Source organism: Aquitalea sp. FG25 (assembly GCF_057809375.1).
This window is the reverse complement of sequence record NZ_JBMDJV010000008.1, coordinates 114,111-170,454: the sequence shown is the minus strand read 5'-3', so window position 1 is coordinate 170,454 and position 56,344 is coordinate 114,111. Positions and strand designations below refer to the sequence as shown.

At 54.1% G+C, this 56,344-nt stretch carries 61 protein-coding genes (2 of these 61 only partly in view); 38 read left to right on the top strand and 23 right to left on the bottom strand.

Annotation, left to right across the window (positions count from 1 at the left end; translation table 11 throughout):
• The 5 genes in view from ACODR9_RS09580 to ACODR9_RS09560 are tightly spaced (at most 32 nt apart) and all read left to right on the top strand, a layout consistent with a single transcriptional unit that may run on beyond the window.
• On the top strand, positions 1–76 hold the 3' end of the coding sequence (locus tag ACODR9_RS09580; RefSeq protein WP_488809035.1) for a chemotaxis protein CheA. 1,802 nt of this gene lie to the left of the window's left edge; 76 of the gene's 1,878 nt are visible here — the last part of the coding sequence; its start codon lies beyond the left edge, outside the window; it ends in the stop codon at positions 74–76.
• Between the two features lie 24 nt (positions 77–100).
• Positions 101–1,324 (top strand): EAL and HDOD domain-containing protein, encoded by a 1,224-nt coding sequence (locus ACODR9_RS09575; RefSeq protein WP_488809034.1) that lies wholly within the window; start codon positions 101–103, stop codon positions 1,322–1,324.
• Positions 1,325–1,356: 32 nt separating this feature from the next.
• Positions 1,357–2,025: a tRNA (adenosine(37)-N6)-threonylcarbamoyltransferase complex dimerization subunit type 1 TsaB gene (tsaB, locus tag ACODR9_RS09570; protein WP_488809033.1), complete on the top strand. Its 669-nt coding sequence runs from the start codon at positions 1,357–1,359 to the stop codon at positions 2,023–2,025.
• Entirely contained in the window at positions 2,022–2,459 is a 438-nt protein-coding gene (gene rimI / locus ACODR9_RS09565) for a ribosomal protein S18-alanine N-acetyltransferase (RefSeq protein WP_488809032.1), read from the top strand. The genes tsaB and rimI overlap by 4 nt, the downstream gene beginning before the upstream one ends.
• Positions 2,456–3,337, top strand: coding sequence for a uracil-DNA glycosylase (locus ACODR9_RS09560; protein WP_488809031.1), 882 nt, complete (start codon positions 2,456–2,458; stop codon positions 3,335–3,337). Before rimI ends, ACODR9_RS09560 begins: the two co-directional genes overlap by 4 nt.
• Before the next feature lie 16 nt (positions 3,338–3,353).
• Here ACODR9_RS09560 and ACODR9_RS09555 read toward each other — a convergent pair whose 3' ends face one another.
• The 3 genes from ACODR9_RS09555 to rpmB form a co-directional block, all read right to left on the bottom strand.
• Positions 3,354–4,067 carry a type 1 glutamine amidotransferase gene (locus ACODR9_RS09555; RefSeq protein WP_488809030.1) on the bottom strand — a complete coding sequence of 238 codons (714 nt, stop codon included), beginning with the start codon at positions 4,065–4,067 and terminating at the stop codon, positions 3,354–3,356.
• Positions 4,068–4,285: 218 nt separating this feature from the next.
• Positions 4,286–4,441 (bottom strand): 50S ribosomal protein L33, encoded by a 156-nt coding sequence (gene rpmG, locus ACODR9_RS09550; protein ID WP_028453358.1) that lies wholly within the window; start codon positions 4,439–4,441, stop codon positions 4,286–4,288.
• Between the two features lie 34 nt (positions 4,442–4,475).
• Positions 4,476–4,709 (bottom strand): 50S ribosomal protein L28, encoded by a 234-nt coding sequence (gene rpmB, locus ACODR9_RS09545; protein ID WP_011137003.1) that lies wholly within the window; start codon positions 4,707–4,709, stop codon positions 4,476–4,478.
• Between the two features lie 268 nt (positions 4,710–4,977).
• Between rpmB and pyrG the strand changes: the two genes are divergently transcribed.
• From pyrG to ACODR9_RS09520, 5 genes are all read left to right on the top strand, one after another.
• Positions 4,978–6,618 carry a CTP synthase gene (gene pyrG / locus ACODR9_RS09540; RefSeq protein WP_488809029.1) on the top strand — a complete coding sequence of 547 codons (1,641 nt, stop codon included), beginning with the start codon at positions 4,978–4,980 and terminating at the stop codon, positions 6,616–6,618.
• A gap of 2 nt (positions 6,619–6,620) precedes the next feature.
• A complete protein-coding gene (gene kdsA, locus ACODR9_RS09535) occupies positions 6,621–7,472 on the top strand; it encodes a 3-deoxy-8-phosphooctulonate synthase (RefSeq protein WP_488809028.1) in 852 nt (283 codons plus the stop codon).
• A gap of 107 nt (positions 7,473–7,579) precedes the next feature.
• On the top strand, positions 7,580–8,863 hold the full coding sequence (eno, locus tag ACODR9_RS09530; RefSeq protein ID WP_488809027.1) for a phosphopyruvate hydratase: 1,284 nt from the start codon (positions 7,580–7,582) through the stop codon (positions 8,861–8,863).
• Positions 8,864–8,871: 8 nt separating this feature from the next.
• Entirely contained in the window at positions 8,872–9,162 is a 291-nt protein-coding gene (gene ftsB / locus ACODR9_RS09525) for a cell division protein FtsB (protein ID WP_045847413.1), read from the top strand.
• A 76-nt stretch (positions 9,163–9,238) separates the two neighbouring features.
• Positions 9,239–11,026, top strand: coding sequence for a diguanylate cyclase (locus ACODR9_RS09520; protein ID WP_488809026.1), 1,788 nt, complete (start codon positions 9,239–9,241; stop codon positions 11,024–11,026).
• 45 nt (positions 11,027–11,071) lie between these two features.
• On the opposite strand, the gene ACODR9_RS09515 is transcribed toward ACODR9_RS09520, so the two are convergent.
• The gene (locus ACODR9_RS09515) at positions 11,072–11,380 is read right to left on the bottom strand and encodes an RnfH family protein (protein ID WP_488809025.1); all 309 of its coding nucleotides are present in this window, start codon (positions 11,378–11,380) and stop codon (positions 11,072–11,074) included.
• On the bottom strand, positions 11,373–11,810 hold the full coding sequence (locus ACODR9_RS09510) for a type II toxin-antitoxin system RatA family toxin (RefSeq protein WP_488809024.1): 438 nt from the start codon (positions 11,808–11,810) through the stop codon (positions 11,373–11,375). Before ACODR9_RS09510 ends, ACODR9_RS09515 begins: the two co-directional genes overlap by 8 nt.
• 179 nt (positions 11,811–11,989) lie before the next feature.
• On the opposite strand from ACODR9_RS09510, the gene smpB reads away from it, so the two are divergent.
• The 5 genes from smpB (at position 11,990) to ACODR9_RS09485 (ending at position 16,850) form a co-directional block, all read left to right on the top strand.
• A complete protein-coding gene (smpB, locus tag ACODR9_RS09505) occupies positions 11,990–12,445 on the top strand; it encodes an SsrA-binding protein SmpB (RefSeq protein WP_103525334.1) in 456 nt (151 codons plus the stop codon).
• Entirely contained in the window at positions 12,442–12,798 is a 357-nt protein-coding gene (locus ACODR9_RS09500; protein ID WP_488809023.1) for a hypothetical protein, read from the top strand. Before smpB ends, ACODR9_RS09500 begins: the two co-directional genes overlap by 4 nt.
• A gap of 65 nt (positions 12,799–12,863) precedes the next feature.
• The gene (gene guaA, locus ACODR9_RS09495) at positions 12,864–14,441 is read left to right on the top strand and encodes a glutamine-hydrolyzing GMP synthase (protein ID WP_488809022.1); all 1,578 of its coding nucleotides are present in this window, start codon (positions 12,864–12,866) and stop codon (positions 14,439–14,441) included.
• Between the two features lie 306 nt (positions 14,442–14,747).
• Positions 14,748–15,944, top strand: a complete 1,197-nt coding sequence (locus ACODR9_RS09490) for a tyrosine-type recombinase/integrase (RefSeq protein ID WP_488809021.1) — start codon at positions 14,748–14,750, stop codon at positions 15,942–15,944.
• A gap of 135 nt (positions 15,945–16,079) precedes the next feature.
• Complete coding sequence (locus tag ACODR9_RS09485; protein WP_488809020.1) at positions 16,080–16,850, top strand: toll/interleukin-1 receptor domain-containing protein; 771 nt, start codon at positions 16,080–16,082, stop codon at positions 16,848–16,850.
• Positions 16,851–16,877: 27 nt separating this feature from the next.
• Here ACODR9_RS09485 and ACODR9_RS09480 read toward each other — a convergent pair whose 3' ends face one another.
• Together ACODR9_RS09480 and ACODR9_RS09475 are read right to left on the bottom strand one after the other, a co-directional pair.
• On the bottom strand, positions 16,878–17,108 hold the full coding sequence (locus ACODR9_RS09480) for a helix-turn-helix transcriptional regulator (RefSeq protein ID WP_488809019.1): 231 nt from the start codon (positions 17,106–17,108) through the stop codon (positions 16,878–16,880).
• Positions 17,109–17,285: 177 nt separating this feature from the next.
• On the bottom strand, positions 17,286–18,122 hold the full coding sequence (locus ACODR9_RS09475) for a hypothetical protein (RefSeq protein ID WP_488809018.1): 837 nt from the start codon (positions 18,120–18,122) through the stop codon (positions 17,286–17,288).
• Between the two features lie 94 nt (positions 18,123–18,216).
• On the opposite strand from ACODR9_RS09475, the gene ACODR9_RS09470 reads away from it, so the two are divergent.
• From ACODR9_RS09470 to ACODR9_RS09455, 4 genes are all read left to right on the top strand, one after another.
• Entirely contained in the window at positions 18,217–18,429 is a 213-nt protein-coding gene (locus ACODR9_RS09470; protein ID WP_488809017.1) for a hypothetical protein, read from the top strand.
• A 10-nt stretch (positions 18,430–18,439) separates the two neighbouring features.
• Positions 18,440–19,312 carry a hypothetical protein gene (locus ACODR9_RS09465; RefSeq protein WP_488809016.1) on the top strand — a complete coding sequence of 291 codons (873 nt, stop codon included), beginning with the start codon at positions 18,440–18,442 and terminating at the stop codon, positions 19,310–19,312.
• Positions 19,313–20,088: 776 nt separating this feature from the next.
• Complete coding sequence (locus tag ACODR9_RS09460) at positions 20,089–20,556, top strand: ribbon-helix-helix domain-containing protein (RefSeq protein WP_488809015.1); 468 nt, start codon at positions 20,089–20,091, stop codon at positions 20,554–20,556.
• Positions 20,557–20,886 carry a hypothetical protein gene (locus tag ACODR9_RS09455; protein WP_488809014.1) on the top strand — a complete coding sequence of 110 codons (330 nt, stop codon included), beginning with the start codon at positions 20,557–20,559 and terminating at the stop codon, positions 20,884–20,886.
• Between the two features lie 44 nt (positions 20,887–20,930).
• Here the strand turns inward: ACODR9_RS09455 and trbL are convergent, their stop codons facing one another.
• The 3 genes from trbL to trbJ are packed head-to-tail and all read right to left on the bottom strand — an operon-like array spanning position 20,931 to position 23,528.
• Entirely contained in the window at positions 20,931–22,526 is a 1,596-nt protein-coding gene (trbL, locus tag ACODR9_RS09450) for a P-type conjugative transfer protein TrbL (RefSeq protein ID WP_488809013.1), read from the bottom strand.
• 13 nt (positions 22,527–22,539) lie between these two features.
• On the bottom strand, positions 22,540–22,710 hold the full coding sequence (locus ACODR9_RS09445) for a hypothetical protein (RefSeq protein ID WP_488809012.1): 171 nt from the start codon (positions 22,708–22,710) through the stop codon (positions 22,540–22,542).
• Between the two features lie 11 nt (positions 22,711–22,721).
• Positions 22,722–23,528, bottom strand: coding sequence for a P-type conjugative transfer protein TrbJ (gene trbJ, locus ACODR9_RS09440; protein ID WP_488809011.1), 807 nt, complete (start codon positions 23,526–23,528; stop codon positions 22,722–22,724).
• 322 nt (positions 23,529–23,850) lie between these two features.
• Between trbJ and ACODR9_RS09435 the strand changes: the two genes are divergently transcribed.
• From ACODR9_RS09435 to ACODR9_RS09405, 7 genes are all read left to right on the top strand, one after another.
• The gene (locus ACODR9_RS09435) at positions 23,851–24,255 is read left to right on the top strand and encodes a hypothetical protein (protein WP_488809010.1); all 405 of its coding nucleotides are present in this window, start codon (positions 23,851–23,853) and stop codon (positions 24,253–24,255) included.
• A 3-nt stretch (positions 24,256–24,258) separates the two neighbouring features.
• Positions 24,259–24,639, top strand: a complete 381-nt coding sequence (locus tag ACODR9_RS09430; protein WP_488809009.1) for a hypothetical protein — start codon at positions 24,259–24,261, stop codon at positions 24,637–24,639.
• Positions 24,640–25,004: 365 nt separating this feature from the next.
• Entirely contained in the window at positions 25,005–26,096 is a 1,092-nt protein-coding gene (locus tag ACODR9_RS09425) for a DNA cytosine methyltransferase (protein WP_488809008.1), read from the top strand.
• A 36-nt stretch (positions 26,097–26,132) separates the two neighbouring features.
• On the top strand, positions 26,133–29,102 hold the full coding sequence (locus ACODR9_RS09420) for an ATP-binding protein (RefSeq protein WP_488809007.1): 2,970 nt from the start codon (positions 26,133–26,135) through the stop codon (positions 29,100–29,102).
• A complete protein-coding gene (locus tag ACODR9_RS09415) occupies positions 29,095–30,999 on the top strand; it encodes a response regulator receiver domain (RefSeq protein ID WP_488809006.1) in 1,905 nt (634 codons plus the stop codon). The genes ACODR9_RS09420 and ACODR9_RS09415 overlap by 8 nt, the downstream gene beginning before the upstream one ends.
• Positions 31,000–31,168: 169 nt before the next feature.
• Positions 31,169–32,167, top strand: a complete 999-nt coding sequence (locus tag ACODR9_RS09410; protein WP_488809005.1) for a hypothetical protein — start codon at positions 31,169–31,171, stop codon at positions 32,165–32,167.
• Positions 32,168–32,553: 386 nt separating this feature from the next.
• Positions 32,554–32,922: a 50S ribosome-binding protein YggL gene (locus tag ACODR9_RS09405; RefSeq protein ID WP_488809004.1), complete on the top strand. Its 369-nt coding sequence runs from the start codon at positions 32,554–32,556 to the stop codon at positions 32,920–32,922.
• A gap of 89 nt (positions 32,923–33,011) precedes the next feature.
• Here ACODR9_RS09405 and ACODR9_RS09400 read toward each other — a convergent pair whose 3' ends face one another.
• Positions 33,012–33,779 (bottom strand): glycosyltransferase family 2 protein, encoded by a 768-nt coding sequence (locus tag ACODR9_RS09400; protein ID WP_488809003.1) that lies wholly within the window; start codon positions 33,777–33,779, stop codon positions 33,012–33,014.
• 366 nt (positions 33,780–34,145) lie between these two features.
• On the opposite strand from ACODR9_RS09400, the gene ACODR9_RS09395 reads away from it, so the two are divergent.
• Genes ACODR9_RS09395 through ACODR9_RS09385 form a run of 3 tightly spaced genes read left to right on the top strand, consistent with a single transcriptional unit; the run spans position 34,146 to position 35,142 of the window.
• Positions 34,146–34,460: an ElaB/YgaM/YqjD family protein gene (locus ACODR9_RS09395; RefSeq protein WP_488809002.1), complete on the top strand. Its 315-nt coding sequence runs from the start codon at positions 34,146–34,148 to the stop codon at positions 34,458–34,460.
• A gap of 15 nt (positions 34,461–34,475) precedes the next feature.
• Positions 34,476–34,862: a phage holin family protein gene (locus ACODR9_RS09390; protein WP_488809001.1), complete on the top strand. Its 387-nt coding sequence runs from the start codon at positions 34,476–34,478 to the stop codon at positions 34,860–34,862.
• A gap of 1 nt (position 34,863) precedes the next feature.
• Entirely contained in the window at positions 34,864–35,142 is a 279-nt protein-coding gene (locus ACODR9_RS09385) for a hypothetical protein (RefSeq protein ID WP_488809000.1), read from the top strand.
• 28 nt (positions 35,143–35,170) lie between these two features.
• Here the strand turns inward: ACODR9_RS09385 and ACODR9_RS09380 are convergent, their stop codons facing one another.
• Positions 35,171–35,971 carry a hypothetical protein gene (locus ACODR9_RS09380; RefSeq protein WP_488808999.1) on the bottom strand — a complete coding sequence of 267 codons (801 nt, stop codon included), beginning with the start codon at positions 35,969–35,971 and terminating at the stop codon, positions 35,171–35,173.
• Between the two features lie 284 nt (positions 35,972–36,255).
• On the opposite strand from ACODR9_RS09380, the gene tadA reads away from it, so the two are divergent.
• From tadA to ACODR9_RS09365, 3 genes are read left to right on the top strand one after another with little or no spacing between them, the layout of a single operon-like run.
• Entirely contained in the window at positions 36,256–36,981 is a 726-nt protein-coding gene (tadA, locus tag ACODR9_RS09375; protein WP_488809038.1) for a tRNA adenosine(34) deaminase TadA, read from the top strand.
• Position 36,982: 1 nt separating this feature from the next.
• The gene (locus ACODR9_RS09370; protein WP_488808998.1) at positions 36,983–37,639 is read left to right on the top strand and encodes a L,D-transpeptidase family protein; all 657 of its coding nucleotides are present in this window, start codon (positions 36,983–36,985) and stop codon (positions 37,637–37,639) included.
• A 5-nt stretch (positions 37,640–37,644) separates the two neighbouring features.
• Complete coding sequence (locus ACODR9_RS09365; RefSeq protein ID WP_488808997.1) at positions 37,645–38,061, top strand: DUF2721 domain-containing protein; 417 nt, start codon at positions 37,645–37,647, stop codon at positions 38,059–38,061.
• A 50-nt stretch (positions 38,062–38,111) separates the two neighbouring features.
• Here ACODR9_RS09365 and ACODR9_RS09360 read toward each other — a convergent pair whose 3' ends face one another.
• Positions 38,112–38,864: a class I SAM-dependent methyltransferase gene (locus ACODR9_RS09360; RefSeq protein WP_488808996.1), complete on the bottom strand. Its 753-nt coding sequence runs from the start codon at positions 38,862–38,864 to the stop codon at positions 38,112–38,114.
• Positions 38,865–39,180: 316 nt separating this feature from the next.
• Positions 39,181–39,642, bottom strand: a complete 462-nt coding sequence (locus ACODR9_RS09355) for a YaiI/YqxD family protein (protein WP_488808995.1) — start codon at positions 39,640–39,642, stop codon at positions 39,181–39,183.
• Between the two features lie 201 nt (positions 39,643–39,843).
• Between ACODR9_RS09355 and ACODR9_RS09350 the strand changes: the two genes are divergently transcribed.
• Positions 39,844–40,992, top strand: coding sequence for a PP2C family protein-serine/threonine phosphatase (locus tag ACODR9_RS09350; RefSeq protein WP_488808994.1), 1,149 nt, complete (start codon positions 39,844–39,846; stop codon positions 40,990–40,992).
• A gap of 29 nt (positions 40,993–41,021) precedes the next feature.
• Here the strand turns inward: ACODR9_RS09350 and ACODR9_RS09345 are convergent, their stop codons facing one another.
• From ACODR9_RS09345 to ACODR9_RS09335, 3 genes are all read right to left on the bottom strand, one after another.
• Positions 41,022–41,717 (bottom strand): DsbA family protein, encoded by a 696-nt coding sequence (locus ACODR9_RS09345; RefSeq protein ID WP_488808993.1) that lies wholly within the window; start codon positions 41,715–41,717, stop codon positions 41,022–41,024.
• Positions 41,711–42,589 (bottom strand): MBL fold metallo-hydrolase, encoded by an 879-nt coding sequence (locus ACODR9_RS09340; RefSeq protein WP_488808991.1) that lies wholly within the window; start codon positions 42,587–42,589, stop codon positions 41,711–41,713. The genes ACODR9_RS09345 and ACODR9_RS09340 overlap by 7 nt, the downstream gene beginning before the upstream one ends.
• Positions 42,590–42,753: 164 nt before the next feature.
• Positions 42,754–43,134, bottom strand: coding sequence for a diguanylate cyclase domain-containing protein (locus ACODR9_RS09335; protein ID WP_488808990.1), 381 nt, complete (start codon positions 43,132–43,134; stop codon positions 42,754–42,756).
• A gap of 33 nt (positions 43,135–43,167) precedes the next feature.
• Here ACODR9_RS09335 and ACODR9_RS09330 point away from each other — a divergent pair, with 33 nt between their 5' ends.
• Positions 43,168–44,091 carry a LysR family transcriptional regulator gene (locus ACODR9_RS09330; RefSeq protein WP_488808989.1) on the top strand — a complete coding sequence of 308 codons (924 nt, stop codon included), beginning with the start codon at positions 43,168–43,170 and terminating at the stop codon, positions 44,089–44,091.
• Here ACODR9_RS09330 and ACODR9_RS09325 read toward each other — a convergent pair.
• Positions 44,061–45,026, bottom strand: a complete 966-nt coding sequence (locus ACODR9_RS09325; protein WP_488808988.1) for a helix-turn-helix domain-containing protein — start codon at positions 45,024–45,026, stop codon at positions 44,061–44,063. The two genes, ACODR9_RS09330 and ACODR9_RS09325, sit on opposite strands and share 31 nt — an antisense overlap.
• Positions 45,027–45,150: 124 nt before the next feature.
• Between ACODR9_RS09325 and ACODR9_RS09320 the strand changes: the two genes are divergently transcribed.
• On the top strand, positions 45,151–45,678 hold the full coding sequence (locus tag ACODR9_RS09320) for a cysteine hydrolase family protein (RefSeq protein ID WP_488808986.1): 528 nt from the start codon (positions 45,151–45,153) through the stop codon (positions 45,676–45,678).
• Between the two features lie 77 nt (positions 45,679–45,755).
• On the opposite strand, the gene ACODR9_RS09315 is transcribed toward ACODR9_RS09320, so the two are convergent.
• From ACODR9_RS09315 to gcvA, 5 genes are all read right to left on the bottom strand, one after another.
• Entirely contained in the window at positions 45,756–47,282 is a 1,527-nt protein-coding gene (locus ACODR9_RS09315) for a fumarate hydratase (protein WP_488808984.1), read from the bottom strand.
• Between the two features lie 86 nt (positions 47,283–47,368).
• A complete protein-coding gene (locus ACODR9_RS09310; protein WP_488808983.1) occupies positions 47,369–48,634 on the bottom strand; it encodes an Hpt domain-containing protein in 1,266 nt (421 codons plus the stop codon).
• Positions 48,635–48,685: 51 nt separating this feature from the next.
• The gene (locus tag ACODR9_RS09305; RefSeq protein ID WP_488808981.1) at positions 48,686–50,410 is read right to left on the bottom strand and encodes a diguanylate cyclase domain-containing protein; all 1,725 of its coding nucleotides are present in this window, start codon (positions 50,408–50,410) and stop codon (positions 48,686–48,688) included.
• Positions 50,411–50,413: 3 nt separating this feature from the next.
• Positions 50,414–51,451, bottom strand: a complete 1,038-nt coding sequence (locus tag ACODR9_RS09300) for an extracellular solute-binding protein (RefSeq protein WP_488808980.1) — start codon at positions 51,449–51,451, stop codon at positions 50,414–50,416.
• An 87-nt stretch (positions 51,452–51,538) separates the two neighbouring features.
• Positions 51,539–52,444 (bottom strand): transcriptional regulator GcvA, encoded by a 906-nt coding sequence (gcvA, locus tag ACODR9_RS09295; RefSeq protein ID WP_488808979.1) that lies wholly within the window; start codon positions 52,442–52,444, stop codon positions 51,539–51,541.
• A gap of 140 nt (positions 52,445–52,584) precedes the next feature.
• Here gcvA and ACODR9_RS09290 point away from each other — a divergent pair, with 140 nt between their 5' ends.
• From ACODR9_RS09290 to ACODR9_RS09280, 3 genes are all read left to right on the top strand, one after another.
• A complete protein-coding gene (locus ACODR9_RS09290) occupies positions 52,585–53,937 on the top strand; it encodes an NAD(P)/FAD-dependent oxidoreductase (protein ID WP_488808978.1) in 1,353 nt (450 codons plus the stop codon).
• A 233-nt stretch (positions 53,938–54,170) separates the two neighbouring features.
• Positions 54,171–55,373: an ammonium transporter gene (locus tag ACODR9_RS09285; RefSeq protein WP_488808977.1), complete on the top strand. Its 1,203-nt coding sequence runs from the start codon at positions 54,171–54,173 to the stop codon at positions 55,371–55,373.
• A 162-nt stretch (positions 55,374–55,535) separates the two neighbouring features.
• A protein-coding gene (locus ACODR9_RS09280; RefSeq protein ID WP_488808976.1) for a bifunctional diguanylate cyclase/phosphodiesterase crosses the window boundary here: on the top strand, positions 55,536–56,344 show its beginning. Its footprint extends 2,398 nt past the window's final position; 809 of the gene's 3,207 nt are visible here — the first part of the coding sequence; the start codon lies at positions 55,536–55,538; the stop codon falls past the right edge of the window.

The following is a 56,344-nucleotide window of genomic DNA, read 5'->3' as shown; positions in this document are numbered from 1 at the left end:
GGATATGGAAGATCTGCTCAGTTCCAGCGATGGCACCAATGGCCAGGTAAGGACCTCGGAGCTGATTTCCGTATAAAAATACCCAAACTGGCAAGCTTTAATGACCACACAAAGCGCCTTCATTGGCCGACAAACGGTTTTGAACCGCAATCAGCAGCTCATCGGGTATGAGCTGCTTTTTCGTGCAAGCAAGGAAGCAAGCTCCGTTGGTCCACACAGCGAGCTACAGGCTGATACCGATGTATTGGTCAACACCTTGAATAATATGGGAACCAGCTGGCTGATCGGCAACAAGCTGGCTTTCATCAATGTCGGCGAGGCCATGCTAACCAGTGATTTCCTGGAGCTGCTGCCGCCGCGCCGGGTCATCCTGGACATCGCACCAGACATTAGCCCGTCCAGCGAACTGCTGTCACGGGCACGCCATCTGCGCTCGCTAGGCTTTGGCATTGCACTGGATGATTTCTCCTTCGAGGCACAGTCGGCTGCGTTTCTGGAATTCGCCAACTACGTCAAGCTGGATATCCAGAACCGCGACGCCAACCACTTCCAGGTGCTGGCAGCTCGACTGCGCAGTTACCCGGTCATCCGCATTGCCGAGCGGGTGGAAACGCACGAGCAATATCATCTGTGCAAGGAACTGGGCATGGATGGCTTTCAGGGCTATTACTTTGCCAAGCCTGAAACCTTATCCGCCAAGGTGATTCACCCCACCTTCAGCAATGCACTGGAATTGCTCAATCTGCTACGAATGGACGCGGATCTGCGCCAGATAGAGCAGATTCTGAAGCGTGATGTTGCTCTGTCCTACAAGCTGCTGCGCTATGTCAACTCAGCCGCTGCAGGCCTTAACACCACCATCAGCTCTTTCTCCCATGCCGTCACCGTACTGGGCTACAAAAAGCTCTACCGCTGGCTGACCCTGCTACTGGTAACCGCATCTGACGATGGCCGTGCCCCACCTGCCCTGCAGAAAACCGCCGTGACACGGGGCCGCCTCATGGAGCTGCTGGGCGAACAACTGGGACTCAATCACGATGACTGCGACAATCTGTTCATCGTGGGCATGTTCAGCCTGCTGGATGTCTTATTCGACATGCCGATGGACAACATTCTTGAGCACCTGCAATTGCCAGGCTGCATCATCGAAGCCCTAGCCGAACACAAAGGCCGGATGGGCATGCTGCTGCAGTTGGCCACAGCCTGTGAGGATGGCCAATTGAACGGCGTGGCCGAACTATGCAAGCAACTGCAGCTGAACGCACAGCAGCTTAATCAAGCACATGTATCCGCGCTCGCCTGGGTGGAGGATCTGGGCTTATAATTGCCAGCCCTCCAGCCGGTCACCATGTCTCGATGAAACTGTTAGCCATAGACACCTCCAGCAGTTACCTGTCCCTCGCCCTCAGCCTGGATGGCAAACTGTATTCCTTTCACGAGGAAATGGGTCAAAAGCATGCGGAGCGCACGCTACCAGAAATCGAGCGTTTGCTGCAGCAGGCGGATATTGCCCTGAGCGGACTGGACGCTATCGTCTTCGGGCAGGGACCTGGCTCCTTTACCGGCCTGCGTATTGCCTGCGGCCTGGCACAAGGCTTGGCTTTCTCAGCCAAGCTACCCGTTATTGGCATTCCCACCCTGGATGCCGTAGCCCATCAAAGCAGGGCCGAAAAGGTTCTGGTCTGCCTGGACGCACGTATGCAGCAGGTTTATTGCGCAGCCTATCAAACCGGCCCCCAATGGCAGCGGCTGAGCCCAATTACCTTGCAGGACCCGCAAGACGTCATCCTGCCAGAGGGTATCACGATGCTGGCCGGTGATGGCTTCACCAATTACCCGGCCCTGCTGATGCAGCAACGCGACAGCACCACGCACACCGGCGTACTGCGGGCCGATGCACGAGCCCATGCGGAGCTGGCACAAAGTGGCCGCTACCCGCTGCAGCATCCACGCGAAGCTGAGCTGCTCTATGTCCGCAACAAGGTTGCACTGACTTCGCTCGAACAGCAGGCACTGAAGAAATGAGCAGGGTCAGCCGCTATCAGCCAGAAAACGCCCAGGCCCTGGCCGAGCGCGAATCTGCGGCCACCCCGCATGGCTGGAGTGTGCGTAATTACCAGGACTCCATCGCATCCGCCCATGTCTTTTATCGACTGGAACAGGAAAGCAGCGGTGCCGCTGTTGTCATGCCTCTGCTGGATGAAGCCGAACTGCTCAATATTTTTATTGCCGCCGAACAGCAAGGCCAGGGGCTGGGCAAGGCTTTGCTATCCGGCATCATGGCAGACCTAAAACAGCACGGTTGTCACCGGCTGTTTCTTGAGGTGCGCGCCAGCAATCAACCAGCTATCAGGCTTTACCAGCACTGCGGCTTTCAACAAAGCGGCTTGCGCAAAAATTATTACCCATCGGCCAACGGCACACGCGAGCATGCCATTCTGATGGAGGCCCTCCTGTGAGCCGGAGCCATTTTGTCCAGCAAGCCATGGGACTGGGACCACAGTGGCAAGCTCGCGACGGCTGGTTTGACCAGCACCCGGCAGAATTGGAAAAACAGGCCATACTGCTGGCCCTGCACAATCAGGCAGCCACCCCAAACCAGACCGACATGGAAGTCCTGGCCGCTGCTGAATCTGCCGTGCAAACACCGGCTGCAGACCTGCCGCGCGCCATCAGTCAGCACCTCACCATCACAACACAGGCGGAGCCCTCTCCTCCCCCGGCAGCACCGCAGCATGTAGCGCCTCCCGCCACCATTGCAGAAGCCGCATTGCCAAATTGGGAGCAGCTGGAGCAAACCGTGGCCAGCTGCCAGCGCTGCCCGTTGTGCAATACACGCAGCCAGACAGTATTTGGTCGGGGCAATCCACAGGCGCGCTGGATGCTGATCGGCGAAGCACCAGGCGAGCAGGAGGACAAGCAAGGCCTGCCTTTCGTGGGCAAGGCCGGCCAGTTGCTGGACAATATGTTGGCCGCTGCTGGACTGGATCGCGACCGAGATGTCTACATTGCCAATGTGCTCAAATGTCGCCCGCCGGGCAATCGCAACCCCGCTCCTGAAGAAATCCTTGCTTGTCAGGATTACCTGCAGCAGCAAATCCGCCACGTACAGCCAACCCTGATCCTGGCGCTGGGCCGCTTTGCCGTGCAGACCCTGCTGCAAACCGAGCAAAGCATAGGCCGTTTACGCGGCCAGCTGCATCAATATCAGGGCATACCGTTGATTGCCACCTATCACCCGGCCTATCTGCTACGTAATCTGCCGGATAAAGCCAAGGCCTGGCAGGACATGGTACTGGCCAAACAACAATTTTCCCGTCTTAACCAAACGGCCTGAGCCAGCCGGAAGCCACTCAACCATATACACCGCGCAGCCAGCGCCGGTAAATGGCATCGGCCTGGGCATGGCTTTGCACCATGCCCGCTTCTAATGAGGCCGCGATATCCTCAACCGACATCACACTAGGCAAATCGTGGGTATCAATCTCCTGATAACCCACCTGCAACCACTGGCGAATCATCTTGACCTTTGCCTCGCAATGAAACTGCATGCCCAGATGTTTGCCGCCATAGATAAAGGCCTGATTGCTACAGTAGGCACTACTGGCTAGCAAGCTAGCCCCCTCAGGCAGGGCAAAAGTATCGCTGTGCCACTGAAACACCCGCAGGGCCTGCCTATCGCCAAACCACTCCCCTGCCACTCCGGCGGTACTGGCCTGCAGCTCAACCCAGCCTATCTCCGGAATATCAGCCTTATACACACATGCCCCCAATGCCAGCGCCAGTAGCTGGGCACCAAGGCAGTGGCCGATAACCGGTACATCCGCCGCTATTGCCGTACGCAGAAAATCGACTTCAGACAGAATCCAGTCATGATCAGCCACATCATGCACACTCATCGGTCCACCAAAACTGGCGACACCGGCATAGGCGCTGACGTCATCTGGTAGTACATCACCGTCATAGACCTTGAAAGTGCGCGAGGGGATGGCGTGGCGATTCAGATAATCAAGGAAATATTCAGGACCATCCAGCGCAAGGTGCTGAATGATGGCAATCGGCTTCATGTGGCTTCCTCTGCATTGCTCCGGCGATCATCGACAAGAAATGATCACAAAAATAATGAATAGGAAAATATAGAGGATAATCCGCCAGTAGCGGAATATATTTGATCAAAATAGCAATAAGTATAAAGACAGCACACATAACTACGTAAACGACAGGCAATAAAAAACCCTTCTCCGTGCACCAGAGAAGGGCTCTTCGACGTTACCGAAAAACAAGCTTACTTCAGCTTGGTTTCCTTATAGATAACGTGTTTACGGGCAACGGGATCAAATTTTTTGATCTCCATTTTTTCCGGCATCGTGCGCTTGTTCTTCGTCGTAGTGTAGAAGTGGCCAGTGCCGGCGGTGGATTCAAGCTTGATTTTATCGCGCATTGTATTACCTATCTGTCGCTATCTAGAGGACCGCTTAGATCTCGCCGCGAGCGCGCAGATCAGCCAGCACTACATCGATACCAACTTTATCGATAGTACGCAGTGCAGCGTTGGATACGCGCAGGCGCACCCAGCGGTTTTCGCTTTCTACCCAGAACTTGCGGTACTGCAAGTTCGGCAGGAAACGACGTTTCGTCTTGTTGTTGGCGTGGGAAACATTGTTCCCGGTCATCGGACGTTTGCCGGTGACTTTGCAAACACGCGCCATGTTAACACTCCCAAAACCGGTAAAAGCTGGCTTTATACCATGAAAAAAGCCAGCGATTCAAGCATGATGCGCACTTTCCGTAGAAAGCACGATCTCGTATATGAAACAGTCGGGGCGGATTGTAACGGAATTACCACAAACACGCGAGTGCAACATGCAATTGTTCGTAGCAAGTGTTGCATTCATTGTTGCAACAAGCAGTGCCATAGCGGTTCAAATCCAAGCGATTTCAGGTTAAAATCCCGGATTCCCATAGAGCCGTAATTCCATGACCAAGTATATCTTCGTAACCGGCGGTGTGGTGTCTTCCCTGGGGAAGGGCATTGCCGCTGCGTCCATTGCTGCCATTCTTGAGTCGCGCGGGCTGAAAGTCACCATGCTGAAGCTCGACCCGTACATCAACGTTGATCCGGGTACCATGAGCCCCTTCCAGCACGGTGAAGTATTCGTGACGGAAGACGGCGCCGAAACCGACCTCGACCTTGGCCACTATGAGCGCTTCATCAAATCCAAGATGAAGAAGAGCAACAACTTCACCACTGGTCAGGTTTACGAATCCGTCATCACCAAGGAGCGCCGTGGCGACTACCTGGGTGGCACCGTGCAGGTGATTCCGCACATCACCGACGAAATCAAGCACAAGGTGCATGAAGGCGCGGGCGATGCTGACGTGGCCATCGTCGAAATCGGCGGCACCGTGGGTGATATCGAGTCCCTGCCCTTCCTGGAAGCCATCCGCCAGATGCGCTCCAACCTGGGCCGCAAGAACACCATGTACGTGCACCTGTCCTACGTGCCGTTCATTGCCACCGCAGGCGAAATCAAGACCAAGCCGACCCAGCACTCGGTAAAAGAACTGCGCGAAATCGGCATTCAGCCGGACATCCTGCTGTGCCGCATGGACCGCGAGCTGCCTGCTGACGAAAAGCGCAAGATCGCGCTGTTCTGCAATGTTGAAGAAAACGCTGTCATCGGCTGTTACGACTCGGACTCCATCTACAAAGTCCCGGCCATGCTGCACGAACAAGGCATTGACGACATCATCACCGAACACATGCAGCTGGACATCCCGCCGGCTGACCTGTCGGTATGGGCTGGCATCATCGACGCCATCGAGCATCCGGAGAAAACCGTCAATATCGCCATGGTCGGCAAGTATGTTGATCTGACCGAATCCTACAAGTCGCTGTCTGAAGCGCTGAAGCACGCCGGCATTCATACCCGCTCCGACGTCAACATCATTTATGTCGACTCCGAAGATATCGAGCGTGACGGTGCCGAATCGCTGAAGGACATGGATGCCATCCTGGTACCGGGCGGCTTCGGCAAGCGCGGCGTGGAAGGCAAGATCAAAGCCGTCAAGTTTGCCCGCGAGAACAACATCCCTTACATGGGTATCTGTCTGGGCATGCAGATTGCGCTGATCGAATACGCACGTGATGTGGCTGGCCTGGCTGGTGCCAACTCCACCGAGTTCGACCTGGATACCGACTACCCGGTAGTGGCCCTGATCGACGAATGGGTCAATCACGACGGCAAGATCGAAAAGCGTGACGAAAACTCCAATATGGGCGGCACCATGCGCCTGGGCGGTCAGCACTGTGATCTGGTTGATGGTTCGCTGGCAGCACGCGTTTACGGCGCTACCGACATCGTTGAACGTCACCGTCACCGCTACGAAGTCAACAACTACTACGTACAGCGTCTGGAAGCTGCCGGCCTGACCATTTCCGGCCGCTCTGCCGGTCATGAAAAGCTGGTGGAAACCATTGAGCTGAAAGACCACCGCTGGTTCTTCGCTTGTCAGTTCCACCCGGAATTCACCTCTACCCCGCGCGATGGCCACCCGCTGTTCAAGGCCTATGTGCAAGCCGCCATCGACTACAAGGCTGAAAAGCAAGGGAAATAAGCATGAAACTGTGCGGATTCGAAGTCGGCCTGAACCAGCCCCTGTTCCTGATCGCTGGCCCCTGCGTCATCGAAAGTGAGCAGATGGCACTGGATACTGCCGGTCAGTTGAAGGAAATCACCAGTGAACTGGGCATCAATTTCATCTACAAATCCAGCTACGACAAGGCCAACCGCTCCTCCGGCACCTCGTTCCGTGGCTTTGGCATTGATGAAGGCCTGCGCATTCTGGACGAAGTAAAACGCCAGATCGGCGTTCCCGTCTTGACCGATGTGCACGCCGAGAGTGAAATCGCCCAGGTTGCCAGCGTGGTGGATGTGCTGCAAACCCCGGCTTTCCTGTGTCGCCAGACCGACTTCATCCGCGCAGTAGCGCAATGCGGCAAACCGGTAAACATCAAGAAGGGCCAGTTTCTGGCACCGGGCGACATGAAAAATGTCATCGACAAGGCACGCGCGGCAGCTCTGGAGGTCGGTCTGCCGGAAGACAGCTTCATGAGCTGCGAACGTGGTGTGTCTTTTGGTTATAACAATCTGGTATCCGACATGCGCTCGCTGATGATCATGCGCGAAACCGGTTGCCCGGTCGTTTACGATGCCACCCACTCGGTACAACTGCCAGGTGGACAAGGCAGCTCTTCCGGTGGACAGCGTGAATTTGTGCCGGTACTGGCGCGCGCAGCTGTCGCTGCGGGCATTGCCGGCATCTTCATGGAAACCCACCCCAACCCGGCATGCGCCATGTCGGACGGCCCCAATGCCTGGCCGCTGGGCCGCATGAAAGAGCTGCTGGCCACGCTGCAACAACTGGATAGCCTAGTCAAGCAAAGTGCCTGGCCAGAACACTCGCTGTAATACGTTTTCGCTCCATCTGTGGTAACAAGTTTTCTGCAGCCAGCCTGCTGAGAAGGCTGGCCCGCAATGATACGGTTAACCAAGCAAAGCAATTGAAGGGGACAAGTATGAGTTCGATCATTGACGTAGTAGCCCGCGAGATTCTCGATTCCCGTGGCAATCCGACCGTTGAAGCCGATGTCCTGCTGGAATCCGGCGTGATGGGCCGTGCCGCTGTGCCGAGTGGTGCCTCTACTGGTGAGAAGGAAGCACTGGAACTGCGTGACGGCGATAAGAGCCGCTACCTGGGCAAGGGCGTACTGAAAGCAGTTGAAAACATCAATACCGAAATCTGCGAAGCCATCATCGGTCTGGATGCCGCCGATCAGGCCTTTATCGACAAGACCCTGATCGAACTGGACGGCACTGAAACCAAGTCCCGCCTGGGTGCCAACGCCATGCTGGCCGTTTCCATGGCAGTGGCCCGCGCTGCCGCTGAAGATGCCGGCCTGCCGCTGTACCGCTACCTGGGTGGTGCCGGCCCGATGGCCCTGCCGCTGCCGATGATGAACGTAATCAACGGTGGAGCCCACGCCAACAACACCCTGGACATCCAGGAATTCATGATCATGCCGGTTGGCGCACAAACCTTCCGCGAAGCGCTGCGCTGTGGTGCTGAAGTATTCCACACCCTGAAAAAACTGTGCGACAGCAAGGGTTACGCCACCACCGTGGGTGATGAAGGCGGTTTCGCGCCCAACCTGGCCAGCCATGAAGACGCCATCAAGCTGATTCTGGAAGCCATTGATGCAGCCGGTTATGTACCGGGCCAGGACGTAATGCTGGCACTGGACTGCGCCTCCTCCGAGTTCTACAAGGATGGCAAGTACCACCTGACCGCCGAAGGCCTGCAGCTGACTTCCGAGCAGTTTGCCGACTACCTGGAAACCCTGGTCAACAACTACCCGATCATCTCCATCGAAGATGGCATGAGCGAACACGACTGGGATGGCTGGAAGATTCTGACCGACCGTCTGGGCAAGCGCATCCAGCTGGTGGGCGACGACGTATTCGTCACCAACCCGAAAATCCTGGCCAAGGGCATCGAATCCGGCATCTGTAACTCGCTGCTGGTAAAGGTGAATCAGATCGGCACCCTGTCTGAAACCCTGAAAGCAGTTGATTTGGCCAAGCGCTCCGGCTATACCAGCGTGATGAGCCATCGCTCCGGCGAAACCGAAGACAGCACCATTGCCGATCTGGCCGTTGCCACCAACTGCATGCAGATCAAGACTGGCTCGCTGTCCCGCTCCGACCGCATGGCCAAATACAACCAGCTGCTGCGTATCGAAGAAGAACTGGGTGATGCTGCCTGGTTCCCGGGCCGTGCTGCTTTCTACCACCTGAAGTAAGCCGAACCATGCGCTGGCTGACCCTGACACTGGTAACCCTGCTGATCGCCTTGCAATGGCCCTTGTGGTTTGGCAAGGGGAGCTGGCTCAGGGTCTGGCAGCTGGACAAGCAACTGCAGGAACAGCGGGCCGTCACGCAAAAGCTGATAGCCCGCAATGCAGCCCTGGATGCAGAAGTACGTGATCTGAAACAAGGAACCGACGCAATTGAAGAGAGAGCGCGTAACGAACTTGGTATGATCCGCAATGGTGAGGTATTTTTTCAATTACTGGATCCGGCGACTGCGACAAAACATTGACTAAGCCAGTCCACAATTTCGCCCTCCTGAACTAAAAATAACTATGGCTGGCTATAAAACTTCCAGGGTTTGGTCAATGACAACACAGAATCCGATTGAGGTTGCACGCGAGACACTGAAACAGCTGAGTCTGCGCAAGCTGCTGCCAACACCGGAAAATTTCGAGCGCGTCTACCACGAGCTTACACAGACACCGATTGAGCGTGATAACAAGCTGGGAACCCAGCTGTTGCGGGCGCTGGAAACCATTCCGGCAGAATCCCCGCAAAGCAAGTCCCTGTTGCTACGCATCAAACAGGCCACGGAAGAATCCCGCTGGGAACAACTTCCCCAGCTGGCTATCGATTTTCTTCGCCTCGCCCTCACAGAAACCAATCTGGCCCAGACCTGGGGCAGCCTGATCCAGAATCTGATTCGTAGCTGGGATTTGCGCCTTCCAGACCTGCCGCAGCATCACAAGCAGGCCGCACTGGAGCGGGTCCTGATCAACTACGGCAATCAGCCGGAAGAACTTAATCTCAAGCTCTCTGCCCTGGTGCGTAACTGGAGCGGCCCCGCCAGCCAGCGGGAAGCCATCGACATGGCAGACGATGCCGAATTGGCGGGTACCAACACGGCAACGCCAGTTCTCTCCAGCCAGGACAATAGCTGGCCGCTGTGGCAGCGCACCCTGGCTTTTGCCCTCAAGCATGGCCTGGAGCCGCGCCTGATCAGCATGCCGGACATGGTCGAGTCACTGGAAGCCTTGATCCGCGAACTGGAACAGGTCAGTGATGACGCCAGCCTGAATGTCTACATGCCCAAGCTGCGTGGCTTCATGATCAAGCTGGAGCTGCAAACCCAGCAGGAGGGCCGCCTGGTATCCGGCCTGACCAATCTGCTGCGCCTGCTGCTGGACAATGTGGCCGAGATCAACCGCTCGGATGATTATCTGGTTGGACAAGTTCATTCGCTGCAGGAAGTCCTGTCGCATCAGCCGCTTTCCATGCAGCAGGTTTATCAGCTGGAAACCAGCCTCAAGGAAGTGATCCGCAAGCAAGGCATGCTCAAGAGCACACTGGACGAAGCCACCAGCTCTCTGCGCACCCTGCTTGACCGTTTCATCTCGCGCTTGGCGCAGATGACCGACACGACGGACGATTTTCACAGCAAGATCAGCAAACACAGCGAAAAGCTGAAGAACACCAGCAATGTAGAAGAACTCGGCGGCATTATCGGTGCCCTGATGGAAGATACCTCGCTGATGCAACTGGACCTGACGCGCTCGCGCGACGAACTGCTGTCAGCCCGCGAACAGGTTGAGGCCGCCGAGCAGCGCATCTCGGAACTGGAAAATGCCTTGGAAGCTGCCAGCGCCAAGGTCAAAGAAGACCAGCTTACCGGCGCGTACAACCGCCGTGGTCTGGCCGAACACTTCCAGCGCGAAATCAGCCGTGCCGAACGCACCAACAGCGACCTGAGCATAGCCCTGATCGACGTCGACAATTTCAAGCAGCTTAATGACCGTTACGGCCATTTGACCGGCGACGATGCACTGAAATATCTGGTGGATGTCATCAAGCACAATCTGCGACCGGCCGACATCGTGGCACGCTTTGGCGGTGAGGAGTTTGTGCTACTGATGCCCGATACACCGGTTGATGAGGCCATCGACACCGTGCAACGCCTGCAACGCGAGCTGACACGCACCTTCTTCCTGGCCAATAACGACAGGCTGGTGATCACCTTCAGTGCTGGCATTGCCAAATGGCATCTGGGCGAACAGGATATCGAAGTCATCGAACGTGCCGATCAGGCAATGTATCAGGCCAAAATCAGCGGCAAGAACCGCGTGGTTTCCGCCGAAGCCGAACGAATGATCTGAGCACAATGACCAGACAACAAAAAACCGGGGCTATCCCCGGTTTTTTTATGCCTCACCACCCTTGCTCATGCCCTTGCCCGCCTCCGCCCGCTGGCGGCGCACGGCCTTCGGGTCCGCCTGCAAGGGACGGTAAATCTCTACCCTATCCCCCTCGCGCAACACGGTATCTGGCTTCACCGCCTTGCTGAAAATACCCAGCTTGAGCGCGGTAGCATCAATGATGGGAAATTGCTCCAGAATGCCGGACTCCCGCACCGCCTGCTCTGCCGTCGTCCCTGGCAGCACCTGCATGCTGATAATGCGTTGCCGTTGCGGCAACGCACAGGCAACCTCGACGCGTATCGGCTCAGTCATCGCCATACACCTTGTCGGCATACTTGATGAAGGCATCAACCAGCGTACCCGAAATATGACCGAAAACCGGCCCGATCACCTTTTCCAGAATTTTGCTGGAGAACTCGTAACGCAGGCTGAACTCCACCTTGCAGCCAACATCACCCAGCGGCGTAAACTGCCACAAGCCCTGCAAATGCTGGAAGGGCCCCTCCACCAGCTCCATCAGGATGCTCTCGCCGTCACGCAAGGTATTACGCGTAGTGAAATGCTGGCGGATCTTCAGATAATCGATATGCAGGCTGGCCACCTGCTGATCGCCCTCGCGTGAATGCTCTTCCGCCTTGGCACACCAGGGGAGAAAACGCGGGTAATGTTCCACCCTCTCCACCAAGGCAAACATCTGTGCCGGGGTATGGGCAACCAGGACTTTCTTTTCGACAAGCTGCATGGGAAAACCGCACACTGTGCAAAATGGTTCAAGCCCGGCAGTTTACCAAAAGCCATCCGGCCTGTCCGGCTTCTACCCGCATGCCGTTTACAAGCCGCTGATTTTCAGGAATTTTGGCCTGGGCGCAGCTTCTGGTAGAATAGTCGATTCCCATTCAAAGCCACGGAAACCTCAGGCGCATGAGCATCATCCAGAACCGCAAAGCCTTCCATGACTATTTCATCGAGGAAGAACTCGAGGCCGGGCTTGTGCTGGAAGGGTGGGAGGTCAAAGCCATCCGGGCCGGGCGCGTCCAGCTGAAAGAAAGTTATATCGACTGGAAAAACGGTGCTTTCTGGCTGATCGGTTGCCATATCACCGCCCTGCAGTCGGCTTCTACCCACGTCAAGCCAGACCCGGTCCGCCCGCGCAAGCTGTTGATGTCCCAGTCCGAAATGAACCGGTTCATCGGCAAGGTGGAACGTGCCGGCTACACCATGATGGCGCTGGACCTGCACTACAGCAAAGGCAATATCAAGGCCCAGGTTGGCCTGGCCAAGGGCAAAAAGCTGCACGACAAGCGCGACACGGAAAAAGACCGTGAATGGCAGCGTGAAAAACAGCGCTTCATGAAAAACCAGCGAGGTGGCGAATGAAGAAAAGTGCCGCGCTGCCCATCGCACTGATTTGCCTGGGCGCGGTATGGTTTCTCAAAAGCACCGCCTTGCTGCCCAACACCAGCACCCTGCTGGCCATGCTGCTGATTGCCGCAGGCATCCTGCTGGGACTGCTGGATGGTCTTAACAAATCAACCCTGGTCAGCAGCCCCCTGCTGGTATACGCCGGTGCAGCCATCTATTTGCGTGACAATATGGGACTACACTTCAGTCACCTGCTGTCGATAGGCATGGTGCTGGCTGGCATCTTGATGTTGCTGTCGCGCAGCGACCGCATTCCGGAGCGCAGCACACGCTGGCGCTCCCTGCCGGATAAGCAGGATCATCCCTGAACCGGCAAACCATTTACTCATTGAACGACAGGCCCATGGGCCAACGGAACCTTTCAAGGACAGGCATGGACAAGATCCTCATTCTCGACTTCGGCTCTCAAGTTACCCAGTTGATTGCCCGCCGCGTACGCGAAGCTCACGTCTACTGTGAGCTTCATTCGTTTGACATGCCGATTGAAGAAATCCGTGCATTCGGCCCCAAGGCCATCATCCTCTCCGGCGGTCCCAACTCGGTATACGAATCCGACTACCAGGCTGACCCGGCACTGTTCGAACTGGGTGTCCCGGTACTGGGCATCTGCTACGGCATGCAGTTCATGGCACAAAGCCTGGGTGGCAAGGTGGAAGCGGGCGACAAGCGCGAATTCGGCTACGCCCAGATCCAGGCCCGCCACCACTCCAAGCTGCTGGAAGGCCTGCAGGACCACGTTGACGACGCTGGCAACGGCTTCCTGGACGTGTGGATGAGCCACGGCGACAAGGTAACCGCCCTGCCAGCCGGCTTCCATGTCATCGCCGAAACCCCGTCCTGCCCCATCGCCGCCATGGCCGATGAAGACCGTGGCTACTACGGCGTGCAGTTCCACCCGGAAGTCACCCACACCAAGCGCGGTACCGAAATGATCCATCGTTTCGTGCTGCACGTTGCGGGCTGCAAACCCAGCTGGACCATGCCCAACTACATCGACGAAGCGGTGAAGAAAATCCGCGATCAGGTTGGTGACGAAGAAGTCATCCTTGGCCTGTCCGGCGGTGTGGACAGCTCGGTTGCCGCTGCGCTGATTCACCGCGCCATCGGTCCGCAACTGACCTGCGTGTTTGTTGATCACGGCTTGCTGCGCCTGAACGAAGGCAAGATGGTGATGGAAATGTTTGCGCAGAACCTGGGGGTGAAAGTCATCCACGTGGATGCCACCGAACAGTTCATGGGCAAGCTGGCTGGCGAAACCGATCCGGAAAAGAAACGCAAGATCATCGGCGGTGAATTCGTCGAAGTATTCCAGGCTGAATCCAACAAGCTGACCAATGCCAAGTGGCTGGCCCAGGGCACCATCTACCCGGATGTGATCGAGTCCGCCGGTGCCAAAACCAAAAAAGCCCACACCATCAAGAGTCACCACAATGTGGGTGGCCTGCCGGAAGACATGAACCTCAAGCTGCTGGAACCGCTGCGTGAGCTGTTCAAGGACGAAGTCCGCCAGCTGGGCGTGGCGCTGGGCCTGCCGCATGACATGGTGTACCGCCACCCCTTTCCGGGCCCCGGCCTGGGCGTGCGCATCCTGGGTAAAGTGAAAATGGAATACGCCGACCTGCTGCGCCAGGCCGACGCCATCTTCATCGAAGAGCTGCGCAATACCGTGGACGAAAAAACCGGTAAAAACTGGTACGACCTCACCAGCCAGGCTTTTGCCGTATTCCTACCGGTAAAATCGGTTGGCGTGATGGGCGATGGCCGCACCTACGACTACGTGGTTGCCCTGCGTGCCGTGGTGACCAGCGACTTCATGACCGCCCACTGGGCCGAACTGCCCTACGCACTGCTGGGCCGCGCCTCCAACCGCATCATCAACGAAGTGCGCGGTATCAACCGCGTGGTTTACGATGTGTCGGGCAAACCGCCGGCAACGATTGAGTGGGAATGATTCCACGTTAAGCAATAACTGGCAGTTGCTAGCATGCAACACCCCCGAAGCCCGCGTCACAGCGGGCTTTTTGCATTTTCTGTCTGGCAACATCTGGCACGATTTGGCACCAGCAAGCAGCTATTTTTCATGGCATGAATCATGGCACGGCAGCTCGACGTACTTCTTTTTTCCTCTCATACCATGCCATGAAATTACGTGCGATCATGGTATCAATATCGCTGAAATCCTTTATCCACGGGCTTTTAGCGGAAATTCATCGGTAATTTTTCTCATGGTATTTTTTGGAATTACAGAACGACAATCATGCTCACCGATACCAAGCTGCGCAACCTCAAGCCCCAGGACAAGCTCTACAAAGTGAATGATCGGGACGGGCTGTACGTGGCCGTGACTCCCGCCGGCTCAATCTCGTTTCGCTACAACTACTCGATCAACGGCCGCCAAGAAACCGTCACCTTCGGCCGCTATGGCGCTAGTGGCGTCACCCTTGCTGAAGCACGCGAACGGCTGATCGAAGCCAAGAAGCTCATTGCTACTGGAAAATCGCCAGCCAAGGAAAAGGCACGGAACAAAGCGCGCGTGAAGGATGCTGAAACGTTCGGGGCCTGGGCGGATAAATGGCTGCGCGGCTATCAGATGGCAGACTCAACTCGTGACATGCGCAGGTCGATCTACGAACGCGAGTTAAAGCCGAAATTCGGTAACCGGAAGCTGGTGGAAATCACGCACGAGGACTTACGAGCACTGACTGATGCGATCGTCGAACGCGGCGCGCCGGCGACTGCCGTGCACGCCCGAGAAGTGGTCATGCAGGTCTACCGCTGGGCGATTGAGCGTGGCCAGAAAGTAGAGAACCCGGCAGAAATGGTGCGTCCGGCTTCCATTGCCAAATTCGAGCCACGTGATCGGGCTCTGGCACCGGAAGAGATCGCACTGATGTACCAGTACCTTGAACGTATCGGGACAACACCATCTATCAGAGCGGCCGCCAAGCTACTGTTGCTGACAATGGTACGTAAAAGCGAGCTGACCGAGGCAACCTGGAGTGAGATCAATTTCAGCGAAGCGCTATGGACGATCCCGAAGGAGCGGATGAAGCGGCGTAACCCGCACCTGGTGTTCCTATCCCGTCAGGCGCTCGACATCTTCATTGCCCTGAAGACCTTTGCTGGCGGATCGGACTATGTCCTGCCCTCTCGCTACGATAGTGAAAAGCCGATGAGCAGCGCAACACTCAACCAGGTGCTGACGCTTACCTACAGGCTGGCACAAAAGGAAGGGCAACAGTTGGCCAAGTTTGGCCCACATGACTTGCGGCGGACGGCCAGCACACTACTTCACGAGGCTGGATACAACACCGATTGGATCGAAAAATGCCTTGCACACGAGCAACGCGGCGTGCGTGCGGTATACAACAAGGCTGAATACCGCGAGCAGCGCACCTCCATGCTGCAAGATTGGGCAAACATGATTGATGAATGGGCTGGATTAAAATTATAAGTACATATTTTATGAGCAGGGAATTGCCTGCTTAGGTAAAATTATTATGACAAGCATTGCAGAGTCGTGATTAATAATCATAACCATAAAAAATCCCGCGACAGGCTTAATTAATTTAACAATGGGGTAACATACATGAAAGTATTTCTCAGTTGGTCAGGTTTACGGAGTAAAGAAGTAGCTAACTTACTGAGCGATTGGCTGTGCTGCGTAATTCAGGCCTCTCGCCCTTGGATCTCAACACGAGACCTAGACCGCGGCTCACTTTGGTTTGGTGAAATCAATGACCAATTGAAAGACACAACTGTCGGAATCATATGCCTAACTCAAGAAAACAAGATTCGGCCTTGGATTCTTTTTGAAGCAGGGGCCCTTGCTAAAGGACTGTCGACTTCACGCGTATGCACGCTGCTCGTTGACCTAGAACCGAAGGATATCGAGGACCCTCTTGCGCAGTTTAATCACACATTTCCAACTCGAGAAAGTGTGCTTGGTCTGGTGAAAACGCTGAATAGTACATTAGCGAGCAGTGCACTCGATAACAGAATCCTTGAGCAGGTTTTCAATACGTACTGGCCACAATTCGAAGAGCGCTTCGCACACATTCTAGCAACAACTGAAGCTCAACCACCATCCAAGCCTCGCCCGAAAGAAGATGTTCTCAGTGAGATTCTGGAAAACACCAGAATGCTGAACTCTCGAATTCGTCGACTTGAACGGGAAACAGAACACTATCGTATGCGAGAGCTTGACATGCCGCTGAACATGCTTCACGAGCAAGCAATAGAAATGGCAAAGGCTGGCATTCCCTTAGAGATACTTATAGATAGGTTTGCGGGTCGGCTCCCGAAATCCCTTTTAAAAGAGATTTCGGTCTCGTATGAACGCAGCAAACCCAGCGACTGAAAAGCATCAATCGACTTACGGATCAGTTCATATCGGAGTGACCCCAGGGCGGATTGGCTGAGCGTCTGAAGATTTCCGCAGATCTATCCAGCTCTCAACCTCAGCCAAATCCCAAGCCACGTTTCGACTGGTAAGCACGATACGGCGTGGAAACTCACCCCGTTGCTCCATGTTGAAAATCGTGCGCTCTGAGAGCGGAATCATTGCCAGAAGCTTTTTCCGGTTTATGAGGGTTTTATTCTTCGCCTCGTTCTGCATACGGTACCTTTCATTCGATTACGTATTAGCTGTTCGAAGAATGCACGCAAGCTCTACTGGGGTGATCACAAATAGTTAGAAAAATGTTGTCACTGAAAATCAATGTGCAAAATAGATCTTCTCAACCGCTACGTGTACACGCCTTGGCCTGGCCAAAGATTGGCCCACCATACCGGTCTAGCTTGAACGCAAGGCGTGGCGCTTGATTGCTAAAGAAACCGTCTGACGGGAAACGCCTAGCTTGCGTGCTATTTCTGATTGATTGGTGACTCCATTACGCAGTTCGGCAGCGATAAGGTCTTTCTTGGACTTCATGGCATGAAGCAAGCGGTACGCTTCTTTCCTTACATATGCGTGTGCCTCGATGTCCCAAGCAGGTAACCTGCCGGCTTCCTGACTCCAGATCATTGAAATTAGGTCTTCATATTCAGCAAGAAATCTGCGGTCGCGCTGATAGGCCCTGCGTGCATCGTCGCTACGCCTGGGATTGTGCCCCTCACAGTACAGCTTACTTGGCTTTGGCGCCCTCTCTGGCTGGTTAGGTACTCTCGTTGCGCTTAAAAGATCACCACGCCTCGCCCAAGCGACAATAAGCGCTCGACGTTCCACTTGGTCGCGAAAAGCGTCCACGGACAAATCACCACGCATGTCACGTGTATCACAGTAGGCAATAACCATTCGACCCGGCTCATGGACACCAAACCGCCCCGCCAGAGCATCAATATACCGATCTACCAACGCATCCGCTTCCGATTGAGCATCCTTGCGGATGGCATCTGTCAGAGGCACGGCCTTTGCATTTCCTCTCCATAGCCGCTTAAAGACGACCCGAGCCTCGATGGCCAAGGCGTATTCGGTAGTGCGACCACATAGCTCGCAGAAGCACCAGCGATAAGCATCTTGCAGCTTAGATCGCAATCTGTCAGATGATGTTTCGGATTCCGCCACTAACGTCGCCAGTAGCGGGTACTTTGGATCGAGTAGTGCTCTTTGGTTACGGTTTTTGGCTTTCATATCGTCAACAATTTTCTAACTATTTTTCGTCATCTTACAACCGTTAAACGGCATCCTCCAACTATCTGATACGTAATTGAAGGAAGGCCACCGTATGCAAATAGAAGAGGCGCTAACAAAGCAGTTCGGTCCACTCTTGAGCATCGCCCAACTAGCAAAGGTGCTGGACCGCTCGGCCGAAGGGCTCCGCATCAGCCTTCGCTCTGACTCCGACTGGTCCAGACCAATCAATGCAGCCAAGTTTAAACTCGGCCGCCGGGTGTACTTCCGCACTGCAGAAATAGCCAAAGTTCTCAGCGGCGAATGAGGAGGCGTTCATGTATTCGCCACTGCTATCTGAATTTCCAGCCTTAGCCGCACGAGCTGCCGAGGCGCAGTCCCGGATCAAATCACAACACGAGGCCATCGCACCACAACAGCTATTTCTTCCTGGCCTAGAAGAATTCATGCGGGCCATGCCAAATCACATTGCCCGCTCCAGCCTATTCGCCCCAGTTGCGCGTGGCCGCAAACGCATCCTCAAGGACACCGTTCTCGTTAGCCGTGCCGATGCCGTCATCAAGTTCTGGGGAGAGCAACTGGATGAAAGCCAAGCGGACGTTTGGATGCAGGCCATACATGAGGCAAGCCGTAAGCCACTAGGTGAACCCGTTGTGATCAGGCGGGCAGCGTTTCTGCGCAACATAGGTCGGCAGACTGGTAACTACGAGTACAAGTGGCTGAACCGAACGATGCAAGCGCTAACATTTGCGATGCTAGTGATCGAAGTCCGCACCAAAGAGGGTAAATCAAAGCTATCGGTGGGTAACAGCCGCGCGCTGCACATGATCGAGGGTTTCGACTACGACAACGAAGCTGAAGCGTACACATTACGCGTCGATCCGCGCTGGCGGTTTATGTTCGGCAATCGAGAGTTCGCGCTGATTGATTGGGATAAACGTAAGCGCTTCGGTGCACGCCAAGACATGGCGAAGGCTCTGCAGCGCTTGGTCGCCACCTCCGACGAATGCATCCAGCGGTACGCCATAGACTGGCTCAAAGACAAGCTGGGATATACGGGTCGAATACGTGACTTCGTGGATGCCCTGGGGCGCGCGATGCGCGAGCTTGAACGGCTTGAAATCATTGCAGGCGGCCGTATTGAGACAAGTACCAAGGGACGCCCCCAAGCCGTATGGGCAAAACTATGAGTACATCGGGGTTACGTCGCACCAATGTCGGGGTTACGTCGCGCCATATCGGGGTTACATCGCGGCTTATCGGGGTTATATCGCACACCTCTCACGTAAGCCATTGACGACATTTAGCTTTTCATAGATTTTCCGCCCTCTACCTTATTTCTACCTTCTTTCTACCAAGAGAAGGCTGTGAATAGAATGCAGATAACCATACCCCCCGAAATAACTGCCAACAAAATCATTAATTTTACAATCCAAGAAACAGAGACAATTATGCTTACCGAGTCATCCCATTTGGAGTAAATAGTGATGACTTACTATCAAAATACTCATGGAAAATATCACCACCGTTAGAAATGGCACAACAAAGCTAACAACCCAGCACCAAAGCACACCAAAAATCCCTACAATTTTAAAAAAGCACAAACACACTATTAGATGTCAACCATTTGTCAAAAATATGTACCCGTTTAGTAAACCAAACATCAACGTTTAGTCAACTTTATGTAAACCCAAGTCAACAATCAGTCAACTTAATGTAAACCTAAGCCATACCCTGCCAAGCAAATACGGAAAAATTTCAGAAAAATGTTTATTTTTTCTAAAAATAACTACGAAACCAAACCACAACCACAAAATATTTTTCTTAGTGGAACATAAAGGACCGCATACGCTGGTTATTATTTTCATGATTAATTCATTGTTTTTACAATGGAAAACACGTATTACAGTAACGTTTGAAAATGCTGTTTTGTCATACATATGTATGACGCTCAATCGGAGGAAAAATGGCGAGGAAGATAGAGAAGGAAGCCCCAACAAGGGTGTGGAAGCCGGCGCGGCCAAAGTCGATCCGATTAGGTAACGAGCTTGACGAAAAGCTGACCAAAATTGCGGCTGATCGTGAAATGACCTATTCGGCTTTAGTGCGTGTGGCTGTTGAGTCTTACTTGGCAGGCGATGACTTGAGAGTAGCGATTGCAAACGTCGAGGAAAGATTAGCCGTCACTTTGATTAAGGCAATTAAAGAAGTAATAAGAGTGGATGATGATATACAACTGGTAATTGCATTCCTCGACCAGTTTGTAAAATTCCAAATGTTTGTCGAACCAGAAGTAATTGACAAGGAAGGTTCTGTAGCCTTGGGAAATCGCAGATATAATGCATTTATTGATGAATTCAAGAATGCATTTCACGTAAGAAAAAAACGTTCCACCCTCTATGATCGTCTTGAGCCTGTGCAGGAGGAAAATTGAATGAAAAACTCTACACTACCGAGTCAACTACCCGATGAAAACCTGTTAACTTCGAACTATTCCCACGAGCAGAGCATAGCCTACGAAGTAGCATGCGAATGCATCAATCAAGCCATTGCCATTTTAATGAACCACATATACCAAGAAGAAAGTGCTGACAAGCCAAACGTTTCTTGGCTGCTATCATTAAATAATGAAGTAGATACTTTATGGAAACAACGCAGCGAGTTGAAGGTAAACGACACAACTGAAATTCAAACAATTAGAAACATCTTTGGGGAACGAATAAGGGCCTATCGACAAAGCAATGGTAAAAAAATGTGGTTTTGATATAAAAAAGGCCGGAACATTTTCCGGCCTTCCCTTTTGAGTAGTCACTCTTCCCCGTGACTTATCTGAATTGTCCCTCCACCCGTTTCACTGGTTTCCTTAATCGTATTGAGCGTTGCCTTCGTAGCATCTATCGCTTTTGCTCCAGCAGAAATGGTAGTGCTTGGCTGATTGCCATTTCCATCATGCGTAGACATGCTACTGATCGCCTGAGTAGGTGGTGTCCCTACAGGTGCTCCGACATGGACGGATTGTGCCGCCGCCCCAGAAACAGCTGACTCAGCAGCTAAGGACTGGCTGTCAACCTGTGGAGCAGGAGGAGTACCACGGGAAGGTTCCGATAATCCTGTCGTACCGGCCACAGGTTCTGTTGGATTTGCAGATGCCCCAGTTGCAACAACCTGACCTGGAACCGATGGTGCAGGCATTCCAGCCGCACGGTTCTCCCGTACAGCTGCTGCACGATTATTGATTCGATGCGCCAATTCTCCACCGATAGATCTACTACCCAAGCCCTTGATTGAGTCCATAGCCATTACACCCGCAGCACTACCTGCCTCTTGAATGGCCCCAGCGGCCATCCCGATACCACTTTTTCCGCTGACTGCACTGGCTTGAATGGCTGCAGAGCCGGCTTTAGTTGCCCCTGCCACGCTATTAGCTGCACCGCCAGCCAGTGCAGCAGTGCCGCTGGCTACGGCCGCCACACCTGCCGCCCCGGCCGCCAGACCGGCAACCCCATCGCCAGCAGACATGGAACCTGTCCCACCCAGCAAGTCGGATGCCATCGTTGGCAGTTTCAGGGACAGCATCAGCATCAGGATGGAGCCGCCCAGGATTGCCCATATCGGAGCAAGATTACTCAAGGACAGGGAAGCAATCTGCTGGCCAAAGTCCTGCGTTATCGACGTACCTACTGCGATGATGAAATAAATAGTCATGAACCGAACGCCATAAACAAGAGGCGTCGTCATGATCTTCATTGCAATATCCTTGGTCCACTTGGTGACGCCGAAAGCAAGAACCAAGGGATACACAGCCAGGTAGAACCAAAGCTGAATCCAGGCCACGGCAAATTGTGCTGTCAGAATGCCAAAGCACAACACAATTGCGATAAGCGCCAAAGCAATCAGCATTGCTGCAAACGGGTTTGTCATTGCAGCCACGCCGGCCGGCACTGGTACGCCTCCTACGTTGGCGTTATCAGAAAATGAATTCATCATCATGTTTACCAGGTCGATGCCTTGCCAAAAAACATCGCTTGGGCTGATGGCGGAAGTTGCCGCCCCTTGCTGCCCGATCTGGATAAAGCTGTTGACGAATGCCAGCGGAATGCTTGGATTGGAAATCACCCAGGCAACCAAGCCGACCCATACGATACGTGGGAGAAGCAGGGCCAGCATGTCCGGGATGTCGGCCCCCTTGAGAATCTTATTGCTCAAGATGGCCCATGCCAGATCAATCGTAAAAAGCGTGTACGACAGATGCAGCGCGGTTTGCGTGATGTTTTGCCCGTAGTTGCTTGCTGCCGTCTGATACTTAACCATGATGTCACCAAAATCATAGTTTCCCGTATCGGCAAAGGCTGGACTGGCCAGTAGCAGCAGCGACGCCACAAGCCATAGATTTGCGCGTTTCATGTCTATTGCCCCTTTAGAAAGTACGGAAGCCGCTTTCGCCAGGTTTCCGCACATGATCGGTCTTTTGCGGAGCCGGCTTCTGTTCCTCACTATTGCTGCAGCCAGTTAGCATCGAGCCGAGAGCAACAATCAGAACTGCAGCGATGAAGGAACCCCACTTTTTTTGCTGGAAAGATTTTTGCATTTTGATCCCCCTCAGAAAGTGCGGAAACCGCTTTGGCCAGCTTGGCGAACATTGCCATTGCCTTGCTTCATGAGTGTTTGCGTGGCGTCCATCTGGTTGGCCTGAATCTGGCCCTGTGCGGCCAGGAAGTTGCTTTGGGCTTGAGTCTGCAGAGCCAGCATCTGTCGCAGCTTCTGCAACTGATCAATCGTCTGGCTGGCAATCATGTTGCCGGCCTGAATGGCCTGCAGACTGCCTTGAGAGCCTGCGGAAATGCCTTGAATCTGCTGGATGGCCGACCGTTCGCTATCGAACTGACTGACGTTCAGGCCCGCCGAAGCAAGGGCGGATTGCAGTCCGTCCAAGCCCTTGCCGATTAATGCCTTGTATTGGCTACCGAAGTTGGTAGCGCCAGCGGACGTAGCAAACCCGGGGAAAGCCGCCTTGAATTTTTGATCTATCGTGCCGGCCGCATACGTGATTGCTGTCGTGTTTTGCACGGCGTTGGCCAGCAGGACGAGATCCTGTTGCGCCTGCCCCCACAGTTGAGCCGGCGCATTAATCAGGTTTTTCAGCTGGGCTTGTTCCATTTGCACCATCTGCAGGGTGTTGTTCACTTCCTGCAGCATGGTTGCGCCCTGCTGTACTAACTGCACGTTGTTCAAAATCTGAGTGACTTCTGTTGCGCCACCGTTGCCGGCTACGCTACCGGCCTGCACCGGACTAACAGATACGGAAATAAACATTGCCGTGATGACAGTTCTTCGCATCGCCGACTTGATAGGCTTGCTTGTAAGCAGGCTGTTTTTGCCGTTGACGTTCTCGCTGGTCGCGTTCATTCTGACACCTCAAAAGTAGTTGTTTTGACTAGTCGAAACCGCAAGTCTTGACTAGTACCCATAAGGGCCAGATTGCCGTCTGGCCCTTATTTCATGCGGCTTTCACAATTTTCAAAGTGCTATACTTCGATGATTAATTTAGACACATCTGCTTTGTATGTGACTATTGATTGCCGCACCGCAAGCAATAATCATCCTATGCGAATGGTTTCGTGCAGTCAACGATTAGACACACACAAATAATGTGTGTCGTCATGCTTGTTTTTATTGTGCCAATAGACATACAATATTTTTGTCTGTCGGCCATGTGGAGAAAAGAAAAATGCAGATCAGGCACACGCGGGGCCGCACTCAGTTTTTAAGAACGTATTACGACAACGTGGCCAAGCGATCACGCCAAAAGCTGATTGGTTCGATGGAGCGCGGCGCGAAGGAGCTACCGCCGGAGCTGGCCAGCCTGATGACAGAGGCAGAAATAGAGGAATTTGCCGTTTGGCTGGAAAGGGAGGAGGTTGCCGAACGTGCCGCCCAGGCACGGCAGGAAATCGAAACCTTGCCGCAGACAATGAAGAATGTTGCTGGCCACATATTGCGTGGCGCAAAGCTGACCAACGAGCAGGCAAAAGGAATGTGGGACGGCATGGCGCTACTGCGCCGGCATCTCACAAAAGCGGGCTACACCAAGCCCAATTTGAACGACTCCCAGGAGTCAAGCCAGGAAGATTGAACCATGCCCCATTCGGCGGAAATGTCCCAGCTAACCAGCACCCTTTCGCGTGCAACGTCTATTCCCCATGTGTACGACGAAACCTTGGAGACTCGCGGTGGCGGGGCAGTCCACTACATGGTTGAGTGCAGCGACATGCTGTTCTTGGCATGGTTTGATGAGGATACGCAGGAGATGATACTTTCACCGCTGGGACTGTGGGATATAGACAACCTCAAAGAGTCAATAGAAGACCCTATGCCACTGTTACGCTATCAGGGATTCGACTGTGAGGAGCTTGAGAAAGACTATTTCACGTGTAATCGCTTAGGTAAGCATCCAACAACCAGGCTGACAAGCACCAGCATTAGCAACAATGCTAAAACACATTTGCTGAATTCCTGATGGAATTTAGTAGATTTTTCATTTAAAATCATATACTTAACTGCAAAAAATAGCAATCATTAAACAAGTACAACATTGTATTAAAATGCCATTAAATTAGCATTTAAGAATGTACGCATATTTTATTTACATAAATGATGCTATGAATTGTCTCTAAGACTAAAAACTTGCCTGCTAGGCTTTATATAGAATGATCCACAAGCTAAACTTGACGACTAAAGATAATCCTGTCTCTGAGGTATCGAGAAAGTGCAACTCATAAGTCCAGAACAGACTCAGATACTGACACACACGTCGACTTTTATTTTATATTTCGCCGTATTTAAAAATTTAGAAGCATTATTTAATAGCATATAGAAATACGAATGGACAATAACAATTGTAAATTTAAAGCCGTTGCTGTCGATTTGTTTTCTGGCGCAGGTGGTTTCTCTTTAGCAGCGATCGAGGCGGGGTTCTCAATTGCTATTGCAATTGAGAATGATCGATACGCAGTACAGACATATAAAGATAACATACTGAAATATGAAGCAGCGAAATCAGCGCAAGTACTAGAAAATAGTATACTAGAATACTCTCCTGATTTAATAAAAGAAAAATATCTTGCAAACAATGAATGCGATTTACTTCTTGGAGGGCCACCCTGTCAGGGGTTTTCTGCACATAGAATACTTGATGCAGGTGTCAACGATCCTCGAAATAAACTTGTTCATGCATATTTTCGTTTCGTCAAAGCGATTAGGCCCCGCGTATTTTTAATGGAAAATGTCCCAGGAATTTTGTGGGAGAGGCATAAAGACTACCTAGACGAATTCTATAAAGAAGGAGAAAATGCCGGATATAAACTATTCAAGCCAGCAATAGTTGATGCTAGAGATTTTGGCGTACCACAAAGAAGAAAACGTGTCTTCATATTAGGCATAAGGGACAATAAGTATCCAGAAAATTTTGTATGGCCACCAGAACCAACTCATGCTGAAGAAGGTAAAACTTTACCCCATCAGAAAGCATGGATTTCATGCAAAGACGTATTTGCACCATCTGTTGAAGACGATATTAATGATGTCCATATGAATCATGGACCTGAGCTTGTAGAAGTTTTTCGCAATACTCCTATCAATGGTGGAAGTAGAGCTGACTCAGGTAGACTTCTTCCATGCCATGAAAATCATGATGGTCATAAGGATGTCTATGGACGAATAGACCCAGCTATACCGGCTCCGACCATGACGACAGCTTGTACAAATCCATCGAAAGGCAGATTTGTACATCCCACAGAACATCATGGCATCACTATTCGTCAAGCCGCACGAATTCAAACCTTTCCTGATAGCTTCAAGTTTGCAGGAGGCATCACTGCAGCAAGCCGTCAAATAGGAAATGCAGTGCCTATTGATTTAGGAAAATATCTAATAAAATACATAAAAGATAATTTACTGAAAAGTAATTGCGAATGAAATCCCCTCTCGCTGCTACAAGGGAAGCTACACTATATGATTGAGACTCTTGCTTTCAGGACTCACGCTCGAACAGTCGATCACCTAGGACGTGAGCAAATTGCAGACTGTCCTACTGCCATATCTGAACTATGGAAAAATGCATATGATGCTTATGCAAAAAATGTAAGTTTACATATTTTCGATACAGCAGAGCCTGTAGCTGCTGTATTTGATGATGGCCATGGAATGAGTTATGAGGACTTTACAAATAAGTGGCTCGTAGTTGGAACCAACTCCAAATTCAATGCTGCAGCCGAGAATGAAAATGATCGCAATGGCTTGCCTAAGAGAACAAAACAAGGCCAAAAAGGAATTGGTCGATTATCTTCCGCCAACTTAGGTCCGCTTCTATTAATTATTAGCAAGAAAAAAGGTAAAGATTTTGTTGCAGCACTAATTGATTGGCGGATTTTTGAAAACCCTTACCTCATATTATCTGACATAGAAATACCCGTTACGCAATTCACAGACAAAAGTCAACTATTCGAAAGACTACCAGAATTATTTGACCGTTTAACCGATAATATATGGGGAACCATTAAAGATGAAAATCGTACAAATCGATTGAAACTAGCCTGGGAAATGTTCGACAGTGCCACATTAGAGTTAGATTCAAATACTAATAAACCATCAGAACTTATTGCAAATACGATCATTAATGCATGCTTTGAAGAAGAGCAACTTTCATCATGGCAAGTCTGGAATGGTGAAAAAGAGCATGGCACGGCTCTTCTTGTATCAGATATAAACTACGATCTTAAAGCTCAATTACCATCAGCAGCACAAGACTCTAATATATTAAGTGTTCGTGAATCTTTCCTTTCAACCCTATCTGCCTTTACTGATCCATATATTGAAAGTGATTCAGCAGAGTACAATCTATACGACCCCAACTTCTCCTATGAAGTAGTAACATGGAGTAATGGAATACCAAATCCAATAATTGAAGATGAACGAATCTCGATAAATTACAAAATCGCGGAAGGCATGGAGCATGTTCTTTCAGGGGAAATTGATGAACATGGCGTTTTTAGAGGAAAAGTGAAGGCTTTTGGTGAGTGGAGAAAACTGGAATCAGGATATGAAATATATCCACCTAAAGATCTACGAATTCCACATGGCCCTTCCACATTCATCGGTCCATTTAGTTTGTTCATCGCAACATATGAACAAAAAAGAAACAACTCTACTCTATCGGATGCTGACTTTGCCTTCTTTAATAAATTATCAAAAAGACACAGCGGATTTTTAATTTTCAGAAATGGTTTGCGTGTCTTACCTTACGGCCGTGAAACTAATGATTTCTTTGAAATTGAAAAACAACGCAGTATAAATGCCGGTCGTGAATATTGGAATGCACGCCGAATGTTTGGTCGTATTGCCATATCAAGAGAATTAAATCCTAACCTACGCGACAAAGCCGGGCGGGAAGGTTTTATCGACAATCGGGCAACTAAAATCCTACGCGAAATAGTCAAAAACATTTTAAAACGTGCTGCGTATGAATACTTCGGAAGTAGCTCACACTTAAGAAATACTCTACTTCCTGACATTCAAGCTCAAAATGAAAAAGAGAAAGCAGAGCTACAACGTAAAGCACTTGCAAAAATCAATGCGGCAAAATTTCGTACTCGATTAAAGAAAAACCTTCCACTACTGGATGAACTAGAAGAATTAACAAAAAATACAATAACTGGCATTGAAATTAATAACGAATACGATATTGATAATATTCAGGCCATGATAAGTAATTTTCACAACTCACTAGCAGATTTAAAGATTATTGGCGCGCCTTCTAAATTAGGATCTTCAGAAGATGAGTACAGAGAGTTTAGATCTAAATACTCTATCATTCAGGATAGAATTCGTTCTTTGGAAGAAATTCGTGCAATTGCAATTCAGCGCATTCATCCATCCAAGCCCGAAGAAATTGCTCAACGGCAGTTAAATAGCCATGCAAGTAGAATACAATCACGATTAAGATTATGGCGTAAATCTATTGAAGCTATGCAAGATGCTGAAAAAGAGCGCGTAGCAGCTTTATTTGATGACCGAAATAAAGCTTTTCACCGTGAGGTTATGCCATTAATTGAGCAAGTACGGCTTGGTCAGCTAAATCTTGATGATGCTCTTGAGCATATGCAAGTACAATATAGTAGAATTGATACCGAGAATGAGGATACATTTCAATCTTACTTAGATGCTCTTCATATTATGAGTGAGAATATAAATATTGAGCTAATTGCCCGGCAAGGAACTACAGACAACATTACTTTGCGTGAAGATTTAAATAGACTTAACCAAGTTGCTCAACTGGGTATTACTGTAGAAATCTTGGGACACGAATTGCATACAAGTGCACGAATGATTCGCGAAGGTATTAAACAAATCCAACAAGTCGAAGACATACCAGGTACCAACTTGGTTGCAGAAGGCTTTGAAGCGCTGAGCCAGCAACTTGAATTTCTATCGCCTTTGAAAATTTCTGGAAGTTCTAATATTAGAAAAATCACTGGCGATGAAATTAAAAAATATCTTATCAACTTTTTTGACACCATTATTCGAAATAGAAATATAAAAATCCACTCATCACCCGAGTTCGATAGATTTTCAATACATGAACAAGCATCTCGCCTCTACCCTGTATTTGTAAACCTTGTGAATAATAGCATTTACTGGCTCGTAAACTCTCAAACAGAAAATCCCGAAGTTTATCTTTCAATTATAAACGAAAAAATAATCGTATCCGACAATGGACCCGGCATCAATCCAATTGATCAAGAAAATCTATTCAAAATGTTTTTCACAAGAAAATCGAATGGAGGAAGAGGCATTGGACTTTATCTTTGCAAGGTGAATTTAATGGCAAGTGGCCATTCCATTGAATATGCAACAACTCCAAAATTAAGACCGCTGAGCGGCGCAAATTTTGTAATAAATTTCAAAGGGGTTAATTTTGGCTGAAATAAATAATTTCAATGACTTGATTAGAGAAGCTTTCATTAAGCCACTGCGCTCCGTCTTAATCATTGATGACCAGTACCCAACATGGGAAGAGTTATTTAATTCAAAAATAACGGATGAACATCACTCAGCTCAGATTCACTCTAAATTTTCGAATAAGAGCTGGAGCTCTCCAGATGTTGCAAAGGAAGTTTATACCATAATTAATCAATTCAGAAGTCAAAAACCTGGCTTGATCATCGATATTCATGATGGAGTTACTGATTCAAGAGAAAAAGATGAAAAAAACAATGAATCTCCCAAGGAATTGGCGGATCATTTGCATCAATCCGACTTATTAATTCTAGATTATAACTTAGAAGGAGCCGGAACAGGACTGGGAGGCAATCTCGCACGAAAAATTCTAGCATCTGTTTTAGATAACTATCATTTTAATCTAGTAGTAGTTCATACAAGTGAAGATTTAGATGAGGTTATAAACCAATGCCTAATGAGTTTACTTGAAAGCTGCACATCCATCCTCAGCGAGAAGATAATCAATAAGATCGATGAGCTTGACATTATTATTTCTGACTTTGAAACCATTAGCGATTTTGATAGAAAACATATTAAAGAAAAGCTAGATACCGCACTGTATTTAAAGATGCGCCACCCTGATTTTAATATTAATAATGCCATGGGTGAATTTCTTCGTGGCAACAATGAATTTGCAGCACTAAGTTCATGGGCAGATGAAATTAAACTAGATGATGGATCAAAACTTAACACAAATCAAAAAAAGACTTTCTTCTACTGGGCAATTAAACTATTTGAAAAAAATCATAGCTCCATATTTAACAATAAAGCACTAGCCGGTTTAACATGGCACATTTCAAACGCCATTAAATGGCTTCATACTCCGCGTGGCTTTGTATGCTTTGTTAAAAAAGGTCCTGAGAACTTATTGACAGAGCTGGAGCAGGCTCTTGCAGACTGGAAGCCCACGCCATCCCGACTGCTCTCTGCTAAATTTCGAGATGAGATTAGTCAGATTGGGGCGGAAGTTGAAGATGCATCTTTAAAACAAGATCGTGCATTTGCTATGTTTTATGAGACTATAAAACATCCAGCTAGCGATGCTCTACCGCCTGATCACTTAAAAATTCTTCGCCACAGTAGATTAAAAGATCATGTAAATCGTCAATCTGAAATTATGTCATTTCTTGTCTCTGACAAAATAGCGAATTTCGGTCAACGAATTTTGGAAATTGATGAAGCTAGTGGATTTACATTTCAAACTCACTACGGCATAGATCTAGACGATGCTCATGAAAAACAAAAAGCAGTTAATGAATACAATCGTTACGTTTGTTGTCTACCATCAAATGATCAAATTGACTCAAACCCACAACAACTAGACAGTGGGCACATATTTATACTTGATGATACCTGGTGGGTATGTGCAACCCCTGCATGTGATTTACAACCTGGTCAAAATACTATTGCATTCAAAAAAGGTGATGATACTAGTTTAAGGCCCTTCACAGCAATAAAGCTACATTCGATTACCAACACAGCCTCATTAACAAGCCGTCATATTAATGCCGGTTCTTACTGTTTTGTTGAATTTAATGGCGCCATAATAGGACTTGGACTAACGTCTCCTAGTCAAGACTCATCACAACCTGCTGTTATGAAGGTTGACTGGCGTGCCTTTGTTGCAAAGGATGGAGGTGTAATTAAAGATGGAAATCTTAACTTACTTGAAATGCAACTTGAACTTGACAATATGAAAATAAAATGCAACCAAAAAGAAGCTAGAGTTATTGCCAAACTTAGATACGAGTATGCTCTTAATTATATTCAACGAATTGGAGCTAGCGTTAGTCGCATTGGTCTCGGCTATGTAACTTTATAGACACATCTAACTTAATTAATTATTTACGGCATATAAAGAATTTGATTACACAAGATAATCAAGTAAGCTGATTATTTATAGCAGCCTACTTGATTATTTAATTTAAAGTTCTGTAATGGTTGGAATATAACTATCACCCGTAGCGTTTAAGACTCACAAAAGAGGAAAAATGAGAATTTTCTTTATAGATATAGATAGTGCTTCTCTTCGGGTCTTGGGCATCCGGTTTTTCCTAGTCATAGCAACAACAGTAGCATTCTCTGGAGTACGCGCTCAGCAGAGCGTAGACAAAGGAAAGGCTCATATCGTCTCGGCCGTAGCGAATAAGGTGGCGAATGCTTCCGATTCAAAGTCACAAATCAAACCTGCCACGAGTCAGATCGTCACACAATCGACTGTGACATCTACGGCCGCTTCAGCGTCTTCCTCGGCAATGACCTCAGAAAATTCGCTCAGCAACACGAAGCTCGAAGCAGCTACCAAGGAGACGACTGATGCTATCATCGCGCGTTGGACTATCGTTCTTGGCTATGCAACTGGCGCTACTGCCCTTGTGGCGTTTCTTCAGCTTCTGCTTCTAGTGCGAGGTGCAAAGGACACAAAAAACGCAGCAATAGCAAGTCAGCGGTCTGCCTTTATTTCTGAATTGGCGCTTACTAAGCTGGAACGCCCCTACGTTCTTGTAACGGTCACGAAGTCCGGGCTGACGAATCGCGATCTTGGTGGGAGGAATGAAGTTGCGCCAGGAACTCAAGAACTCAATTTGATCAATTTTGGTCGTTCCCCCGCACTACTGACAGAGTTTGTCCACGACTGGTTTTCGACAGTCAAGCCCGGTGAGAAGCCAAGGCTTCGCGAGCTTGGTGTTTGGAATAAGACTATTTTTCCATACGGGACGTTTTCGTCGATGGGTGATCCACATGGGGAAAAGCGTCAGTTGGAGGTTGGTCCTTATGGGTTGTCCTTGGCCCGGGGGCAGTACGAGGCGTGGGTGATTGGTCACGTTTGTTATAGCGATTTGCTAGGCAACGAATACATGACTGGGTTTGCTTTTAAGTTTGATGTCCATCGAAATGAATTCATACGTACCGGCGGCGATGAATTCAACTATGGAAAGCAGACCAAACGCGCGACTGGAAGTGAGGTCACTCCTCCATCTTCGGCCTAGTGGAAGCTTCAATGGCCTTTTGGCTCCAGACATTAAGCAAACAGTCCTTATTGCTTCGCACATTTTTTTATGGCATTTTTCATGGCACCGAATGATTGAAGATTTTCAACCTATTGTTTTATAAGTGTTATTTAACTTTACTAATGATTGAGTGGGAAACTGATTGTTTTCAATCAGTTTTATTAGAAATGGGCGATTGCACCGAAAGTAAAGGCAGTCTGGCGTTTTGCGCTAAGCTGCCTTGCTGACCAAGCCACTTGGACAGACACTGGACAGCAAACTTGCCATCCCAGGCCCGGAAAACCGGGCTTTTTCTTTATGATCCGCCGCTTCAATGCTGCTTGCCTAAGCCACATGCAGCAGTCCAGCCACTATGAAGGTTAACCATGAACAACCTCGTCATTCCTTCCCGTCGCCGTCTTGCCAACTGGAACCGTCGTCAGCGTAAGAAGCACCATGCCGGTGAGTTTACCGAGCTGGGTTTTACCCTGTTGGTACAATTTGACACGCCACTGGATGAGGTAGCACGAGAGCACTATGTGCTTGCCCTGATTGAGCAGGTTGAGGCACTGGGACTGACCTACGGTGGCGATGAATGCAGCGGCTTCGTCACCACCTACGCAAGCGGCAGCGTAACCATGGCTCAACGAGATGCCTTGCATTCCTGGGTCATTGCTTACCCTGCCGTTACCAAGGCCGAGGTCAGCGAACTGCTGGATGCCTGGCATGACGACAGCTGGTTCGAGGCAGTTTGAGACCATACCAAGCCAGTACCTGTAGACATGACAAAGCCGGTCAGTGACCGGCTTTGTCATGTCTACATCAATACTATGATGCGCTGAACTCAGAGACCTGACTCACGCCTTATCTGCCAGGCCTTCTTGTATTTCTGATGGGCAAACCGAGCGGCATATAGCCCCAGCACCAGGCCAACCCGGCCATCCTTCCAGTTACCGCTCTTTACGTACCACTTGAAAAACGCACCGATTGGGCTCGTCCACTGCCGCAGGGCAAAATTCTTACGTGTACTCATGCGCGCCAGATCGCTGGCATCCAGGCTGGTATACAAATCCAGCTTGCGATTGATTTCTGCCATTGAGTGGAAAGTCTGATGCTTGATCGGCAATGCAATCCGGCCACGGCTGCGATAGCCAACAAAGTCCTCATGCACCGCTTGCTCAGACAAACCCACGCGATTTTTCTCGATAATACGCACAGGGTAGTCCGGGCAACCCACTGGATACAGCGCATGAACCTGCTTGCCCATCACAATCCAATCACGCTGGATGGCGTAGGCATCATGCTGAAAACCGTTCTGCTTGAGCTGCTGGATGTGAGCTACCAACTCCGGACTGGGGATCTCGTCGCTATCCAGGAAAAAAACATGGTCATGGCGACATTGCTGCTGGGCAAAATCTCGCTGCTGGCGAAAATCATCAAACTTGCGATACACCACCCGTGCACCACATTGCTGCGCAATTTCTACCGTCCGATCCTGGCTACCGCTGTCGACAACCAACAGGTCGTCAGCCAAATCGGCGACTGCATGCAGGATGGCTTGCAGATATTGTTCACTATTGAAAGTCAGTACATAGATTGACAATGGTGTCATGTGGTCTTGCCCATTCGGAAGCAGATCTGCCTATGCTGTGGTAGCGCCCAGCCATGGGCCACCTTGGCTTGCCATCAGCATCAAAGCAGAGTGTATGTAAATTTTTTTGAGCATTATCCGTAATACGTCAGGCAGTAACAATTCATATCTTGTCATGCACGCCTGGCAAGCGTCTTCGTACCGGCCAGTCAGCGACCGGGAACCCGTCAGCCACTGTTGCGGCAGGGCAAATCACAATCCATTGGCAATTGACGCGCTGCAGTACCACTGATACGGTCAACAAGTACCACGCTGGTATGGGAACCATCCGCTTTGCATTGCAGTCTGAATTTGTTTACCCGTTTCAATTTAACCGAGGAAACCACCATGTCCGAAGCTGCACTGAATCAGGAAAAAGAACAACTGCTGGATGACGTACGCCAGGTTTTGTCCAGCACAGAAGATTTGCTCGGCGCTGCCGGTGATGAAGGCGGCGAAAAGGGGCGCGAACTACGTAAACGCCTGGGTGAAAATATCAAGCTGGCCAAGGCCCGGCTGCTGGAGGCGGAAAAGGTCGTGGTTGGCAAAGCCAAAGTTGCCGCCAAGGCAACTGATGACTATGTACATGAAAATCCGTGGAAATCCATCGGCATTGCAGCAGGAGTAGGCTTTTTGCTGGGTATGTTGGTTTCACGTCGCTAAGCCGCTTTCCGCCACATGCCCGATTCCACCAAGCGCCCGCCCCGCCCAGGCAGCATCAGTTCGCTGATGAGCGGGATGTTTTCCTTGTTACTTACCCGTTTCGAGCTGTTTTTGCTGGAAGCGGAAGAACAGAAAGACAGCCTGCTGCTGAACCTGCTGCTGGGTGGGCTGGCACTCATCCTGCTGTTGCTTGCCCTGCTGTGTGGATTGCTGCTGATTCTAGTGCTCACCCCTGAGTCATACAGGGCACTGGTGCTGGGTGCACTGACACTGCTTAGCCTGGCCGGTGCGCTGGGCTTGTTGTGGCATGTGCGTCAGCGCGCCCATCGCAGCCCGGCACCGTTTGCCGATACCGTGGCGGAGGTCCGCAAGGACTGGACTAGCCTGAGCGGGAGAAGGTGACATGAAACCCCAAGACCGTGCCATCAAGAAGCAGCTGTTACTGATGAAAGGCGAGGTGTTGCGCGTAAAGCTGACCCTGGAGCTGGAACAGCTGCGCCAACACCCGCTGGGCATGGCTGGAAAAGGCTTCATGGCCTTTACCGGCGAAGGCCGCACCGCCAGCCTGTTGTCCTCGCTGGCCAATATATTACCTTCGGAATCTATCCGCCGCTGGTTGCGCCGAGGCACCAGAATGTTGCTGATGTGGAAGTTGGTCAGCAAATTCTGGGGATCGCGCTGAAACAGCTGGATAAATTTGTCCTTTCTCTTCAGGCTTGACTGTTTACACCAGCACTGCCGATATCAACGCTATTGCTACCATCCGTACCACTGCTGGCAAGTTCTACCTGCAGATTCAGCTCTCCGTCAGCACTATTGCTGCCACCGTTCAACATATTTGTGATAGCCGCCATATCCTTGCTGCTATCATCCAGCCATTTTTTCAGCGACTCGTCTTGCGTCTGTTGTTGGCGTTGTCGCAGCCACTGCTGAATGCCCTTGATACTGTTGATCAGTGTCTGTAACTCCATATTACCGCTCAAACCAGTTGCCACTCCGTTGCCGCCCAGCATATTGCCAGCCCCTGCTATGCTGCTGGTGGATGTGCTATCAGTGCCTTCTGATTCTTTGTTCCCGCTGTCTGCTGACACGGATTGCGCCGGGCTAGCCGCCGATGCGGAAGCGACATCGCCAGTTGCCGCAGTATCTGCACCGGTTTGCCCATTGTCGACAGCAGCCACACTCACATTCACCGTCATGCCCTGCGGCTGAGCTTGGGCGGTGGCATTGGCAACCATCTGCCGTAATTCAGCACTGATTTGCTTAAGCTGCATGGCAATAGCACGCAAGCCGGCTTTGTCCCTTCCCACCAGCAACAACATCTGGCGCAAGTTCTTCACCCGTTCTTTCAGCATGTCCATACGACCAGCATCCAGCGGCTGATTGGTATTCTGTTTGCTGTTCTGGGCCTGCTTCTGCAACGCAGCCTGTTGCTGCCGCCATTGGTTCAGGGCCTGCTGCAAGGACTGATTCAACGCCTGACGGGTAGTGTCCTGCACAGAAGGCGTCATGCCCGGCAACACTGGCGTATTCGCACCATTGGTCGCCGTAGCCTGGCCTTTGCTGGCAGCGGCAGAAACAGGAGTACTGTCTCTTGCATCAGCCCGCGCGAGACTTTGGGTCAAATACTGGATGGAAAGCATACTGGCAGCCACCACAATGATGTCTTTACCTGATCCTATCGGCATATTTGTCTGATTCTTTAACGCATCGCTATAAGTCCTGCCAGCGAAAACGCTAAAATAGATAAACCAGCCACTGCACTCCCAGCGCCATGCTCTCCCCTACCGACACCCTGCTTGCCACGCCTCCCCTGCCCCCAGCCGCCGTGCAATGGTTGCGACAAATCGGCATCAATACGCGTGATCAGCTACTGCAAAACGGCAGTGTTACCACTTTTTTGCAGCTGAAAGCAGCTGGCCACACCGTTACCCGGCGCTTACTGTTTGCACTGGAAGCGGCTGCGCGTGGAGTGCATTGGTCTCAACTGGGAGAGGCTGACCGGGCCAGGCTGATCCAGATGCTGGAAAACCATCCGCCCGTTGCCCTTCCTCCCGCAGCAGCAGAAATTGCCAGCTTCATGCAACAGGCCATGCAACAGGCCAGCCTGGCTGCCGCAAGCGGGGAAGTGCCGGTCGGGGCGGTGGTGGTACGAAACGGGCAGATCATTGGCCGTGGCTTTAATCAGCCGGTGGGCCTGTCCGATCCGTCGGCACATGCCGAAATGCAGGCCTTGCGTGATGCCGCCAGACATACGGGTAATTACCGACTGGACGACTGCGATCTCTATGTCACACTCGAACCCTGTGTCATGTGCAGCGGTGCCATCCTGCATGCCCGTATTGGCAGGGTAATTTATGGTGCCAGCGAACCGCGCACCGGCGCTGCTGGCAGCGTACTGAACCTGTTTGCCATGTCACAACTCAATCACCATACGGCCATATGGGGTGGACAGCAGGCAGCGGCATGCAGCCAGCAATTAAGTGATTTTTTCCGGCAGCGCCGTAAACAGGAGACATGAAATGGCAGCAAGCTTGCTGGACAAGCTGCGCACTGGAGCAAGCATCAGCCTGTTATCGCAGGCATTGCTGGCATCGCCCCCTGATGCTACAGACCCGGCGGCTTTTCTTTTGCAGACACAGCTGGATGCTCCCTTACAGGCCACCCGCGCAAATGCACGGCATTATGGCCAGCCATGGATTCTGGTTGGAATCCGCAGCCAGTCGCTGATTCTGTTTGACGAATGGGGCCGCCAGCAACAGCACTATATTGTTTCCACAGCACGACGCGGGGCCGGCGAACAGGCCAACAGCTACCAGACCCCTCGGGGCTGGCACCATGTATGTGAAAAACTGGGAGCGGGAGCCGAGCCCAATACCATCATTTTTCGTCGCCGGGTGACACCATGGAAGTACACGGCGGAGCTGCACCAGCAGTATCCGGAAAAAGACTGGATTCTCACCCGCATCCTGTGGCTGTGCGGCGATGAGGCTGGCCGGAACCAGGGGGGCAATGTGGATAGCTACGACCGTGCCATTTACCTGCATGGCGCAGGTGATCATGTTGCCTTTGGCAGCCCTACCTCACTGGGTTGTGTCCGCATGAAAAATCCGGACATCATCCAGCTATTTGACCAGACGCCTAATGGCATAGACATTTTGATAAACGAGAATTCCTGAACATCATGCACGCAGCTCTCAACCTCACCACGCCAGCCTTGCTGTTTCCCGCCATTTCACTCCTGTTGCTGGCCTATACCAACCGTTTTCTCGGCTTGGCCAGCATCATTCGTAATCTGTACAACGATTACAAGACAGAGCAGAACCCGAAGATCCTGCTACAGATCGGTAATCTGCGTACCCGTATCCTGCTGATCAAATGGATGCAATTCCTCGGCATAGGCAGTCTGTTTCTCTGCAGCATGGCCATGTTCCAGATCTATACCGGTTGGCAACAGTTGGGGGAAATGTCATTTGGCATCAGCCTGCTGCTGATGATTGCCTCGCTGGCCACCTCACTGTGGGAACTGGTGCGCTCGTCCGATGCGCTGAATATCCTGCTGTCTGACCTGGAAGCGGAGTCACATCGCCAGCAAAAGTGAACACCAGCCAGAGATTGATAAAAAAAACCGGCCACGCCGGTTTTTTTGACTCAGCCCGGCTTGCGCCCGGCAATGAAATGTAGCGGCATATTGACCCTACGCACCATGGCAGGGTCTCCCCAGCCACGCAGCAGACGCTGGCGCGCATCGTCCAGCACATGATGACCCAGGCTTTGCATGCACAGTTTGGTCGCAGACCATGTGTGCAGATAGCCCAGCAACTGCTCCAGATTCCAGTGCATGACAATCTGGTAAACCGGGGTAGTAATGGCCGGCAAGGGCATGTTGACGTCCCGGTAGCCATCCCACAGCAACTGGCTGCAACTGGACCAGAACGGTTCGATCACCGCGCGGAAAAAGCGCATGGCATCATCCACTTCCGGTGAAACCTGAAACCAGTCGTAGCCCCAGGCGGCAAACACACCACCAGGCTTGAGGGTTCTTTCCACATGCGGCCAGAAGTGCTGGAAATCAAACCAGTGCAAAGACTGGGCAACCGTTATCAGGTCAAACACGGCATCGCCATAGGGCGGATGCTCCACGGCACATTCCAGATACACGATATTGGCGGCCTGTTCAGCCGCATCAAGCTGGCTGTGGTTGATATCACAGGCATCAACCCGGCTAAACAGGCGAGAGAGCTGTACTGCCGCCTGACCGGTACCGGTAGCGCAGTCCCAGGCGCGCTGATGGGCCGGAACAGCAGCCTGCAACCAGCGGAACAGCATATCCGGATATTGCGGGCGGTAGCGCGCATATTGGTCTGACTGCAAATCGAAGGTGGCAATGGCACGCGTATCCATGATTGGGCTCAAATGAATACTCACTTCAGGTAAACGGTGCGCTGGACTATTCCGCGTCACCCCTTGGGTGCAAGGTATTAATGATAATAGCATTATGCATGCTATTTAATTTTAATTAATTTCTTTTAAAAGATAAAATTTAAGCTAGTTATATGACTCATCACAAACCATAAGCAAACAGGCCACATCAGCAGCATGGCACCATGTATTCTTACCGTTTGTTTCCTATCGGCGGCGGCAGGTTATTCTTGTAGCTGCCTGCGTAACAGACTGCAAACCGCATGCCGTAGCGCCAGTCACGCCATCCGGCTGTGATTTACTTATTGGCCAGACGGCGGCGGGTGGCCAGCCATTGGTCCAGTTTACCGGCAAATTGTTGCCGGTCCGCCTGGCTGAAGGGCGGGGGACCACCGCTCTGGATGCCACTGGCACGCATGGTTTCCATAAAGTCACGCATGGTCAGCAGGCCGGCAATGGTTTCTCTGGAATAGGCTTCACCGCGAAAATTGACTGCCGCAGTCCCTTTGGCCAGCACTTCGGCTGCCAGCGGGATATCGCCGGTGACCAGCAAGTCATCTGCCACACATTGGCGGGCAATTTCGGCATCGGCCACATCAAAGCCCTTGGCCACCACGATGGCACGCAGATAGGGACTGGCAGGCAAGGTAGTCAGACGGTTGGCCACAAACACGGCCGGTGTTGCCGTACGCTGGGCCGCACGGCAGATGATGTCGCGGATGACCGCAGGGCAGGCATCGGCATCAACCCAGATAGTCATGGCATGTGCTTTGGCAAAAATGAAGGTGCGGCAAGCCTACAACAGTCCGGCCTGCCTGCCCATGTCAATCTGTTAAAGTCGACAGATTCATTACCAAGCTAATGGCATAAACTGTTCAGGCACTCTATAGTAGCCTGATATGCATCTGCTTACGCGACTGGCAGCTGCCCACCCTGCCCTCTTCCCCACAAGGTTTGTTGAATGACCCGCGCGCTGACTATTCTGGTTGCCGAAGATAGCCCGACCTCGCGTCAGATACTGATCGACTATATCCGCCTGCTGGGCCACGAGGCCGTCGCCGTATGCAATGGCCAGGAAGCCGTGGATTTCTGCCAGCAACAAAGACCGGATGTCATCTTCATGGATGTCACCATGCCGGTGATGGATGGTTTTGCGGCCACCAGCGCCATCCGCAAACTGTTGGGCGAACACTGGATTCCCATCATTTTCCTGACCTCGCTGACTGACCGCAGCCAACTGCTGCGCGGACTGGCGATGGGGGCTGATGATTACCTGACCAAACCGATTGATTTAGACATCCTGACGGCGAAACTGCATGTGCTGATCCGTATTTCGGATATGCAGCAGCGTATTGCACAGGATAGTGAACGGCTGGAAGCGTATTACCGCATCAACGAGCAGGAGCAAATGTTTGCCCAGATGGTGCTGGACCGCTTTACCCGCCGCGCCGAGCAGACACCTCCCAATATCCAGCAGTGGCAGCGTCCGGCGATGAACTTTAGCGGCGATACCATCTGCATCCGGCGCAGCCAGCCAGGACTGGACCGTATCATGCTGGCAGACAGCACCGGCCATGGTCTGGCAGCCGCGATCTGTGGTCTGCCAGCGGTGGATACATTCTTTGCCATGAGCGATCGCAATCTGCCGGTGCAGGAGATTGCCCGGACAATTAACCGCAAGCTGCATACCATTTTGCCTATCGGTCGCTTTGTGGCCGCAGCACTGATTGAAGTGGATTACCAGCTACGCCGCATTGCGGTGTGGAATGGCGGTATTCCCTGCGCCATGTATGTCGGCAGGAATGGTGAGGTGCTGCGCTCTTTCGCCTCCCGCTCTCCTCCGCTGGGCATTTTGCCGGACAGCGATTTCGAATCCACGCTCGACTACTTCAGCTGGCAGGAAAGTGGGGCACTGGTGGTGTGCTCGGACGGTGTCACCGAAGCCTATAATGCCGACCGCCAACCTTTCGGGCTGGACGGCATACTGGAAGCCATGCGTAAGGTTGGCTCGCTGGACATTCAGGGCGCGATTACCCAGGCAGTGAACCAGCATCTGGCTGGCAGCGAAAACCACGACGATATTTCGCTGGTGGTTGTTCGCTGCCCCTGAAAGCCCGCCTGCTGGCTGGCGTGCGCTGGTTATCCTGGCAATCCACAACCATCTGCAGCACAAAATGATGCGGCAGTGGCGTCCCCACTCTCCAGGATGCCCTGCAGCGCCGCAGTAAATGCCTGTGGCTGCCCCAGCCAGGTGGAAACATCTACCCTCTGCAACTGCCCATCCCGCTCCAGCAAAAGACTGGGAAAACCCTGCATGCCATATTGCTGCATCAATTGACGGCTGTCTTGGATATGCGCATCGGCCAGGATTTGCTGCCGTTCCAGCTCGACGGCAAATCCTGCCGGGTCCAGCCCTTGCTCCTGCGCAATCATTTGCAGAACGACGGTATCAGCAATGCGCAGGCCGCGCTGATAATGTGCCTGCTGCAAGGCAGACAGCATCGCAACTGCGGTCAAGCCCAGTTGTTCTGCCGCCAGAATGGCGGCAATGGGCGGTGTGGAGTCGAATACCGCGCTGCCATCGCGTAGCAGACCGTCAAAATAGGCGTCACCAAACGGCAAACCGGTGATGCTGGCAATACGCCGGTCGTGCGGCATCACGTAATCACGCAGGGCCGGGGTAACCGCTTGACGGCGACTGCCGCTCATCATGCCGCCAGCGTGCAGCGCCAGGGTCAGACCGGGCAACGCGGCAGCTGCTTGCAACAGCGGTGAGGCGGCATAACACCAGCCGCATAGCGGGTCGTAAAAGTAATGCAGTGTATTGTTTACCATTTCATTTCACCTTTATTCACCTTGGCACCGATTTCCAGCGACATGGCTTCCCCGGCTTGAGGAAAAGCCTGCTGCATACGCTGGATCAACGCGCCACTATTGCCTGACAGTGCCAGATTCTGTTCAAACTGCTGCAGATAACTGCGGGTGTAACGAATGCTGGCGAGGCCGGTGGGGGCATTGGCTGCCATGTGGCCGGGAATCACCTGCGCCGGCTGCAAGGCTTCCATTTCATCCAGCTGGCTCAGCCAGGCCTGGCGCTCCTGCTTGCTCTGGGTATCCGCCGTCCACACATGCAAGCCGGACACCACGCCGATATTGCCGACAATCGCCCGGATGGACGGAATCCATACATAGCCGCGATGCGCCAGCAGCCCGGTGGTGCCGCGCACCTCGATGGCCTGTCCTTCCAGCGTCAACTGGCTGCCCTTGAGTTGCTGTGGCAGGGCTAGCGGGGCTTGCGGGGCATTGCTGCCCATTTTCGGCCCCCAGAACGCCACCTTACCAGCCATATTGCTCTTGATGCGTGCCAGGGTGGGGGCAGCAGCCAGCAACTCGGCCTGCGGGAAAATCTGCTTAAGCACGGTGGCCCCAAAATAGTAGTCCGGGTCCGCCTGGCTGATATAAATAGCCTTCAGCGTCTTGCCGCTATCCAGCACCCGGGCAGCAATACGGTAGGCATCGGCACGCGTGAAGCCACTGTCGATCAGCACGGCATCTTTTTCGCCGCTGACCAACACCGAGGTGACATTGAAGCTGTTTTCATCGGCCTGATACACCGATAGTTTGAGTGCTTCTGCGGCCTCGGCAGCGCTGCCAAGCAGAGCGGAGGAAAGCAAAAGGGACAGGAAAACAGTAGAAGTACGCGGCATGATCTGCTCCGGATGGCGCAGGGTAAAACCAGCGCCTGATTGATGATGGAGCGTACTTTAGCGCTAAAAATCGTGCAGATATACCCATTAAAATGGGCATGATTGTTTCAAAAAACGTACTAATTTTTCATCCAGGCAGGGTGACCACACCAGAGACAGCGGGGTCAGTTGGGCAGCGGCTGGCAGGAATGCATGGTGACAATGCGGTTAATGCGGTTGCGGCCCTGCTTCTTGGCTTGATAGACAGCCGCATCCGCCGTACTCACCAGCCAGTCCGGCTTCTGGTTGATACTGGCGTGCGCTGCCGCGATGCCGATACTGATGGTCACCACCGCGCTACACAGTGAGGAGGGATGGGGCAAGGCCAGCGCTTCCACATCCTGACGAATCTGCTCTGCCAGCCTGCTGGCCTGCCTGACCGTGCTGCAAGCCAGCCGCCGCCGGCAAGCATGTTTATACTGCGCAGCAAGGTATTTATAACCGCAACAGCACCGCCCCCCGGCCCTGTCCCGAAGGCGCGCAGCAGGCGCTTGATCGCTTATCATGCATGGCATGCACTTCACGCAACAAGGACAACCATGGACCGGCTGATTGCCATGCAGGTGTTTGTAGAAGTGGCGCGCCGTGGCAGCTTTACCGCCGCCAGCCATGAGCTGGACCTGTCCCGCGCCATGGTAAGCCGCTACATCGCGGAGCTGGAAAGCTGGCTGGGCGCACGCTTGCTGCAGCGCTCCACCCGCAGTGTCACCTTGACCGATGCCGGAGCCAATTGCCTGGCCCGCTGCCAGCAAATGCTGGAACTGGCCGAGCAGACCCGCGAGGAAATCGACCTGCGCGATGGCCAGTTGCGCGGCCAGCTGCGCATCACCACCAGCATGTCCTTTGGCATGGCCCAACTGGCACCGGCCATTGCCGACTTCATGGCAAGTCACCCGCACATCCACATTGATTTGCAACTGGGGGACCGGGCAGCCAACCTGATAGAAGAGCGCATCGATCTGGCCATCCGCATCACCAATGACCCGGAACCCGGTCTGGTGTCCCGTCGATTGGGGGAATGCCACTCGGTGATCGTCGCCGCGCCGGCTTACCTGGCGCAGCATGGCACGCCGCAACAGCCAGCCGAGCTCAGTCGGCATGCATGCCTGAGCTACAGCCAGTTTGGCCGCAGCGAATGGCAGCTGCACCGGGGTGAAACCGAAACCACGGTGCGCATGGATAGCCGCCTGAGTGCCAACGAAGCCGTGGTGCTGTTACAGGCCTGCCGCCATGGCGCGGGCCTTGCCTTGCAGCCCTGCTATCTGGTGCAGTCCTTGCTGGACAGCGGCGAGCTGATTGCCGTGCTGCCAGAATGGCGTCCGGTCAGCATGGGCATTCATGCGCTGTATCCCTCCCGTCGCCAACTGCCGCTGGCCATGCGCGTACTACTGGACTTTCTGCAACAGCGCTTTGCCACCGCAGCGCCGTGGGCTCAGGCAGCCACATCGTCGCCCGTCAGCTGAAAGCTGTGCCGCCACTGGCTGGGGGATACGCCATAGCGCCGACGAAAGTGATGGCGTAGCGATTCCGGCGATCCCAGCCCTGCCAGGGCGGCAATCTGCTCCATGCCATGCCCGCTGCTCTCCAGTAAACGCTGACTGAACCGCAAGCGTTCACTCAACAACCACTGCCCCACCGTACTACCGGTTAGTTGACGAAAGTGCCGGGTAAAGCTGCGCCGGCTCATGGCAACTTCCGCCGCCAGGCTATCTAGCGTGTGCTCCTGCGCCAGATTGCACCGAACCCGGTCAAGCAAGCCCGCCAACCGTGAATCACCAGCCCGTACCGGCAAGGGCTGTTCGATAAACTGCGCCTGCCCGCCCTGCCGATGTGGCGGCACCACCAGCCGCCGCGCCACGCTATTGGCCAGCTCCGCCCCATAACGCTGACGCAACAGATGCAGGCAGCAATCCAGCCCGGCGGCAGTACCCGCCGAAGTCAGCATCTGGCCATCCTCCACATACAGCACCGCCGGGTCCAGCCGCACCTGTGGGTAGCGGCGGGCAAAGTCATCGGCATAGGCCCAATGCGTGGTTGCGGCACGGCCATCCAGCAAACCGGTTTCGGCCAGCACATAGGCCCCCAGGCACAGGCCGACAATCTGCACCCCGCGCGCCGCTGCTTGCTGCAAGGCCAGTGCCAGTTGCAGTGGCACCGGAGCACCGGCCTGCCAGCTAGGCAGAATGATGATGTCGGCCCCCTCCAGGCCTTCCAGCCCGTACGCGCAGGTGAGGCTGAAGCCAGCCGAGGTCCGCAGCGGACCGGCCTCCACCGCGCAAACCCGCAGCGTGAATGAGGGCAAGCCGGGATGCGTATCGCCAAACACCACGCAGGGTACCGACAGGTGAAACGGGCTTATATTCTGGAAGGCAAGCACGGCAACGACGGGAGCGGACATGGCAGGATTCCGGAGTGAAACAGGATTGGCCTGATCTTAACGCATTCTGGCAATCGGGCCACTTCTGCCGGGCACGGCCACTGGCAATAATGGCCACATTGCAACCCGGCACAGGAGCCACGCCATGGACTACCCCCACACCGCACTCATCGTCATCGACCTGCAAAACGACTACTTTACCAACGGCAAATACCCTTTATGGAATACCGAAGCGGTACTGGACAACTGCGTGGCCGCCATCGAACGAGCACATGCGCTGGGCATGCCGGTGATTCTGGTACAACACGTGGCCGACAGCAGCAAGGGCATGGCCCCCTTCTTCAATGCAGGTAGCAGCGGCGTGGCCATTCACCCGCGCATTCTGGCCGCCGCGCCGCAGGCCCCGGTGGTGGTGAAACGGGCAGCCGACAGCTTTCATCAAACCAGCTTGCAAGCCACGCTGGATGGGCTGGGCGTTGGCAAACTGCTGCTGTGCGGCATGATGACGCAAAACTGCGTCACCCATACCGCCCTGTCGCGCGCCGCAGATCAGTACGAAGTTGCCGTATTGGCCGACTGCTGCACCACGGTGGACCAGATGCTGCATGCCATCGCGCTCAATGCCCTGTCCATCCGCGTGGCCCTGCCCACGGCAGCGCAAGCGCTGGCCTGAAATCACCTATCCCAACCCAGCAATGAAAAAACCCGCCGGATGGCGGGTTTCTGATAACTGAACGGCTAAGCGCAGACTCAGGCCTTGTTGACCGGAATCTTGCCAATCTTGACGCGCCATTCCGCCGGGCCGGTGTTGTGCACCGAAATACCGTTGGAATCGACCGCTACCGTGACCGGCATGTCTTTTACTTCGAACTCGTAGATGGCTTCCATGCCCAGGTCGGCAAAGCCCACCACCTTGGAGGCCTTGATGGCCTTGGACACCAGGTAGGCCGAACCGCCCACCGCCATCAGGTATACCGCCTTGTTGTCCTTGATGGCTTCAATGGCAGCCGGGCCACGCTCGGCCTTGCCAATCATGCCGAGCAAGCCGGTTTGTTCCAGCATCTGACGGGTGAACTTGTCCATGCGGGTAGCGGTGGTGGGGCCAGCCGGGCCAACCACTTCGTCACGCACCGGATCAACCGGGCCCACGTAGTAGATGAAGCGATTGGTGAAGTCCACCGGCAGCGCCTCGCCCTTGTTCAGCATGTCCACCATGCGCTTGTGCGCGGCGTCTCGGCCGGTAAGGATCTTGCCGTTGAGCAGCAGTACATCACCCGGCTGCCAGCTGGCCACTTCTTCCTTGGTGATGTTGTCCAGGTCAACGCGCTTGCCGTTGCTGGTGTCGTAGGTGATTTCCGGCCAGTCTTCCAGGCTGGGCGTGGCCAGATGGGCCGGGCCGCTGCCATCCAGATGGAAATGGATGTGACGGGTGGCGGCACAGTTGGGGATCATCGCTACCGGCAGGCTGGCGGCGTGAGTGGGGTAATCCAGAATCTTCACGTCCAGCACGGTGGTGAGGCCGCCCAGGCCTTGCGCGCCAATACCCAGCGCGTTCACTTTTTCGAAGATTTCCAGACGCAGCTCTTCCACACGGGTCAGCTCGGCACCGCTGGCAGCCTTGGCTTTCAGCTCGTGGATGTCCACGTGCGACATCAGGCTTTCCTTGGCCAGCAGCATGGCTTTTTCCGGGGTACCGCCAATGCCGATACCCAGAATGCCCGGCGGACACCAGCCAGCGCCCATGGTAGGTACGGTGTTGATGACCCAGTCGACGATGCTGTCGGACGGATTGAGCGCGTAGAACTTGGACTTGTTCTCCGAACCACCGCCCTTGGCCGCACAGGTGACTTCCACGCCGTCGCCTTCGACTATTTCAAAGTGCACCACGGCCGGGGTGTTGTCCTTGCTGTTCTGACGCTTGCCAGCCGGGTCCAGCAGCACCGAGGCGCGCAGCTTGTTGTCCGGGTTGTTGTAAGCACGGCGTACGCCTTCGTTGACCATTTCCTGTACCGACAGGCTGGCGTCCCACTGCACGTTCATGCCCACTTTGAGGAACACCACGGCAATGCCGGTATCCTGACAGATGGGGCGACGGCCTTCGGCACACATGCGGCTGTTGATCAGGATCTGCGCCATGGCGTCCTTGGCCGCCGGGCTTTCTTCATGCAGATAGGCCTGATACAGGGCGTCGATGTAATCCTTGGGGTGGTAGCAACTGATGTACTGAAAAGCATCGGCGATGCTTTGAATGAAATCATCCTGACGGATAACAGCCATGAGCGGTCTCTCCAGCGTAGGGGCTTTAGGAATTGTCGGGACATTTTAGGCGCTTGTGCCACATTGCGCCATGCCCGCTCCCCGCATCAGTGCTGCAGATGGCCGACAAAATCCTCCAGCGCCTGCTCCAGCTCCAGCAGCAAGGCCATGTCGGCGGTAGAGCAGCCGGTCCGCGCGGTCTGCTCCAGCCGTGCGGCACAATCGGCCAGCCTGACGGCCCCCACGGTGCGGCTGGCGCCCTTGATACGGTGGGCCAGCAAGATCACATTTGCTTGATCTCCCTGTTGCCAGGCTTGTAGCAGTTGCAGCAGATCGGCCTGCTTGTCGCGGGCAAAATCCTGCAGCAAGGGCAGCTCCAGCGCCCAGTCGCCCTGACTCAGATCGAACAGCACACGCCGGTCCAGCACCGGCAGGTCGGCATCACCGCCACTGGCATATTCGGGCAGCCAGGGCTGCAAGGCCGCCCAATCACCCGGCAGGCTCAGCCAGCCGTCCGGCACGGCATCGGCTGCCAGCAAACTGCCCGCGTGGTCCGGCCCTACCGCCAGCAGCGGGGTATGCCCACGCCAGGGCTGGGAGGCTTCCTGGCCACGGATATAGTCCAGCAGTGCGGGCAAGGCTGCACTTGCCGGGTCTGCCAGCAGCAGCAGGGCCACGGCGTGCTGCTGCCAGTATTGCAAGGCCGCATTCACCGTGCTGGCAACTTCTACCGGATAGCCCGTCGCCTGCAACTGCTGCTGGATTGACCTGCCTTGCGCAGCATCGGCACACAATAGCAAAACCGGCCAGCGACCCATGGCGGCGGGCGCATGGGCTTGATCCATGCCGGGCATGGCCGGGCTAAGCTGCAGACAGGCATGCATGCCCTGTCGCCCCTGCTCCAGCCTGAGCTCTGCGCCCAGGCAACGCGCCAGTTGCTGGCAGCGCAACCAGCCTGCCGGGGCCTGATGCGGCTTGCGCGCCCGCGCCGGGCCGGACAGGATTTGTTCCGGCACGCCACGATCGTGTTCACTGCGGTGGGCTGTCAGCTCCAGGGTAAGGATCTGGCGCATATGCTGTTGCGCCCACACCTGGGCGTTAAGCAGCAGCGTGCCCGCGCCATGGCCATGCAAGGCATGGGCCAGCAATTGCTGCAGCAGATGCTGCAGTACAGCGCCATCCAGCAGCAGCAGCGGTGCCAGAGCCGGGTCCAGTTGCAAGGTAAAATCCACCCCCAACTGGCCGGCAAGTGACTGAAAACGCAAGTGCAGCTGGCGTAGCAAACTGGCCAGCGGGACGGCATCAACCGCGTGGCCGCGCCGGCGGGCGGTCAGCAAAGGCCCGTTCAGGGGCTGGCGGGAGTCAGGAGTCAATGTTGGCATCTGTCAGGAAGCGGTTTACGCCGGACGCGGCATAAACGGATATCAGGAATAAGGCAGTTGCCTGGTATGGCCATCCCGCTGGATGGCCTTGACATGATACATGGCGTGGTCGGCCTGGTTGACCAGCTGTTCGGCGGAGGTGCCATCACGGGGGTACAGGCTGTAGCCAATGCTGGCCCCCACTTCCAGCTTCTTGCCTTCCACCAGCATGGCCTCGCCAATGGTCAGCGCCAGCTTGTCCAGCAGCTCGGATAGGGCATCGGAGGAAAAGCTGCCTTGCAGCAGGATCAGGTACTCGTCCCCGCCCATGCGCGCCACCATGTCATTACCGCGCACCGCATGTTGCAGTCGACGGGCAACCACTTGCAACACCTGGTCGCCAATTGCGTGGCCATGCTGGTCGTTGATCTGCTTGAAGTGGTCCAGATCGACAAACAGCACGGCAAACTGTGCGCCGCTTCGCTGTGACAGCGCCAGCATTTTTTCCAGTTGCTGGAAAAACAGCGCCCGGTTGGCAAGGCCGGTCAGGCTGTCGTGGTGCGCCAGATAGCTCAGTTCGCGCTGGTTGTCGTACAGGCTGGCCATGTGGCTGTTGATCTGCCGCTGCATGCGGTCGAAATTGCGTGCCAGTACGCCAATCTCGTCATTGCGCTCCACCGGCAATGGCAATGGCTGGCGGGTATCGGTAAAACTGCAGGCCGCCTGCGCCAGGATATTGATTGGCCGCAGCATGGCGCGGGCAAAGACCACGGCCAGCAGAATGGCGATGGCACTGAAAGCCAGCACCATGTGGATGATGCGCTGCCCCAGTGGCGCAGCCAGTGCCAACACGCTGTCCAGGGGCTGTACCAGCCCGGTGACGACGAAATCATCCCGGCTGCCCCGGCCGATGGGTAGGCGGACAAATGCCATTACCTTGTCGGCGGACTGCTCGGGTTGATCCAGGCCGCTAAGCGCCAGGCTGCCGACCTTGCGTTCGAACAGCTGGCGGGTGGGGGCAAAGCTGTCCTGCATCAGAATGCGCCGGCCTTTGTCAAAACCAAAGGTCTGGGCCGGGTCCGGATGCACCAGGAAATCGCCCCAGCGGTTAGCCATATACAACTGGTACGCCTTGGGTAGATCCAGCTGCAGCTGGCTTAGCAGCCGTGTCAGATCCAGATTGATCACCAGCAATCCGCCGGGTCGGCCAGCGCGGTCAGAAACCGGTGTCGCCACCATCAGCCCCGGCCGCCCCTCGGCGTCGTGGGAGGAGCGTTCATGATTGACGGCAATGGATGACTGGTAAATCTGCCCTGCCGGTACCAACAAGGTTTCGAATACATAGGGGAAATGCCCCTTTTCCTGCAGGGCATTGCCCTCCACCCCGACGGTCAGGCCGTTCTGGCTGTTCACACGCACCAGTTCCAGTCCATTATCAGCCGCGCCGATCAGCCGCACCTGCAGGTATTCCGGGTGCAAGGCCAGCATGGCGGCAAATGCCTGCGCCAGCTCGCTCCTGGCCATCTGCCGTTCGCGTGGCATGCGGCTGTTGATCACCCGGCCCACCGTTACCAGCCGCGACAACAGCAGGGCATCATCGGCAGCCTCCTCCACCGACTGTGACAGCCGGCGATTCACCCCGTGTGCGGCGGTCAACAGATCACTCTGTGCCGCCGATACCAGCATGGCGCGGTTGACGGTATAGGCGTAATAGCCGGTGATGCCAGAAGCAAGAATGCCGAAGATGGCCAGTAACACCGCCAGTTTGACCAGCAGACCGGGGCGCATGGCTCAGAAGCTCCCCGGCAGATCGCCGGAATAGATTTTCTGCCACAGCGCCTCACGCCGCGCCGCGTCTTCTACGGGCTGCAGCCACAGCACGCGCGCACCGGCTTTCAGCTCATCGCTGGCCGTCAGGGTATTGGCCAGCCCCTGCCGTGTTGGCAGCAGCGCGCTGACGGCAGGCTCCAGCATGTAGTTGATCCATTGCTGTGCCAGCTGCGGATTGCGTGCTGACGTCGTCATTGCCCAGCAATCCAGCCAGGCCAGCACCCCTTCACGTGGAATGGCATAGCCGACATCGGCCCCGGCCTGGCGCAGGGAGTTGAGCTGCTGGGTGCCGTAATTGCCAAACATCACCGCAATATTGTGATGAATGAACAGCTCGGTTCCTTCCTCGGGCAGGCTGTAGTAAGTCAGCACATTGCGCCGCAGGGCAATCAGGCGCTGCACCAGCATGGCCTGCTGGGCAGCCGATAGCTGAAATGGCTGGCTGATGCCGCTGGCCAGCGCAGCAAAGGAAAAATTGTGCTGACCACTGTTGAAATCCAGCACCTTGTGGCGGTAGCGCGGGTCCCACAGCACATTCATCGAATCCGGCGGCTGGGAAAACTGCCGCTTGTCATAGATGATGCCCATGGTGGAATAGGTATACGGAACGGCATATAGCCGGCCATGTTGCTGCAGACCGGGAATGGCAGCCAGATGACGAAAACGCGGCAGTTGCCGGCGGGTATTGGGCAACAAGGCGGGGTCAAGCGGTTTGAGCAGGCCAGCGGCGTAGTAGCGCTGCATTTCGGCGGTATTGGCTGCCACAACATCAAAGCGTGGACCTTTTACCGCATGCATATGCGCCCACAATGCCTCGTCGGAATCGACAAAAGTCACTTCGACGCTAGCCTGGTAGCGTTGCTCGAATGCCTTCACCACATCCGCGTCGGCATAGCCGGGCCAGGCCAGCACGCGCAGCACGTCCTTGGCCATTGCCAACTGGCAGCACAACAGGCAGCCAATTACCCCCGCAAGCAGGCTGTTTATTCTTGATGCCACGTTTGGTTTTCTTTTTTCAATCTGCCGTTTGAATTTTGAATGTAGCTGCTTACCAGACTTTATACCTATTTTTTTAACAGAAATTTCCTAGCGAACCAGACTTTCACGGTAGCTTGCAGCCTGCTGCAACAACCAGCCGGCAAAGGCCTGATGCGGCGGCGACGCGACCCGATCAGGCGGATAGACCAGATAGTAGGCATTGTCGCTGGGCAAAGGCAGTTCACACGGCATTACCAGATTGCCGCTGCTGATTTCCTGCTGCACCAGAAAGCGCGGCACCAGCGCCACGCCCATGCCAGCGCGGGCGGCCTCCACCAACATGGAAAACAATTCGTAGCGCGCACCCACCATTGCTTGCGGATTATCCACTCCGGCTGTGACAAACCATCGTTGCCAGGCATCGTGCCGGGCAGACAAATGCAGCAGACGACAATGGGCCAGCTGTGCCGGTGCCAGCACGCCGGAGGCAAGCAGCTGCGGGCTGCATACCGGAATCATTTCCTCACCAAACAACCAGTCGGCCTGTGCTCCTGGCCACACGCCGTTGCCAAAATGGATGCAGGCGTCAAAGCCGGTATCGGTAAAGATGAAGGGATCGGAACGGGTAGTGATGTTGACTGTAACGTGGGGATGCTGCTGATAAAACTGCGGCAGGCGCGGTATCAGCCAGCGGGTGGCAAAGGTGGGCACCGCCGCCAGTTCGATGACCCCGTCCGAGCCCTGATGCGCCATCAGCGACAGGGTATGCCGCTCCAGCCGTGCCAGGCAGTCGCGCACACCGCGTGCATACACCCGCCCGGCTTCAGTCAGGCTCACCCGGCGCTTGATGCGGTGAAACAAGGCCACCCCCAGCATGTCCTCCAGCTGGGCAATCTGCTTGCACACCGCACTCTGGGTCAGGGCCAGTTCCTCAGCGGCACGCGTGAAGCTTTGGTGGCGCGCTGCACATTCCAGCGCTTGCAGCGCCTCGATACCGGGCAATCGTTTTCGCATACATGCTTCCTGAAACTCACAATGTGCTGAATTTATATCGTTTGCGACCCGCGCGACGGCACAGGCAAAGTAGCCTGCATTCATTATTTATCCATCCATCACGCCAGCATTGCCAGTCTGCTCATGCCACAAGATGGTGCATGAATGGAAGCAACAGCCAGGCGCGGGCAAGGGAGCAGCAAATGCTACAGCACAGCAAAAAAATCGTCATCGTCGGCGGCGGTGCCGGTGGACTGGCACTGGCCAGCCGCCTGGGACGCCTGGCACGTCAGGAACAGCGCCTGGACATCACCCTGGTGGATGCCGCACGCACCCACATCTGGAAACCGCTGCTGCACGAAATTGCCGCTGGCAGCATGAACCCGCACCGGGAAGCGCTGGATTACCTGGCCCAGGCCAAACGTCACGGCTTCCGCTTTTGTCTGGGCCGCATGCAAGATCTGGACCGACAGCAACAACGCATCCATATCGCCGCCACGGCGGACGAACAAGGCCAGCCGCTCATTCCGGCCAGACAGCTGGACTACGACATCCTGGTGCTGGCGGTAGGCAGTACCACCAATGACTTTGGCACGCCCGGCGTGGCCGAACATGCCATCTGCCTCAACACCCCGGACGATGCCAGCCGCTTCCACCGCCAACTGGTAAACGCCTGCATCCGTGCCAGCCTGCAATCAGGCCCGCTGCGGCCCGAGCAGCTGCAGCTCACCATCATCGGGGCCGGTGCCACCGGAGTGGAGCTGGCGGCGGAGCTGCGCAATACCACGCGCGAGCTGGTGGCGCATGGCCGGGAAAACATCAATCCCGATCGCGACATCCGCCTGACCCTGATCGAGGCCGGGCCGCGCATCTTGCCAGCCCTGCCGCCTGCCGTTGCCGCCAAGGCCCTGCGCCAGTTGCAGGAAATGCAGGTGCGCGTGCTGTGTGGCGAGCGTGTCAGTGCAGTACAGGATGGCGCGGTGCATACCGCCAGCGGCCAATGCATTCCGTCCGAGCTGGTGGTCTGGGCAGCCGGGGTGCAGGCACCGGCCATGCTGGCCGGGCTGGCAGGACTGGACAGCAACCGGCTGAACCAGTTGCGGGTTCGCCCCACACTGCAGACCACGCGAGACGAAAACATCTTTGCCTTGGGCGACTGCGCTGCCTGCCCGGACGGCCAAGGCTGGGTGCCACCGCGCGCCCAGGCTGCCAGCCAGCAGGCGGATCTGCTGTTCCACAATATCCGCTGCCTGCTGGCAAAAAAGCCGCTACGGGCATTTCATTACCGCGATCTGGGCGCGCTGATTTCGCTGGGCCGCTACAGCACGGTGGGCAGTCTGATGAGTGCGCTGTCGCGCCGCAGCCTGTTCGTGCACGGGCAGTTTGCCCGGCTGATGTATTTGTCCTTGTACCACCGCCACCAGCTAAGCCTGTTTGGCTGGCGGCCCACCCTGCTGAGCGCTGCCGGACGTCTGTTAAGCCGACGCACCCAGCCACAGGTAAAGCTGCACTGACATCTGCGGCCACAAGCGCAATGCACCAAACAGCAGCATAAAACACAGCGCAAATCCCGTTTTGGTGCATGCACACCGTTTTGCATCACCGCAGCCTGCACCCCGCCTCCCCAAAAACGGGCTGCTAGCGGCCATTTTCGTGCACACACAGCCCAGTCTGGTGCGCTATTGCACCAGCTGGCACTGCGCTTGCTTTAAGGAGGCAACAAAAGCCGACAACAACGGGACTCGCCATGCCAACTGCCAACTCGCCATCAGACGTACTGTTCCTGCTGCTCGGGGCCATCATGATTCTGGCCATGCACGCCGGTTTTGCCTTTCTGGAACTGGGCACGGTGCGCAAAAAAAACCAGGTGAATGCCCTGGTGAAGATTCTTACCGACTTTGCCGTCTCCGCCATTGCCTATTTCTTTGTTGGCTATACCGTGGCCTACGGGGTCAACTTCCTGGGCGATGCGCGCCATATCGCCGAGCATCACGGTTATGAGTTGGTGAAGTTTTTCTTTCTGCTGACCTTTGCCGCTGCCATTCCGGCCATTGTGTCCGGTGGCATTGCCGAGCGCGCCAAATTCCACCCGCAGTCGGCTGCCACCTTCTTGCTGGTAGGGCTGGTGTATCCCTTTTTCGAAGGCATTGCCTGGAACAACCATTACGGCGTGCAAGACTGGCTGAGCCACAGCTTTGGCCAGCCTTTCCATGACTTTGCCGGTTCGGTGGTGGTGCATGCGGTGGGCGGCTGGATCGGCCTGGCCGCCGTGCTCAACCTGGGCGCACGTCGTGGCCGCTATAGCAAGGAAGGCCGTATCTCGGCCCACCCGCCGTCATCCATCCCCTTTCTGGCACTGGGGGCATGGATTCTGATTGTCGGCTGGTTCGGCTTTAACGTGATGAGCGCCCAGCGTCTGGACGGCATCTCCGGCCTGGTGGCCATCAACTCGCTGATGGCCATGGTGGGCGGCACCCTCAGCGCCATGTGGGCGGGCAAGAACGACCCCGGCTTTATCCATAACGGCCCGCTGGCCGGTCTGGTGGCAGTCTGTGCCGGTTCGGACATCATGCATCCGCTGGGTGCGCTGGTGGTGGGCCTGGTGGCTGGCGGCATGTTTGTCTGGCTGTTCACCCAGACGCAGAACCGCTGGAAGATTGACGACGTGCTGGGGGTATGGCCGCTGCATGGCATTTGCGGCGCCTGGGGTGGCATTGCCGCCGGTATTTTTGGCCAGAGCGCACTGGGTGGGCTGGGCGGCGTCAGCCTGGTGTCCCAGCTGCTGGGTACGCTTGCCGGCATTGCCATCGGTTTTGGCGGTGGCTATGCGGTGTATGCGCTGCTGCGTAAAACGGTGGGCATCCGCCTGGATGAAGAAGAAGAATTCAACGGTGCCGACCTGACCATCCACCAGATCACCGCCACACCGGACCGCGAAACCAACTGGTAATTCCATCCCGCCCCGGTCGGGCCTGGCGCGCAGGCCCGGCCAGCTTGTCATAATCTTGATCCGCCTCAGACTTTGTCGGTTTTGTCTGACAAGAGGACACACAGCGCGCATGGCCTCCGCTATGCTGACAACAAGCATCACCCGCAAGCAGCAACCGGAACCATGAGCACGCAACTTCCCCCACATGGCAGGAGTTCCCTGCGCACTCGCATTACGCTCGGCATGTTGCTGGCACTGGTGGTCACCCTGTGGCTGGCCACCTTGCTGATCAGCCACAGCCTGCGCCAGCAGATGGAAGCAACCATCTCCGCCCAGCAGTTTTCCACGGTGTCACTGGCCGCACGTGAAGTAGACCGCTCGGTCCGAGAGCGCGTACTGGCGCTGCAGTCGCTCACCAATCAGTTCAAGAACAAACCGCTAACCACCGCAGCCATTCAGCCCGAACTGCTGCGCCGCCCCATTTTGCAGTTGATGTTCAACTGGGGCGTCGTGGTACTGGACAAAAACGGCATGGCGCAAGCCAGTATCCCGGAAAGCCTGAATCGCACAGGCCAATCCTATGCCAACAGCGCGTTTTTCCGGCTGGCCATGCAACACGGCGGACGCTATATCACCGAACCCATGCAAGGCCAGCACACCGGCAAGCCGGTGATTTCCATGCTGGAACCGCTGCGCGATGCCAAAGGCGAAATCGTGGGCATGATCATGGGCGTGACCAATCTGGCACAGCCCAATTTCCTGGATGACATCAGTTCGGCCAAATACGGTGCCACCGGCAGTTTCTTCATCACGGCACCGCAAAGCCGCCGCTACATCATGTCCTCGGACAAGCCGCGCCTGCTCACCGCCGGCCCGCCGCCGGGCGTCAACCCGGTATACGACCGTTATCTCAATGGCGAAGAAGGCTCTGGTGTGGCCATGAGTTCGCGCGGGGTGCTGGAGCTGTCCTCCAGCGTACACATCAAATCCAC

Coding starts and splice junctions, on each gene's coding strand:
- ACODR9_RS09465 (WP_488809016.1), top strand. CDS start 18,440: ATGTATTCGCCACTGCTATCTGAATTTCCAGCCTTAGCCGCACGAGCT.
- ACODR9_RS09490 (WP_488809021.1), top strand. CDS start 14,748: ATGCTCACCGATACCAAGCTGCGCAACCTCAAGCCCCAGGACAAGCTC.
- tsaB (WP_488809033.1), top strand. CDS start 1,357: ATGAAACTGTTAGCCATAGACACCTCCAGCAGTTACCTGTCCCTCGCC.
- ACODR9_RS09305 (WP_488808981.1), bottom strand. CDS start 50,410: ATGCGCCCCGGTCTGCTGGTCAAACTGGCGGTGTTACTGGCCATCTTC.
- pyrG (WP_488809029.1), top strand. CDS start 4,978: ATGACCAAGTATATCTTCGTAACCGGCGGTGTGGTGTCTTCCCTGGGG.
- rpmG (WP_028453358.1), bottom strand. CDS start 4,441: ATGCGCGATAAAATCAAGCTTGAATCCACCGCCGGCACTGGCCACTTC.
- ACODR9_RS09345 (WP_488808993.1), bottom strand. CDS start 41,717: ATGGTAAACAATACACTGCATTACTTTTACGACCCGCTATGCGGCTGG.
- rpmB (WP_011137003.1), bottom strand. CDS start 4,709: ATGGCGCGTGTTTGCAAAGTCACCGGCAAACGTCCGATGACCGGGAAC.
- rimI (WP_488809032.1), top strand. CDS start 2,022: ATGAGCAGGGTCAGCCGCTATCAGCCAGAAAACGCCCAGGCCCTGGCC.
- ACODR9_RS09460 (WP_488809015.1), top strand. CDS start 20,089: ATGGCGAGGAAGATAGAGAAGGAAGCCCCAACAAGGGTGTGGAAGCCG.
- ACODR9_RS09320 (WP_488808986.1), top strand. CDS start 45,151: ATGGACTACCCCCACACCGCACTCATCGTCATCGACCTGCAAAACGAC.
- ACODR9_RS09500 (WP_488809023.1), top strand. CDS start 12,442: ATGAAGAAAAGTGCCGCGCTGCCCATCGCACTGATTTGCCTGGGCGCG.
- ACODR9_RS09420 (WP_488809007.1), top strand. CDS start 26,133: ATGATTGAGACTCTTGCTTTCAGGACTCACGCTCGAACAGTCGATCAC.
- ACODR9_RS09340 (WP_488808991.1), bottom strand. CDS start 42,589: ATGCCGCGTACTTCTACTGTTTTCCTGTCCCTTTTGCTTTCCTCCGCT.
- ACODR9_RS09335 (WP_488808990.1), bottom strand. CDS start 43,134: ATGATAAGCGATCAAGCGCCTGCTGCGCGCCTTCGGGACAGGGCCGGG.
- ACODR9_RS09355 (WP_488808995.1), bottom strand. CDS start 39,642: ATGACTATCTGGGTTGATGCCGATGCCTGCCCTGCGGTCATCCGCGAC.
- ACODR9_RS09425 (WP_488809008.1), top strand. CDS start 25,005: ATGGACAATAACAATTGTAAATTTAAAGCCGTTGCTGTCGATTTGTTT.
- ACODR9_RS09445 (WP_488809012.1), bottom strand. CDS start 22,710: ATGCAAAAATCTTTCCAGCAAAAAAAGTGGGGTTCCTTCATCGCTGCA.
- ACODR9_RS09380 (WP_488808999.1), bottom strand. CDS start 35,971: ATGACGCCTTCTGTGCAGGACACTACCCGTCAGGCGTTGAATCAGTCC.
- ACODR9_RS09410 (WP_488809005.1), top strand. CDS start 31,169: ATGAGAATTTTCTTTATAGATATAGATAGTGCTTCTCTTCGGGTCTTG.
- ACODR9_RS09365 (WP_488808997.1), top strand. CDS start 37,645: ATGCACGCAGCTCTCAACCTCACCACGCCAGCCTTGCTGTTTCCCGCC.
- ACODR9_RS09435 (WP_488809010.1), top strand. CDS start 23,851: ATGCAGATCAGGCACACGCGGGGCCGCACTCAGTTTTTAAGAACGTAT.
- ACODR9_RS09515 (WP_488809025.1), bottom strand. CDS start 11,380: ATGACTGAGCCGATACGCGTCGAGGTTGCCTGTGCGTTGCCGCAACGG.
- ftsB (WP_045847413.1), top strand. CDS start 8,872: ATGCGCTGGCTGACCCTGACACTGGTAACCCTGCTGATCGCCTTGCAA.
- ACODR9_RS09360 (WP_488808996.1), bottom strand. CDS start 38,864: ATGGATACGCGTGCCATTGCCACCTTCGATTTGCAGTCAGACCAATAT.
- ACODR9_RS09290 (WP_488808978.1), top strand. CDS start 52,585: ATGAATGGAAGCAACAGCCAGGCGCGGGCAAGGGAGCAGCAAATGCTA.
- smpB (WP_103525334.1), top strand. CDS start 11,990: ATGAGCATCATCCAGAACCGCAAAGCCTTCCATGACTATTTCATCGAG.
- ACODR9_RS09475 (WP_488809018.1), bottom strand. CDS start 18,122: ATGAAAGCCAAAAACCGTAACCAAAGAGCACTACTCGATCCAAAGTAC.
- ACODR9_RS09575 (WP_488809034.1), top strand. CDS start 101: ATGACCACACAAAGCGCCTTCATTGGCCGACAAACGGTTTTGAACCGC.
- ACODR9_RS09430 (WP_488809009.1), top strand. CDS start 24,259: ATGCCCCATTCGGCGGAAATGTCCCAGCTAACCAGCACCCTTTCGCGT.
- ACODR9_RS09455 (WP_488809014.1), top strand. CDS start 20,557: ATGAAAAACTCTACACTACCGAGTCAACTACCCGATGAAAACCTGTTA.
- guaA (WP_488809022.1), top strand. CDS start 12,864: ATGGACAAGATCCTCATTCTCGACTTCGGCTCTCAAGTTACCCAGTTG.
- ACODR9_RS09405 (WP_488809004.1), top strand. CDS start 32,554: ATGAACAACCTCGTCATTCCTTCCCGTCGCCGTCTTGCCAACTGGAAC.
- ACODR9_RS09350 (WP_488808994.1), top strand. CDS start 39,844: ATGACCCGCGCGCTGACTATTCTGGTTGCCGAAGATAGCCCGACCTCG.
- trbJ (WP_488809011.1), bottom strand. CDS start 23,528: ATGAACGCGACCAGCGAGAACGTCAACGGCAAAAACAGCCTGCTTACA.
- ACODR9_RS09395 (WP_488809002.1), top strand. CDS start 34,146: ATGTCCGAAGCTGCACTGAATCAGGAAAAAGAACAACTGCTGGATGAC.
- ACODR9_RS09325 (WP_488808988.1), bottom strand. CDS start 45,026: ATGTCCGCTCCCGTCGTTGCCGTGCTTGCCTTCCAGAATATAAGCCCG.
- ACODR9_RS09385 (WP_488809000.1), top strand. CDS start 34,864: ATGAAACCCCAAGACCGTGCCATCAAGAAGCAGCTGTTACTGATGAAA.
- ACODR9_RS09520 (WP_488809026.1), top strand. CDS start 9,239: ATGACAACACAGAATCCGATTGAGGTTGCACGCGAGACACTGAAACAG.
- ACODR9_RS09370 (WP_488808998.1), top strand. CDS start 36,983: ATGGCAGCAAGCTTGCTGGACAAGCTGCGCACTGGAGCAAGCATCAGC.
- ACODR9_RS09315 (WP_488808984.1), bottom strand. CDS start 47,282: ATGGCTGTTATCCGTCAGGATGATTTCATTCAAAGCATCGCCGATGCT.
- ACODR9_RS09330 (WP_488808989.1), top strand. CDS start 43,168: ATGGACCGGCTGATTGCCATGCAGGTGTTTGTAGAAGTGGCGCGCCGT.
- trbL (WP_488809013.1), bottom strand. CDS start 22,526: ATGAAACGCGCAAATCTATGGCTTGTGGCGTCGCTGCTGCTACTGGCC.
- ACODR9_RS09400 (WP_488809003.1), bottom strand. CDS start 33,779: ATGACACCATTGTCAATCTATGTACTGACTTTCAATAGTGAACAATAT.
- ACODR9_RS09480 (WP_488809019.1), bottom strand. CDS start 17,108: ATGCAGAACGAGGCGAAGAATAAAACCCTCATAAACCGGAAAAAGCTT.
- gcvA (WP_488808979.1), bottom strand. CDS start 52,444: ATGCGAAAACGATTGCCCGGTATCGAGGCGCTGCAAGCGCTGGAATGT.
- kdsA (WP_488809028.1), top strand. CDS start 6,621: ATGAAACTGTGCGGATTCGAAGTCGGCCTGAACCAGCCCCTGTTCCTG.
- eno (WP_488809027.1), top strand. CDS start 7,580: ATGAGTTCGATCATTGACGTAGTAGCCCGCGAGATTCTCGATTCCCGT.
- ACODR9_RS09485 (WP_488809020.1), top strand. CDS start 16,080: ATGAAAGTATTTCTCAGTTGGTCAGGTTTACGGAGTAAAGAAGTAGCT.
- ACODR9_RS09285 (WP_488808977.1), top strand. CDS start 54,171: ATGCCAACTGCCAACTCGCCATCAGACGTACTGTTCCTGCTGCTCGGG.
- ACODR9_RS09470 (WP_488809017.1), top strand. CDS start 18,217: ATGCAAATAGAAGAGGCGCTAACAAAGCAGTTCGGTCCACTCTTGAGC.
- ACODR9_RS09510 (WP_488809024.1), bottom strand. CDS start 11,810: ATGCAGCTTGTCGAAAAGAAAGTCCTGGTTGCCCATACCCCGGCACAG.
- ACODR9_RS09555 (WP_488809030.1), bottom strand. CDS start 4,067: ATGAAGCCGATTGCCATCATTCAGCACCTTGCGCTGGATGGTCCTGAA.
- ACODR9_RS09390 (WP_488809001.1), top strand. CDS start 34,476: ATGCCCGATTCCACCAAGCGCCCGCCCCGCCCAGGCAGCATCAGTTCG.